The 41,052-nt window shown below is 74.1% G+C and carries 38 protein-coding genes, 1 tRNA gene and 3 pseudogenes; 26 read left to right on the plus strand and 16 right to left on the minus strand.

The annotated features are described in order from the left end of the window. From ACLIYP_RS11080 to ACLIYP_RS11130, 11 genes and pseudogenes are all read left to right on the plus strand, one after another. Positions 1-797 (plus strand): annotated as a pseudogene (locus ACLIYP_RS11080) (hypothetical protein); the annotation flags it as partial. Between the two features lie 2 nt (positions 798-799). Further along, positions 800-2,899 (plus strand): hypothetical protein, encoded by a 2,100-nt coding sequence (locus ACLIYP_RS11085; RefSeq protein ID WP_412712962.1) that lies wholly within the window; start codon positions 800-802, stop codon positions 2,897-2,899. A 220-nt stretch (positions 2,900-3,119) separates the two neighbouring features. Further along, positions 3,120-3,416 (plus strand): hypothetical protein, encoded by a 297-nt coding sequence (locus tag ACLIYP_RS11090; protein WP_412712963.1) that lies wholly within the window; start codon positions 3,120-3,122, stop codon positions 3,414-3,416. A gap of 152 nt (positions 3,417-3,568) precedes the next feature. Further along, positions 3,569-3,934: pseudogene (locus ACLIYP_RS11095) on the plus strand (DNA cytosine methyltransferase); the annotation flags it as partial. Further along, positions 3,921-4,445 carry a hypothetical protein gene (locus ACLIYP_RS11100; protein ID WP_412712996.1) on the plus strand — a complete coding sequence of 175 codons (525 nt, stop codon included), beginning with the start codon at positions 3,921-3,923 and terminating at the stop codon, positions 4,443-4,445. The pseudogene ACLIYP_RS11095 and the gene ACLIYP_RS11100, both read left to right, overlap by 14 nt. A 23-nt stretch (positions 4,446-4,468) precedes the next feature. Further along, positions 4,469-4,624: a hypothetical protein gene (locus ACLIYP_RS11105; protein WP_412712997.1), complete on the plus strand. Its 156-nt coding sequence runs from the start codon at positions 4,469-4,471 to the stop codon at positions 4,622-4,624. A 91-nt stretch (positions 4,625-4,715) separates the two neighbouring features. After that, a complete protein-coding gene (locus ACLIYP_RS11110; protein ID WP_412712964.1) occupies positions 4,716-5,621 on the plus strand; it encodes a bifunctional DNA primase/polymerase in 906 nt (301 codons plus the stop codon). Positions 5,622-5,782: 161 nt separating this feature from the next. After that, positions 5,783-5,968 (plus strand): hypothetical protein, encoded by a 186-nt coding sequence (locus tag ACLIYP_RS11115; protein ID WP_412712965.1) that lies wholly within the window; start codon positions 5,783-5,785, stop codon positions 5,966-5,968. Beyond that, the gene (locus ACLIYP_RS11120) at positions 5,965-7,140 is read left to right on the plus strand and encodes a DUF3631 domain-containing protein (protein WP_412712966.1); all 1,176 of its coding nucleotides are present in this window, start codon (positions 5,965-5,967) and stop codon (positions 7,138-7,140) included. Before ACLIYP_RS11115 ends, ACLIYP_RS11120 begins: the two co-directional genes overlap by 4 nt. Positions 7,141-7,359: 219 nt before the next feature. Then, entirely contained in the window at positions 7,360-7,557 is a 198-nt protein-coding gene (locus ACLIYP_RS11125; protein WP_269744182.1) for a helix-turn-helix domain-containing protein, read from the plus strand. Further along, on the plus strand, positions 7,557-8,831 hold the full coding sequence (locus ACLIYP_RS11130; protein ID WP_412712967.1) for a tyrosine-type recombinase/integrase: 1,275 nt from the start codon (positions 7,557-7,559) through the stop codon (positions 8,829-8,831). The genes ACLIYP_RS11125 and ACLIYP_RS11130 overlap by 1 nt, the downstream gene beginning before the upstream one ends. Positions 8,832-8,899: 68 nt before the next feature. On the opposite strand, the gene ACLIYP_RS11135 is transcribed toward ACLIYP_RS11130, so the two are convergent. Further along, positions 8,900-8,973, minus strand: a tRNA-Pro gene (locus tag ACLIYP_RS11135). Positions 8,974-9,302: 329 nt separating this feature from the next. Here ACLIYP_RS11135 and ACLIYP_RS11140 point away from each other — a divergent pair. After that, positions 9,303-10,622 carry an NAD(P)/FAD-dependent oxidoreductase gene (locus ACLIYP_RS11140; protein ID WP_412712968.1) on the plus strand — a complete coding sequence of 440 codons (1,320 nt, stop codon included), beginning with the start codon at positions 9,303-9,305 and terminating at the stop codon, positions 10,620-10,622. A gap of 16 nt (positions 10,623-10,638) precedes the next feature. Here ACLIYP_RS11140 and ACLIYP_RS11145 read toward each other — a convergent pair whose 3' ends face one another. Continuing rightward, positions 10,639-12,126 carry a lipase maturation factor family protein gene (locus ACLIYP_RS11145; protein ID WP_412712969.1) on the minus strand — a complete coding sequence of 496 codons (1,488 nt, stop codon included), beginning with the start codon at positions 12,124-12,126 and terminating at the stop codon, positions 10,639-10,641. A gap of 104 nt (positions 12,127-12,230) precedes the next feature. After that, on the minus strand, positions 12,231-13,427 hold the full coding sequence (locus ACLIYP_RS11150; protein WP_412712970.1) for a thiolase family protein: 1,197 nt from the start codon (positions 13,425-13,427) through the stop codon (positions 12,231-12,233). A 324-nt stretch (positions 13,428-13,751) separates the two neighbouring features. Between ACLIYP_RS11150 and ACLIYP_RS11155 the strand changes: the two genes are divergently transcribed. After that, positions 13,752-14,732, plus strand: coding sequence for an acetylxylan esterase (locus ACLIYP_RS11155; RefSeq protein ID WP_412712971.1), 981 nt, complete (start codon positions 13,752-13,754; stop codon positions 14,730-14,732). A gap of 68 nt (positions 14,733-14,800) precedes the next feature. Here the strand turns inward: ACLIYP_RS11155 and ACLIYP_RS11160 are convergent, their stop codons facing one another. After that, positions 14,801-16,066 carry an extracellular solute-binding protein gene (locus ACLIYP_RS11160; protein WP_412712972.1) on the minus strand — a complete coding sequence of 422 codons (1,266 nt, stop codon included), beginning with the start codon at positions 16,064-16,066 and terminating at the stop codon, positions 14,801-14,803. 285 nt (positions 16,067-16,351) lie between these two features. Between ACLIYP_RS11160 and ACLIYP_RS11165 the strand changes: the two genes are divergently transcribed. Genes ACLIYP_RS11165 through ACLIYP_RS11185 form a run of 5 tightly spaced genes read left to right on the plus strand, consistent with a single transcriptional unit; the run spans position 16,352 to position 21,557 of the window. Next, positions 16,352-17,950: an ABC transporter substrate-binding protein gene (locus ACLIYP_RS11165; protein ID WP_412712973.1), complete on the plus strand. Its 1,599-nt coding sequence runs from the start codon at positions 16,352-16,354 to the stop codon at positions 17,948-17,950. Further along, on the plus strand, positions 17,947-18,954 hold the full coding sequence (locus tag ACLIYP_RS11170) for an ABC transporter permease (protein ID WP_412712995.1): 1,008 nt from the start codon (positions 17,947-17,949) through the stop codon (positions 18,952-18,954). The genes ACLIYP_RS11165 and ACLIYP_RS11170 overlap by 4 nt, the downstream gene beginning before the upstream one ends. Further along, a complete protein-coding gene (locus tag ACLIYP_RS11175; protein WP_412712974.1) occupies positions 18,951-19,877 on the plus strand; it encodes an ABC transporter permease in 927 nt (308 codons plus the stop codon). The genes ACLIYP_RS11170 and ACLIYP_RS11175 overlap by 4 nt, the downstream gene beginning before the upstream one ends. Continuing rightward, positions 19,874-20,857 (plus strand): ABC transporter ATP-binding protein, encoded by a 984-nt coding sequence (locus ACLIYP_RS11180; RefSeq protein WP_412712975.1) that lies wholly within the window; start codon positions 19,874-19,876, stop codon positions 20,855-20,857. The genes ACLIYP_RS11175 and ACLIYP_RS11180 overlap by 4 nt, the downstream gene beginning before the upstream one ends. Further along, on the plus strand, positions 20,850-21,557 hold the full coding sequence (locus ACLIYP_RS11185) for an ABC transporter ATP-binding protein (RefSeq protein ID WP_412712976.1): 708 nt from the start codon (positions 20,850-20,852) through the stop codon (positions 21,555-21,557). The genes ACLIYP_RS11180 and ACLIYP_RS11185 overlap by 8 nt, the downstream gene beginning before the upstream one ends. A 54-nt stretch (positions 21,558-21,611) precedes the next feature. On the opposite strand, the gene ACLIYP_RS11190 is transcribed toward ACLIYP_RS11185, so the two are convergent. Beyond that, positions 21,612-22,208 (minus strand): LysE/ArgO family amino acid transporter, encoded by a 597-nt coding sequence (locus ACLIYP_RS11190; protein WP_412712977.1) that lies wholly within the window; start codon positions 22,206-22,208, stop codon positions 21,612-21,614. A 70-nt stretch (positions 22,209-22,278) separates the two neighbouring features. On the opposite strand from ACLIYP_RS11190, the gene ACLIYP_RS11195 reads away from it, so the two are divergent. Continuing rightward, positions 22,279-23,190, plus strand: coding sequence for a LysR family transcriptional regulator ArgP (locus tag ACLIYP_RS11195; RefSeq protein ID WP_412712978.1), 912 nt, complete (start codon positions 22,279-22,281; stop codon positions 23,188-23,190). 55 nt (positions 23,191-23,245) lie between these two features. On the opposite strand, the gene ACLIYP_RS11200 is transcribed toward ACLIYP_RS11195, so the two are convergent. Then, the gene (locus tag ACLIYP_RS11200) at positions 23,246-23,908 is read right to left on the minus strand and encodes a GOLPH3/VPS74 family protein (RefSeq protein WP_412712979.1); all 663 of its coding nucleotides are present in this window, start codon (positions 23,906-23,908) and stop codon (positions 23,246-23,248) included. 128 nt (positions 23,909-24,036) lie between these two features. On the opposite strand from ACLIYP_RS11200, the gene ACLIYP_RS11205 reads away from it, so the two are divergent. After that, positions 24,037-25,068, plus strand: a complete 1,032-nt coding sequence (locus tag ACLIYP_RS11205) for an MsnO8 family LLM class oxidoreductase (protein WP_412712980.1) — start codon at positions 24,037-24,039, stop codon at positions 25,066-25,068. Between the two features lie 116 nt (positions 25,069-25,184). On the opposite strand, the gene ACLIYP_RS11210 is transcribed toward ACLIYP_RS11205, so the two are convergent. The 4 genes from ACLIYP_RS11210 to xylB form a co-directional block, all read right to left on the minus strand. Further along, complete coding sequence (locus ACLIYP_RS11210) at positions 25,185-26,600, minus strand: carboxyl transferase domain-containing protein (protein ID WP_412712981.1); 1,416 nt, start codon at positions 26,598-26,600, stop codon at positions 25,185-25,187. Continuing rightward, positions 26,593-28,065: an acyl-CoA synthetase gene (locus ACLIYP_RS11215; protein WP_412712982.1), complete on the minus strand. Its 1,473-nt coding sequence runs from the start codon at positions 28,063-28,065 to the stop codon at positions 26,593-26,595. Before ACLIYP_RS11215 ends, ACLIYP_RS11210 begins: the two co-directional genes overlap by 8 nt. 144 nt (positions 28,066-28,209) lie before the next feature. Next, the gene (locus ACLIYP_RS11220) at positions 28,210-29,439 is read right to left on the minus strand and encodes an ROK family protein (protein ID WP_412712983.1); all 1,230 of its coding nucleotides are present in this window, start codon (positions 29,437-29,439) and stop codon (positions 28,210-28,212) included. 110 nt (positions 29,440-29,549) lie between these two features. Next, positions 29,550-30,977 (minus strand): xylulokinase, encoded by a 1,428-nt coding sequence (gene xylB / locus ACLIYP_RS11225; RefSeq protein WP_412712984.1) that lies wholly within the window; start codon positions 30,975-30,977, stop codon positions 29,550-29,552. Between the two features lie 78 nt (positions 30,978-31,055). Here xylB and xylA point away from each other — a divergent pair, with 78 nt between their 5' ends. Further along, the gene (gene xylA, locus ACLIYP_RS11230; RefSeq protein ID WP_412712985.1) at positions 31,056-32,228 is read left to right on the plus strand and encodes a xylose isomerase; all 1,173 of its coding nucleotides are present in this window, start codon (positions 31,056-31,058) and stop codon (positions 32,226-32,228) included. Between the two features lie 103 nt (positions 32,229-32,331). Here xylA and ACLIYP_RS11235 read toward each other — a convergent pair whose 3' ends face one another. The 4 genes from ACLIYP_RS11235 to ACLIYP_RS11250 all read right to left on the minus strand — a co-directional run bounded on the left by ACLIYP_RS11235 (position 32,332) and on the right by ACLIYP_RS11250 (position 36,142). Then, entirely contained in the window at positions 32,332-32,592 is a 261-nt protein-coding gene (locus ACLIYP_RS11235) for an SGM_3592 family protein (protein WP_412712986.1), read from the minus strand. 86 nt (positions 32,593-32,678) lie between these two features. Next, positions 32,679-35,021 (minus strand): glycoside hydrolase family 95 protein, encoded by a 2,343-nt coding sequence (locus ACLIYP_RS11240; protein ID WP_412712987.1) that lies wholly within the window; start codon positions 35,019-35,021, stop codon positions 32,679-32,681. Between the two features lie 120 nt (positions 35,022-35,141). Beyond that, complete coding sequence (locus tag ACLIYP_RS11245; protein WP_412712988.1) at positions 35,142-35,552, minus strand: cytidine deaminase family protein; 411 nt, start codon at positions 35,550-35,552, stop codon at positions 35,142-35,144. A 113-nt stretch (positions 35,553-35,665) separates the two neighbouring features. After that, positions 35,666-36,142: an ATP-binding protein gene (locus ACLIYP_RS11250; protein ID WP_412712989.1), complete on the minus strand. Its 477-nt coding sequence runs from the start codon at positions 36,140-36,142 to the stop codon at positions 35,666-35,668. A gap of 143 nt (positions 36,143-36,285) precedes the next feature. On the opposite strand from ACLIYP_RS11250, the gene ACLIYP_RS11255 reads away from it, so the two are divergent. The 5 genes from ACLIYP_RS11255 to ACLIYP_RS11275 all read left to right on the plus strand — a co-directional run bounded on the left by ACLIYP_RS11255 (position 36,286) and on the right by ACLIYP_RS11275 (position 39,907). After that, complete coding sequence (locus ACLIYP_RS11255; RefSeq protein WP_412712990.1) at positions 36,286-37,152, plus strand: helix-turn-helix domain-containing protein; 867 nt, start codon at positions 36,286-36,288, stop codon at positions 37,150-37,152. 8 nt (positions 37,153-37,160) lie between these two features. After that, positions 37,161-37,487, plus strand: coding sequence for a DUF397 domain-containing protein (locus tag ACLIYP_RS11260; protein ID WP_412712991.1), 327 nt, complete (start codon positions 37,161-37,163; stop codon positions 37,485-37,487). After that, the gene (locus ACLIYP_RS11265; protein ID WP_412712992.1) at positions 37,484-38,323 is read left to right on the plus strand and encodes an SAM-dependent methyltransferase; all 840 of its coding nucleotides are present in this window, start codon (positions 37,484-37,486) and stop codon (positions 38,321-38,323) included. Before ACLIYP_RS11260 ends, ACLIYP_RS11265 begins: the two co-directional genes overlap by 4 nt. A 328-nt stretch (positions 38,324-38,651) precedes the next feature. Continuing rightward, entirely contained in the window at positions 38,652-39,458 is an 807-nt protein-coding gene (locus ACLIYP_RS11270; protein ID WP_412712993.1) for an SGNH/GDSL hydrolase family protein, read from the plus strand. A gap of 263 nt (positions 39,459-39,721) precedes the next feature. Further along, positions 39,722-39,907: a hypothetical protein gene (locus ACLIYP_RS11275; protein ID WP_093663170.1), complete on the plus strand. Its 186-nt coding sequence runs from the start codon at positions 39,722-39,724 to the stop codon at positions 39,905-39,907. A gap of 45 nt (positions 39,908-39,952) precedes the next feature. Here the strand turns inward: ACLIYP_RS11275 and ACLIYP_RS11280 are convergent, their stop codons facing one another. Both ACLIYP_RS11280 and ACLIYP_RS11285 read right to left on the minus strand, forming a co-directional pair. Further along, positions 39,953-40,792, minus strand: coding sequence for a hypothetical protein (locus ACLIYP_RS11280; RefSeq protein ID WP_412712994.1), 840 nt, complete (start codon positions 40,790-40,792; stop codon positions 39,953-39,955). Between the two features lie 138 nt (positions 40,793-40,930). After that, a pseudogene (locus ACLIYP_RS11285) lies at positions 40,931-41,052 on the minus strand (SAM-dependent methyltransferase); the annotation flags it as partial.

Raw genomic sequence — 41,052 nt, forward strand, 5'->3', positions numbered from 1 at the left:
ACGGCGTCGCGCTCGTCGGCCAGGGCGTGGGAGCGCGAGACCGCGCGGCGGCCCGGCACCTCGACGGGCAGCGGAAGGCGGTGCGCACGGCACCGGCCCGCAAGCGGGCGCGGAAGGCGCTGTGGCGGTCGGCGGCCCGCTTCCACGGGCGCCGTCTGCTGGCGGCGCTGCTGGCCGCCCCGCTCGGTCTGCTGGGACTGGCCTCCACCCCGCTGGGCCGCCGCCTGGGCTGGGCGTGGCTCATGTACCCGGGCCGCCGCCTGTACCGGGCGATGACCCGCACCGCCGCCGAGCAGCGCACCGCCCGCTATGCGGAGATCCGGGCCGCGCTGGAGGCCGAGGGGGCCGCCGCCGCGGCCGAGGAGGACCCGAACGAGATCGCCGACCGCGTACAGCGGCCCACCCACCTGCTCCCCACCCACCCCACCGCCGACCCTGTGGAGGTTGTGCACGTGACCGGTTTCCGCTTCGAAGAGGCCGCCGCCGAGATGGAGGAGGCCGCCCGCACCTACACCCCCGACGGCGCCATGGAGATCCTCGCCATGGTCGAGAACCTGCCCGCCGCCCTCACCTCCATCGCGAACACCTTCCGCATCCTGGCCGAGCGTGCGGATGAGGAGTTCCCGCTGGAGAAGGAGGTCGCCGCCGGATTCGAGGACATCTACGCCGCGCTGGTGGGCGCCATGGACAAGGCCGAGGAGATGGGCCCGCTGTTCCGCCGGGTGCACGAGGCCGACATCGCCCGCCACGAGGAGCCCCGCAACGGCACCGAGGCCGAGAAGGGATGGAACGTCTGACCATGACCACCAACACCGCCTCAACGGGGCCGGTGTGGGACTGGGCGGCCGGTCACGGACCCGTGACCGGCGCCCTGTCCGCCACCACCGGATGCCTCGCCGTTGCCACCACCGGTGCGGCCGCCGGCCTGCCGCCCGGCTGGGCGCTCGCGGTCGGCGCGGCCGGAGCGATCGGCCACACCGTCACCAGCCTCCGCGACCGCCTGGCCGCCCGCACCATCGGCATGCGGGCCGCCTCCTGGCTGATCGGCGCCGGATGGACCACCTGGGCCATGGCCTCGGGCCCGCTGTCCTGGGCCGCGCTGGGCTCGCTGGCCACCCTCGGGGTCGGCATCGGCGCCGCGGCCCGTGCCACCCTGCTGCACGAGGAGGCCCGCGAGCTGGAGGCACTCGCGCAGGCTGAACGGCAGGTGGCCGCCGAGCTGTCCGCCGAACGCCGGGCCATCGCCGCCGAATGGGTGGACCGGATCCAGCGGGTGTGTGGGATCACCGTGCGGGTGCGGGCGGTGGAGATGTGGCCCACCGGCACCGGCTTCACCCTGGACGCCGACCTGCCGCCCGGCGGGGCCACCTACGACCGCATCGCGCGGGAGGCCCCCAGGCTGTCGGCGGACGCCCGGCTGCCGCACGGCTGCACCGCCACCGCCTCCCCGGGCATCGACCAGGGCCGTGTCCTGGTCGACGTGACCACCGTCAACGTGCTCGCGAGGGAGGTGACCTACCCCACCGACTACGGGCCCCTGTCGGTCCTGACCGGCATCCCCTGGGGTCTGCGGACCAACGCCGAGGAGATCCGCGTCTACCTGCGCGAGCAGTGCGCACTGGTCGTCGGCCCCACCGGCTCGGGCAAAACCAACATGGTCCACACCATCCTGGCCGGGTTCGCCCGCGCCGAAGACGTGCTCACCTGGGTCATCGACCTCAACGCCGGATCGGCCGGCCTGCCCTGGGTGCGCCCCGCCCTCGACCGCGAGGGGCGGCCGGTCGACGGCATGCGGCCCGGGGTGGACTGGCTGGCCGCCTCCCCCGAGGAAGCGGCCCTGATGCTGGACACTGCGGTGCGGGTCGCCAAGCACCGCAAGACCGTCTACCAGGACCTGATGGCCCGCGCGAACACCGACCTGCTGCCCATCAGCCCACGGATTCCACAGATCATGCTGGTCATCGACGAAGGCGCGGAGGTCCTGGCCGGTAGCGACAAGCAACCCCGCGTGCTCGCGGCCAAGATCCTGGAAGTGATCCGGATCGCCCGCGCCATGGGCATCCGCACCGTGCTGACCGCGCTGGGGGCCACCGGCGCGGTGCTGGGCAACCTGATGATCCGCCGGGAAGCCAAGGTCCGCGTCGCGCTCACCGGCGGAGAGACCGAGGGCATGGACCTGTCCAAGCAGTTCCCCGGCTCCCGCGGCCTGCGGGTGGACCAGGCCCCCTACAAGGGCGCCGGATTCATGGGCACTCCCGAGTCCCCGGCCGCGCTGTTCAAGTCTTGGCGGATCCTGCCCAACCAGATCCGCGACATCACCGCCGCCACCGCCGACCGCCACCCCACCCTCGACGCTCCGTCCGCCACCGCGGCCGGAGAGGTCTACGCCCGGCGCTGGGATGCGGACCGCACCGCCTGGATGCGCGACCAGCCCAGCACTCCCGCCGCCACCGGCCACGGGCAGCGGGCCGACCAGGCGAGTGGGCTGAACCTCTCCGCGCTCCGCAGCGAGCAGCTGCCCACCGCGGAGCCGGACGAGGAGGAACTCGCGCGCCGGTTCCGTGCGCAGATCGACGCCCAGTTCGCCACCGCCCCCGACCCCGAGCACCCGGAACCGGACCGGCCGGCCAGAAGCGGGCTGAACCTCTCCGCGCTGCGGAGCGAGAACAACGCAGCCAAGGATGCGGCGCTGGCGCTCCTGCTCGCCGCCGGCCCCGAGGGCACCGGAGCCTCCGCCATCGCCCGCGCACTGGCCGACGAGCACGGCACCACCCGGCAAACCGTCGTCGGCTGGCTCAAGAGCTGGACCGAGGACGGCACCGCCGTGCGCGTCGGCACCGGTACCAAGGCCCGCTACGTCCACCACCGCCACGCACCCGACAACCCCACCGAGCAGTGACCGCCTGTCGCCTGTCGCCCCACCCGCACACAGCCTCCCAGACGACTCGGTGAGGGGCGAAAACGGCTTGTGACCTGCGGCGAGACAAGCGACAAGACAAGACAAGCGACACCCCGCACGACAAGCCGGATGACAAGACGCACGACAAGCAGAGCCCCGCCCCGCCACCCGCCGGGCGGGGCTCTGCGTTTCCGCACACCCACCACTCAAGGAGGCCGTCATGGACCGCCGTGAGCCGCCGGGGCACCTCGCCCCGCACCTGCCCGCCGATCTCTACCACCGCTTAGACGACCGCACCGTCGTCATCGTCCACGCCCCGCCCCCGCGGCGCCGGGCCACCGCCTATGCGGTGCCGCTCGCCGTCGGGCTGGCCGTCGCGTTCGGGTTCGTCGGCCTGGCCGCCGCCGCCCTGGCGCTGTTCGAGTTCGCCGTCCGCACCGCCGCCCTGCTGGGCACCCTGGCGGGCCCGGTCGGTATCGGCACCTTCCTCCAACTCGCCCGCCCCAAGGGCAAGTAACGCCCGGAGCGGGCCGCCCACGTCTCGCCAAAGATCGCGCGGCCCGCTCCGATACCCAACTCTCCGCAGAGACTCAGGAGGTCTACAGCATGGCCCATCCTCCCGACCCGGTGCGCATCGGCTCGGTGTGCACCGGCTACGGCGGTCTGGACATGGCCGTCCAAGCCGTGTTCGGCGGCACCCTGACGTGGGTGGCCGACAACGACCCCGGCGCCGCCCGCATCCTGGCCCACCACTGGCCGCAGGTGCCCAACCTCGCAGACATCACCGCCGTCGACTGGCACACGGTGGAACCGGTGGACATCGTGTGCGGCGGCTACCCCTGCCAGCCGTTCAGCACCGCCGGCAAACGGAAGGGAGTCACCGATGACCGCCACATCTGGCCGCACATCGCCCGTGCCCTTCGCGTACTACGACCGAGCTACGCGGTCTTTGAGAACGTCGCAGGGCACCTTTCCCTCGGATTCGACACCGTCCTCACCGACCTTGCCGCCCTCGGGTTCGATGCGCAGTGGTGCACTCTTCGCGCATCCGACGTCGGCGCCGCCCACCGGCGCAACCGCCTGTTCCTCCTCGCCTGGCCTGCCCACCCCCCGTGCGAGGGACGCCAAGGGCCGCGGCTACTCCGATGGCCTGCCGACGGTGGCCGCGCTGCTGCCCACCCCCTCAACCTCGGAGGCCACCGGCACCGGCCACGCCGCGCAGGGCGGGATGAACCTGCGGCACGCCGTCTCCCTGCTGCCCACCCCGGTGGCCGGGGACGCCCGGGGAGCCCGGCAGGCCACCGCGCCGAACCCGCGCAGCACCTCCCCCACCCTGACCGATCTGACCCACAACGGCACCCTGCTGCCCACCCCGCGGGCGACGCACGGAACCAAGGGCGGCCCGAACCAGCGCGGCAGCAGAGGGGACCTGACCCTGCCCTCGGTAGCCCACCGGATTGGGGCCGCTACGCCCCGGCCGTCCGACGCTGGGAAGCCGTCCTCGGCCGCCCCGCCCCGGGGCCAGTTGACGCTCTGGGACGGCTGAACCCGCTCCTGGTGGAGTGGCTGATGGGCCTGCCCGCCGGCCATGTCACCGATGTGCCCGGCCTGTCCCGCACCGCCCAGCTCAAGGCCCTGGGCAATGGCGTCGTCCCCCACCAGGCCACCGCCGCCCTGCGGCTGCTGGCCACCACCGCGCAGACCCACACCGCCCACGCGGCCTGACAAGCGCCCGGGGCGGTCGCCCCTCTCGCCAAAGATGCGCGACCGCCCCGGTTCTCCCATCTCCAGCCAAGAGACTCAGGAGGTCTCCAGCATGACCCATGACGCACGCTCCGCGCTGCTGTCCGCCGCCCTGGCCGTCGCCGGGCGCGGCTGGCACGTCTTCCCGCTGCGCCCCGGCAGCAAGGTCCCGGCCGGGCACGCCGAGGCCCGCTGCCCGCGCACCGGCCGCTGCACGCACGGCCACCGCAAACCCGAGCAGCGCGCCACCACCGACCCCGACCGCATCCGGCAGGCGTGGGAACACCGGCCCTACGGCATCGGGGTGGCCACCGGCCCCTCCGGGCTGGTCGTGATCGACCTCGACCGGCCCAAGCCCGAAGAGCCGGAAGGAACGCCTGACGGCGTAACCACCTTTCAGGCGCTCTGCGAGCGCGCCGGACACGCCGTCCCCCACACGCTCACCGTGCGGACCGCGAGCGGCGGGCGGCACCTGTACTTCACCTCCCCGGCCGGGGCGCGGCTGCCCAGCACCAAGGGCAGACTCGCGGCGAAGATCGACACCCGGGCCTGGGGCGGGTACGTCGTCGCCCCCGGCAGTGCCGTCGACGGCCGCCCCTACGCGGTGACCGAGGACCGGCCGGTGGCGCCGCTGCCGACCTGGCTGCTGGCCGCCCTGCTGCCCGCCCCCCGGCCCGCCACCGTGGCGGTGCCGGTCGCGCTGTCGACCCAGGCACCCCGGTACGCGGAAGCGGCGCTGCGCAACGAGACGACGGCCGTCGCCACGGCGGCCGAGGGCGGGCGCAACGCCGCGCTGCTGCGGGCCGCCCGCGCCCTGGGACGCTTCGTCGCATCCGGCGACCTCCCCCGGTCCATGGTGGAGGAGGCTCTTCAGGGAGCAGGGCAGGCGGCCGGTCTGCCGCCGGCCGAGTGCCGCGCCACCCTCCGCTCCGGGCTGAACTGGTCCATCGCCCACAACCCGCAGCGGAGGACCGCATGAGCCCCCGCGCTGCTGCCCGCCTGAAGAGCCCCCCCACCCCCGACCGGCCGCCCGCCGCCGACCAGGCCGCACACCCGGCAGCCGGAGGCGACCGAAAGGACGCCGCCCGCCAGGGCGTCCGCTCTGGTCCTGGCCCGCGCCGTGGCGACGGCCGTCGCATCGTGGCGTGGCTGCACCTCGCCGCGCCCGGCCGCGGCGCCGTGCCCACCGCCCACTCGTGGTGCGCGTGCGGCCACGACCGCAGCGCCGTCGACCACCGCCAAGTCCTCGCCCTGATCGACGCCCACACCAACCACCGCGAGAACTGCCCCCTGCGCCACCGCACCGAAAGCAGGCCCGCCGCATGACCAACCCCCAGCCCATCACCCTCGACGGCGCCGAGCTGCTGGACGCCGTCGAGCACTTCCACCGGCGCTTCAACGTCTTCCCCACCGAGGCCGCCTACGTGGCCGTGGCGCTGTGGGACGCACACGCACATCTGCTGGACTGCTTCGACTCCACCCCGCGCCTGGCCTTCCTCTCCCCGGAGCCGGGGTCGGGGAAGTCCCGGGCGCTGGAGGTGGTGGAGACACTGGTGCCGCGCTCCATGGCCGCCGTGGACGCCTCCGCCGCCGCGCTGTTCCGGTCGGTGGCCGGACTCGACGGCGGCCGGCCCACCATCCTCTTCGACGAGATCGACACCGTCTTCGGCCCCAAGGCCGGGGACAATGAGCAGCTCCGCGGCTTCCTCAACGCCGGGCACACCCGGGGCCGGGTGATGTACCGGTGCGTGGGGGACGGTGCCAACCAGCAGGTGCAGGGCTTCCCGTCGTTCTGTGCGGTGGCGGTGGCCGGACTCGGCTCGCTGCCGGACACGATCCTGACCCGCTCGGTCATCATCCGGATGCGCCGCCGGGCCCGCAACGAGAAGGTGGAGCCCTTCCGCACCCGCATCCACGTCGCGGAGGGCAACGCGCTGCGCGACCGGCTTGCCGCCTGGGCCGAAACTGTGCAGGAGGAGGTGGCCGGCGCCTACCCCGAGCTGCCCGAGGGGGTGGCCGACCGGCCCGCCGACGTGTGGGAGCCGCTGATCGCGGTGGCGGACGCGGCCGGGGGCGACTGGCCGCGCCGGGCGCGGGAAGCCTGCCTGACGCTGGTCAAGGCATCCCAGGTCAACGACAAGGCCAGCCTCGGCATTCGTCTGCTGACCGATCTGCGTGACCACGTGCTGATCGGGGTGGACAAGCTGCCCACCGTCGCCATTCTGGATCGGCTCAACGCGCTGGACGACGCGCCCTGGGCCGACCTGGACGGCCGCCCACTGGATTCCCGGCGGCTGTCGCGGATGCTCAGCCAGTACGTCACCGCCGACGGTGACCCGATCGCCTCCCGCAACATCCGCACCGCCGGAGGCGTCCTCAAGGGCTACCACGCCGAAGACCTGCACGACGCCTGGACCCGTTACTGCCCGCCCCCTCCGGAAAGTGCGCTACATCCGCTCCAGCCGCTACACCCCAGCTCACAACCCGTGTCCGTGTAGCGCACCCCGCCCGGTGTAGCGGCTACATCCGGCCGCCCCGAGCCCACCGCCCGGGGCGGCCGGACCGCTCCCGAGAGGGGACGTAGCCGCTACACGCACCCTTCCCGCTACACCGAACCCGCTGCTGACCTGCGATGTAGCGGCGTGGCGGATGTAGCGGACCTCAGAGGAGAGGGCAACGCCCTACCCCGTCACTCGCTGCTGAGGAGAAACGCCCGCATGAGCTCAGCTCTGCCCGACACCTACGAAGTCCTCACCGTCCCCGAGGTCATGGCCGCGCTGCGGATGAGCCGGAGCAAGGTCTATGACCTGATCCGCTCCGGCACCCTGCCCAGCTACACCGAAGGCCGCTCCCGGCGGGTCCCCGCCGACTCGCTCCGCACATACATCCGCTCCAAGCTGCAGGAGGCTGCCTGATGGCCAAGCGCCGCGCCAACGGCGAGGGCACCATCACCAAACGCAAGGACGGTCGCTACCAGGCAGCCGCGTACGTCTATCGCCCAGACGGCACCCGCGTTCGCAAATTCGTCTACGGCAAGACCCGCGCCGAGGTAGCCGAGAAGCTCACCGAGATCCAGGAGAAGACCCGGCAGGGAATTCCCGCCGCCACCTCCGCGATGCCGTTCGGGGACTACCTCGTCTACTGGCTTGCAGCCGTGGCTGCCGAGCGACTCAAGCCCTCCACCTTCATGAGCTACGAGGTGATGGCCCGCCTGTACATCGCCCCCTCACTCGGCAGGAAGAAACTCAACCGGCTCAGCCCCGCCGACGTACGACGCTTCCTCGCGGAGTTCCGCGACGGCTGTCTGTGCTGCCTGCGAGGGCTGGACGCGAACCGCGCAGAGGACGAGCGGAGATGCTGCGCCAAGGGGCAGTGCTGCCGCCGCCGGCCGTCAGCGCGCACAGTGCAGTACGTCCACGCCGTGCTGCGGTCGGCTCTGCAACAGGCGGTGCGGGAAGAACTCGTCGGCCGCAACGTGGCGCGCATCGTGGAGACACCTCCGGTCGCTCGGCAGGAAGTGCGGCCGCTGGACCGGACCGAGGTGCGGATGCTGCTCAAGGCGGCCCGGCTCCATCGGCTGTACGCCCTGTGGCTGTTGCTCGTCTCCACCGGCCTGCGCCGTGGGGAAGTGCTCGCTCTCACCTGGGATGACATCGACCTCGACGGGCGACAGCTCCGAGTGCGCCGCAATCTCCAGCGCATCAAGAAAGAGCTGGTCTTCGGCACTCCGAAAACCGCTCGCTCCCAACGCACCATCTCGCTGCCCCGGCGGTGCGTGGACGCCCTCAGAGAGCACCAGGCGGCCCAGCGCACCGAGAGGGCCGCCGCTGGGCTGAAGTGGGATCCGCTCCCGCACCAGCCGAACGAGCTGGTCTTCACCACACCCACCGGCCGGCCGACCGATCCGCGGAGCTTGAACCGGATGCTCACCGTTCTCTGCCGCAACGCGAACGTGCGCAGGGTGCGGGTGCATGACCTCCGGCATACCTGCGCCTCACTCCTGCTGGCTCAGGGAGTGGATGCCCGGACCATCATGGAGACGCTGGGGCACAGCACGATCACCATGACGCTGGACACCTACGCGCACGTGATGGACACGACGCTCAGAGCAGCCGCCGAGCGGATGGAGGATGCGTTGGGTCCGGAGGGCGGGGGAGAGGACGAGGAAGCAGCTCGGCCGCCCGAGTGACCTCGGTTGATGTCAGCCGCTGATGTCAGAAGCCCCCTGGGAAGATCCCAGGGGGCTTCTGACCAGTGTCGGGACGACAGGATTTGAACCTGCGACCCCTTGACCCCCAGTCAAGTGCGCTACCAAGCTGCGCCACGTCCCGATGCTCTCCCGGTTCGGGATCTTGTCCCTCGCCGTTCGCGCACAGAAACCATACCGCATTCCGGGGAGTGCCCGCTCACCCCTCAGGGGCGGCGGCGGAAGATCACCTCCGTTCCCGGTCGATCCCCGGGCGACGAGACCGTTGCCTACCGTGTGCAGTGTGTGATCACCGAGCCCGGAGCGGCGTACGGGGGGCCGCGCGGCGGAGGGGGTCGGCGGTGGGGGAGGGGCGGCGGCGGAAGGCCGTGGCGGGCGCCGGAGCGGGTTTGCCGGGACGCAGGCGGGAAACGCGGTTGCCCTGGTCGTTGGTCCCGAGGACTGGAGTCGCACGTGAGCCGTTCCCGGATTGTGATCGTCGGAGCCGGGTTCGCCGGTTACCAGACCGCCAGGACGCTGTCGCGGAAGCTCCGAGGGGCGGCCGAGATCGTGCTGGTGAACCCGAACGACTACTTCCTGTACCTGCCGCTGCTGCCCGAGGTGTCGGCCGGGCTCCTGGAGGCACGCCGGGTCTCGGTGTCGCTGGCGGGGACGCTGCCGAAGGTGCGGCTGGTCCTGGGAGAGGTCCACGGTGTGGACCTCGACGGGCGCTCGATCACCTACACCGACCCCGAGGGGACGGAGAAGAGCCTGGGCTACGACCGGCTCGTCCTCACCGTCGGAAGCGTGAACAAGCTGCTGCCCATCCCCGGGGTGGCCGAGCACGCGGTCGGGTTCCGGGGCATGCCGGAGGCGCTGTACCTGCGCGACCACATCAGCCGGCAGGTCGCCCTCGCCGCCAACGCCGAGGATCCGGAGGAGTGCCGGGCGCGCACCACCTTCGTGGTCGTCGGCGCGGGCTACACCGGTACCGAGGTGGCCGCCCACGGCAAGATGTTCACCGACTCCCTCGCCCGCCAGCACGCCCGCAGCGCCGCAGGGATGCGGGCCGACGCCCGGCCCCGCTGGATGCTGCTCGACATCGCGGACCGGGTGCTGCCGGGCCTGGACGAGAAGCTGGCGCAGACCGCCGGCCGGGTGCTGCGCAAACGCGGCGTGGAGGTGCGGACGGGGACCTCGGTGAAGGAGGCCACCAAGGACGGAGTCCTGCTGAACACCGGGGAGTTCGTTCCCACCCGCTCGTTGATCTGGTGCGTCGGGGTGCGGCCCGATCCACTGGTGGAGCAGCTCGGCCTGCCGACCGAGAAGGGGCGGCTGATCGTCGACGAGTACCTGAACGTCCCCGGCCACCCCGACGTGTTCGCCTGCGGTGACGCCGCGGCGGTGCCGGACCTGACCAACCCGGGCCAGTACACGGCGATGACCGCCCAGCACGCGCACCGGCAGGGCAAGACGGCCGCGAACAACATCATGGCCTCCTACGGCGTCGGCACCCGCCGCCCATACAAGCACAGCGACCTCGGCTTCGTCGTCGACCTGGGCGGGGTGCAGGCCGCGGCCAACCCCTTCGGCATCCCGCTGTCCGGCCCGATCGCCAACCTCGTCACCCGCGGCTACCACCTCGCCGCGATGCCGGGCAACCGGATCCGGGTGGCCGCCGACTGGGCGCTGGACGCCGTGCTGCGGCGGCAGGCCGTCCAGCTCGGCGTGCTGGACGCATGGTCGGTGCCGCTGGACACCGCCTCGCCCGAGACGGCCCGGCTGCGGGGCTGACGGTCCCCCGTACGGCTCACGACGCGTCCGTGCCCGTGCCCGTGCCCGTGCCTGTGCCCGTGCCTGTGTCCGTGCCCGCGTCCGGCTCCGCGGGCCGCCGGGAGACCGGCGGCCCGTAGGGGCCGATCAGCTCGCGGTCCCACCACGCGCCGGTGGAGCGCAGCTCCCGCCAGGTGGTGAAGCGGTAGCGGTACAGCAGGGCCCGTACGTGGGCGGGCGGGGTGCCGGGGAAGGGATCGGTGCGCAGCAGCCGCAGGGTGCCGGGGTCGTTCTCCAGCAGCCTGCGCAGCAGCCGGGTGAACCAGGGGGCCGCGTAGGAGGGCGAGAGCGCGGCGAACCACATCAGCCAGTCCAGCCGCAGGTGGTACGGCGCGTACTGGCGCGGCAGCCGGCGCACGTCCCCCGGCTTGCCCTTGAAGCCGTACTCCCGCCAGCGCGTGGCATCGGTGATCCGCTCCTCGTCGGTGCCCTCGATCACCACCTCGTGCCGGACGCGCGTCACGCTGCCGAAGGCGCCGTAGGTGTTGACCAGGTGGAGCCGGTCGAAGGAGGCGTTCATCAACTGGCGGCGCGAGAGCAGGTTGCGCGCGGGCCGGTAGCTGAGCACCGCCACCAGCACGGTCACGGCGATGACGGCGACGCCGAACCACAGGGGCGTGGGGCCGTGGGCGGGCGCGCCGGCGACGGGGGAGCCGTCGACGGCGGAGAAGGCCAGCAGGACCGTCAGCCAGTTGAGCCAGGCGAAGTTGCCGGACGCCACCAGCCACAGCTGGGTGGCGACCACGGCCAGTCCGGCGAAGCTCGCCACCGGCTGCGGGAGGAACAGCAGGAAGGGGACGGCGAGCTGGGTGACGTGGTTGGCCGCCACCTCCAACCGGTGCAGCGGGCGCGGCAGGCGGTGGAAGAACCAGCTCAGCGGACCCGGCATCGGCTGGGTCTCGTGGTGGTAGTCCAGGCAGGTCAGCCTGCGCCAGCACGGGTCGCCGCGCCACTTGATCAGCCCCGCGCCGAACTCCACCCGGAACAGCAGCCAGCGCAGCAGGACCAGGACGAGCAGCGGCGGGGCGACGTCCGCGTTGCCGAGGAAGACGGCCAGGAAGCCGGTCTCCAGCAGCAGCGACTCCCAGCCGAACGCGTACCAGGTCTGGCCGACGTTCACGATCGACAGGTACAGCACCCACAGCAGCGCCCACATCGCCATGGACACCGCCAGCGGCACCCGGTCGGCGGCGCCCAGCAGCACCGCCGCCGACAGCGCCGCGCCCAGCCAGGCCGCGGACGCGAAGAGGCGGTCGGAGTAGCGCAGGTGGAACAGGCTCGGCGAGGCGCGGAAGGACACCCTGCGCAGGAAGTCCGGGACCGGGGTCAGACCGCGTTCGCCGATCAGCGCCCGGAACTGCAGCGCCGCCGAGACGAACGCGACGAGGTAGACGGCGGCCAGGCCTCGTTGGAGGACCAGGCGGCTCAGCCAGTAGTCGGGTGCCGCGAACCATTCCCACTCCATGGCGCAGATGGATACCACCGGGGCCCGCCGTCATGCGGCGGGCCCCGGTGCCGGGAGAGGCGGGCGTACGGGTGGGCGTACGGCCGTGCGGTCGTACGCCCCGCTCAGCGCTCCAGTACGAGTGCTTGGCCCTGGCCGACGCCGATGCACAGGGTGGCGAGACCGGTGCGGGCGCCGGTGGCGGCGAGGTGGTGGGCGACCGCGCCGGCCAGGCGGGCGCCGGAGGCGCCCAGGGGGTGGCCCAGGGCGATGGCGCCGCCGTGGGGGTTGACGACGGCCGGGTCCAGGTCGGGCCATTCGGCCAGACAGCCCAGGACCTGGGCTGCGAAGGCCTCGTTGAGTTCGACGACGTCCAGGTCGGCGAAGGCGCGGCCGGCCTTGGCCAGGGCGTTGTGGACGGCCTGGACGGGGCCGAGGCCGAAGAGGTTGGGTTCGATGGCGGTGGTGGCGGAGGCGGCGATGCGGGCCAGCGGCTCGCGCCCGGTGGCCTTCAGACCGGCCGCGTCGGTGAGCAGCAGGGCGGCGGCGCCGTCGTTGAGGGGGGAGGAGTTGCCGGCGGTGACGGTGCCTCCGTCGGGGCGGAAGGCGGGCTTGAGCTTGGCCAGCGCCTCCGGAGAGGTGGTGTCGCGGATGGACTCGTCGCGGGTCAGGTCGGCGCCGGGCACGGGGACGGTGTGGGCGCCGTGGACGCCGTCGGCCCAGGCGGCTGCGGCCTTGCGGTGGCTGGCCAGCGCGTAGGCGTCCTGGGCCTCGCGGGTGACGGCGTGTTTGTCGGCGACCTGCTCGGCGCCCTCTCCCAGGGAGACGGTCCACTCGGGGGGCATGGCGGGGTTGGTCATGCGCCAGCCCAGAGTGGTGGAGTACAGCTGCTGGTGGCCGGCGGGGAAGCCGCGCTCGGGTTTGGGCAGCACCCAGGGGGCGCGGGACATGGATTCCACGCCGCCGGCGATGGCGATGGAGGCGTCGCCGCAGGCGATGGCGCGGGCGGCGTGGAGGACGGCTTCGAGGCCGGAGGCGCACAGCCGGTTGACGGTGACGCCGGGGACGGTGGTGGGCAGGCCGGCCAGGAGGGTGGCCATGCGGGCGACGTTGCGGTTGTCCTCGCCGGCGCCGTTGGCGTTGCCGAGGACGACGTCGTCGATGCGGGCGGGGTCGAGGTCGGGGGTGCGGTCGACCAGGGCGCGGATGACGTGGGCGGCCAGGTCGTCGGGGCGCACTCCGGCCAGGGCGCCGCCGTAGCGGCCGATGGGGGTGCGTACCGCATCGACGACGTACACATCACGCAGGAGATCGTTGGCCATGGCAGGGATCCTGGCAGGACCGGATCCGGATGGCCAGAAGCGGTAGGCGGGCATGGCCGATCACACACCCGCCGCTCCTGACGGGTGGGCACGGGCACCGTGTCCGGCCCGCGGCCCCTCGGGGTCCCGGGACCGGCCGGGGTGGGGAGCCGGAACCGGGGCACCAGGCAGAGGAGGGCGCGTTCCGTGCAAACGCGAGGGTGCTCGCCCGGGCCGTCCGGCCCGCGGTGGGGCGGATACCGTTGACCGGGGCCGCGGCGGAACGTAGCTTTCCCGGGGAAAGCGCTTTCTATCGCCTGTCGCTATGAGGGGACGGACATCCGCATGCCGCTGACCGATCTTCCGCTGGAGGAACTGCGCGCCTACCGGCCCGAGGTGGCCGAGCCCGGGGACTTCGACGCCTTCTGGTCCAAGACGCTCGCCGCCGCCCGCGCGGCGGCGCCCGGGCCGGCGGAGTACCGGCGGGTCGAGGACGCCCCGCTGAGCACCGTGGAGGTGTTCGACGTCCGCTTCCCCGGCTGGGACGGCCAGCCCGTCGCGGCCTGGCTGATCCTGCCGCGCGGCGCGGACGGGCCGCTGCCCGCCGTGGTCAACTACATCGGCTACAGCGGCGGTCGCGGCCTGTACATCGAGCACCTGCTGTGGAGCGCGGCCGGCTGCGCCACCCTCGTCGTCGACAGCCGGGGCCAGGGCCACGACACCCCCGACCCGGATCCGGACACCACCCCGCAGTACGTCGGCGGCTTCATGACCCGCGGCCTGGACGACCCCGCCCACCACTACTACCGGCGGCTGATGACCGACTGCGTGCGCGCCGTGGACGCCGTGCGCGAGCACCCGGCGGTGGACCCGGAGCGGGTGGTGGTCGCCGGTGGCAGCCAGGGAGGCGGACTGGCCCTGGCCGTGGCCGGGCTGGCACCGGAGAAGGTGGCGGCGGCACTGGTGGACGTGCCGTTCCTGTGCCACTTCCGCCGGGGCGCCGAACTGGCCGCGGCCGGCCCGTATCCGGAGATCGCCCACTACCTCGGGGTGCACCGGCGCATCGACCCCGAGTCCGTCTTCACCACGCTGAACTACTTCGACGGCCTGCACTTCGCACGCCGCGCCACCGCTCCCGCGCTGTTCAGCGTGGGCCTCATGGACCCGGTCTGCCCGCCCTCGACGGTCTTCGCCGCCTACCACCGCTACGCGGGGGAGGACAAGGACATCAGGGTGTGGCACTTCGGCGACCACGCCGGAGGCCGCTCCTCGCAGCAGTGGGAGCAGCTGCTGTGGCTGCGCGGGCGCGGTCTGGCGTCCGCCTGAGCCCGTAGGGCGCCCCGGCACCGGAGTGCCGGGGCGCCGGGGCGCGGGCGTACGGCGGCGGGCGGGCGTCAGCCGCGCCCGCCCAGGATCGCGGTGATCCGCCGGGAGGCCTCGCGCGCCGCCGTCTTCGGGTCGGCGCCGCGCAGCACCTCCGTCTGGTACCTCTTGATCGGGTTGTCCGCCTCAAGCCGGCCCCACCGCGGCGAGTTGGGGGTGGCGCGCCCGTTGCGGGCGCCCTCGGCCATCGCCGCGGCGCCCGGGTCGTCCTTCAACGCGTCGGCCAGCTCGGTGCTGTTGGGCACCACGCTCATCGTCCGGGCCAGCTTCCGCTGCCACTTCTCACCGGTCAGCAGCTTGACGAAGGAGTACGCCGCGGCCGGCTCGGCGGCCCGCTCCGGGATGATCAGCACCGAGCCGCCGGTGAAGACCGCGCCCGGCTCCCCGGCCTCCTTGCCGGGGATGGGGAAGAAGCCGAGCTTGCCGGCCAGCGCGGGGTTCTTCTCGACGATCAGCTCGGCGGCGCCGGGCACGTCGATGATCTGGGCGATCTCGTTCCCGGCGAAGAACTCGCGCTGCTCCGGCCTGGACTCGTCCGAGTCGACGGGGCCCCGTCCGTGGGACTGGAGCTCCTCGTAGAACTCCATGCCGCGCAGCGCCTCCGGGGTGTCGAGCGTGCCGGCCCACCGGCCGCTGCGCTCGACGGCGAGGTCGCCGCCCTCGTCCCAGATGAAGCCCGCCAGCACGTACCAGTTCTGCCCCGGCAGGTAGATGCCCTGCCGTCCGGACCGGTCGAGCCGGGAGGTGACCTCGATCCACTCCTCACGGGTGGCGGGGGGCTTCGTGATCCCGGCCTGCTCGAAGAGGTCCTTGCGGTAGACGACGACGCGGTTGGCGGCGTAGAAGGGGACGCCGTACTGGTAGCCGTCGATCTTCCCGGGCTCCTCCAGCCCGGGGACCCAGTGGTCGCCGCCGAGGTCGAAGACCCTGATGGTGAGGTCGGACACCCCGCCGGCCTCCACGTACTGGGCGACCTGGGTGTTGCCCACCTCGATCACGTCCGGTGCGTCACCGGAGTCGAGGGCCGCGGTGACCTTCCTGTCGATCCCCGGCCAGTCCTGGACGGTGACCTTCACCTCCACGCCGGGGTTGCGCCGCTCGAAGTCCCGGACGGCGGCGTCGGTGAGCTCCTCGGAGAGGCTGCCCCGCATCAGCCAGACGTCGAGGGTCCGGTCCTGGTCCTGGCCGCCGGTGTCGGCGAGGATGCCGCACCCGCTCAGCAGCAGTGCGGCGGACAGGGCGGACGCGAGTAGGCGGAAAGGGCGGCGGACTGGCATGGCTGTCCCCTGGGAGGTTGCCGACGGTACGGGCGTGGGGGGAGCGAGCGTGGGGTCTGCACAGATTTGGCACAGGCCAATTGGGGAGTCAAGGTCTAGTCCACAGAAGGGTCGAATAAACCGGTTCGGAAGGCCCTTCGTGACCGCGGGGTGATCGAAGGGTGATCGAAGCGCCGCGCCCCGGCCGGTGGGGGAGGCGCGAGGGGGTGATGCGGCGCGCACCCGCCTGCGGTTTAATTGCAAGCTGTTTGCAACAACGACTGTGTGGCAACAAGGGTGTGAACCATGAGACTGCGGGTGATACGGACGGTCGCCGCCATGACGTTCGGCGCGGTGCTGGCCGGAGCGGCGGCATGCTCCGCGCCGTCCGACGGGAAGGGGGGAGCGGGCAGCGGTACGGGGGGCTCCCTGGTGGTGGGCATCGCCCAGGAACCGGACACCCTCAGCCCTCTGCTCGGCTACGGCAAGGACGGCAACTCCAAGATCTTCGACGGCCTGCTGCGGCACGACGCCGGCATGGAGCTGGAGCCCGCCCTCGCCGCGAAGCTCCCGGAGATCGGCGACGGCGGCCGGACCTACACCTACACCCTGCGCGAGGGGGTGACCTTCAGCGACGGCACCCCCTTCGACGCCGAGGACGTGGTCTTCACCTACGAGACCATCCTCGACGAGGGGACCAACAACCCCTCCAAGGGCGAGCTGGACGCCCTCGACAGCGTCACCGCCGAGGGCGGGGACACCGTCGTCTTCCGACTCAAGTACCCCTACGCCGCCTTCGCCGAGCGCACCGTGCTGCCCATCGCCTCCAAGGAGGCCGCCGCCGGACAGGACGTCAACACCGGCCCCTACAACACCGAGCCGGTCGGCACCGGTCCCTACGTCCTCACCGGCTGGAGCCGCGGCGAGAAGCTCACCTTCCAGGCCAATCCCGGCTACTGGGGCGGCGTGCCGGAGGTGGAGAGACTCACCATGGCCGTCATCAAGGACGACGACGTACGCGCCACCCGGCTGCGCTCCGGCGACCTCGACGCCGCGGTCCTGCCGCCCGCCCTCGCAGGCACCTTCGCGGGCGACGACGGCCGGCGCGTGATCCGGGCGAGGACCGCCGACTTCCGGGCCGTCACCCTCCCCACCGCGGGCCCCGTCACCGGCGACCGCGCGGTGCGCCGCGCACTGGACACCGCCGTGGACCGGCAGGCGATCGTGGACAGCGTGCTGGACGGCGCCGGCCGGGCCGCGTACGGCCCCGTGCCCACCGGCAGCCCCTGGTTCGCGAAAGGCACCGAGCGCGGCCACGACCCGGACAAGGCGAAGGAGATCCTCGAGGACGCCGGCTGGAAGGCGGGCGAGGACGGGGTGCGCCGCAGGGACGGCCGCCGCGCCGCCTTCACCCTCTGGTACCCCTCCGGCGACCGGCTCCGCCAGGAGCACGCCCTCGCCTACGCCGCCGACGCCGAGGAGATCGGCATCGACATCACCGTCGAGTCCGGCACCTGGGAGGTCATCGAGCCGCGCATGAAGGACGACGCCGTCCTCTCCGGCGGCGGCAGCCCGGCCGACCCCGACTTCGACCTCTACCCCCTGCTGCACTCCTCCCTCGCCCTGGACGGCTTCAACAACATGGCCGCCTACGACAACCCGGAGGCCGACCGCGCCCTGGAGGAGGGGCGCCGCACGAACGACCGCGCCGCCCGCGCCGAGGCGTACGCCACCGTCCAGCGCGAACTGGCCGAGAACCCCGGCTACACCTTCCTCACCCACATCGACCACGTGTACGTGATGGACGACGCCTGGCGGGGCGTCACCACCCAGGTCGAGCCCCACGACCACGGCCTGGGCACGGGCCCCTGGTGGAACGTCGAGGACTGGCGGCCGAGGAAGTGAAGACGGAACCGCGCACGGGACCGCCCTGGGCCCCGCTGGCGCGCCTGGCGGGACGGCGGGCACTGGCCGCCGTCCCCGTCCTGGCCGCCGTGACCCTCGGCGTCTTCGCGCTGGCCGCCGCGTCCCCCTTCGACCCGGTGCGCCAGTACGCCGGGAGCGCCGGGTTGCGCGCCTCCCAGAACACCCTCGACCAGCTGCGCGAGAACCTCGCCGCGGACGGCCCGTTCACCGGGCAGTGGTGGCGCTGGCTCACCTCCGCCGCGACCGGGGACCTGGGGCAGTCGGTCTCGCTGCGCCAGCCGGTCGCCCAGGTCGTCGGCGAACGCCTGGGCTGGTCCGTGCTGCTGTGCGCGCTCGCGTTCGCCGCCGCGGTGGTGCTCGGCACCGTGCTCGGCACCGCCGCCGCGCGCCGCCGGGGCGGATGGCTCGACCGCTGCGTCACCGGCGGCTCCTACGTCCTCCAGGGCGCTCCGCCGTTCTGGCTCGGACTGCTGGCCGTCTGGTTCTTCGCCCTCCAGCTCGGCGTGCTGCCGGCCGGAGGACTCACCGACAGCGGCGAGGACACCGTCACCGCCGGCTCGCTGGCACGCCATCTGGTGCTGCCGGTGGCCGTGCTGGCCCTGTCCCAACTGCCGTGGTTCGCCCTGTACGTACGGCAGGGCGTGGCCGACGCGCTCCACGAGGACCCGGTGCGCGGAGCCCGCGCCCGCGGCCTGCGCGAGCGGACGGTGCTGCTGGGGCACGCCCTGCGTTCCGGACTGCTGCCGGTGCTCACCCTCATCGGCACCCGCGTACCCGAGCTGATCACCGGAGCCCTGCTGGTGGAGACCGTCTTCAGCTGGCCCGGCATCGCCTCGGCCACCGTCCGCGCCGCCACCGCGGCCGACTTCCCGCTGCTGGCCGCCGTGACCGTCCTGGCCACCGCCGCCGTGCTCGCCGGAAACCTGCTGGCCGACCTGCTCTACGTACTGGCCGACCCCCGGATCGACCCGGAGGAGATGTGACCGTCCCCGCACAGGCCCCCGCCGAAGCCCTCGCAGAAGCCCCCGGCAGGACTCCCGTCCCGGCCTCCGCTCCGCGGCGCGGCCCCGGACGCCCGCCGGGCGCCCGCGCCTGGCGCACCCGCGCCTCGGCCGTCCTCACCGCCGCCACCGTCCTGGCCGCGCTGCTGGTGCCGGCGGCCTTCCCGCTGGACCAGCAGGCCGTCGACCTCACGGCCAAACTCCAGCCCCCCTCGTGGGAGCACCCGTTCGGCACCGACGAGCTGGGCCGCGACCTGCTGCTGCGCTGCGTCCACGGACTGCGCGTCTCGCTGCTGGTCGGAGTGGTCGCGGCCCTTGCGGCCACGGTCGTCGGCATCGCCGTCGGCGGTCTGGCCGGGGCGCTGGGAGGGCGCACCGACCGGCTGGTGATGCGGGTCGTGGACATCTTCGCCTCCGTGCCCCACCTGCTCCTGGGCGTCTTCGTCGTGGCGATGTTCCGGCCCGGTGTCTGGTCGGTCATCGCCTCCGTCGGCCTCACCCACTGGCTCTCCACCGCCCGCATCGTCCGGGCCGAGACCCACTCCCTGCGCAACCGCCCGTACGTGGACGCCGCGATCTCCGGCGGCGCCTCGCGGTGGCGGGTGGCCGTGCGCCACCTGCTGCCCGGCGTCCTGCCGCAGGCCGGACTCGCGGCCGTGCTGATGGTGCCGCACGCGATCTGGCACGAGTCCGCGCTGTCCTTCCTGGGCCTGGGCATCCCCGCCCACCAGGCCAGTCTCGGCACCATGACCGAGGCCGCGCGCGGCTCGCTGCTCGCCGGAGCCTGGTGGCCCGCCCTCTGGCCCGGTCTGTTCATCATCGTCCCCACCCTCGCCATCGCCGGACTCGTCGGCGCCTGGCGCGAGCGGATCAACCCGCGCGTCCGATCGGAGCTGGCACTGTGACGGCCCGGCTGCCCGTACGGGAGCTGTCCGTACGAGAGTTGTCCGTGCACTTCCCGCTGCGCGGCGGGCGCACCGTCGCCGCCGTGACGGACGTGTCCTTCGACCTCGCCCCCGGCGAGTGCCTGGCCCTGGTGGGGGAGAGCGGCTGCGGCAAGTCGGTGCTGGCCTCCGCGCTGCTGGGGCTGCTGCCCGGCAACGCCCGGGTGGGCGGCGCGGCCCGGCTGGACGGCCTGGACCTGCTCACCGCCGGGGAGGCGGTGCTGGCCCGCCGTGTGCGGGGCCGCCGTATCGCCCTGGTGCCGCAGAGCCCCGCCTCGCACCTCACCCCGGTGCGCACCGTCCGCTCCCAGCTGGAGGAGACGGTGCGGGAGCTGACCGCTGTACGCGGGCCCGGGCTGCGCGGGGCCGCCGAGGCCGCCGCCGAACGCGCCGCGTTCCCCGCCGACCACCTCGACCGGTACCCGCACCAGCTCTCCGGCGGCCTCGCCCAGCGCGCCGCGACCGCCCTCGCCCTCGTCGGCGGGGCCCCGCTGCTGATCGCCGACGAACCGACCACCGGCCTGGACCGCGACCTGGTGGACCGCACCGTGGACGAACTGCGCCGCCAGGTGGACGCCGGCCACGGCCTGCTGCTCATCACCCACGACCTGGCCGCCGCCGAGCGCGTCGCCGACCGGGTCGCGGTGATGTACGCCGGACGCGTCGTCGAACTCACCGGCGCCGCCGGCTTCTTCGGCACACCCGGACCCCGGCACCCGTACGCCCGCGGCCTGTTGGAAGCCCTGCCCGATCGGTCCTTCACCCCCATCCCCGGCATGCCGCCCGAACTGGACGCACTGCCCGGCGGCTGCGCCTTCGCCCCGCGCTGCGACCGCGCCACCGACGCCTGCGCCGCCGTGCCCGCCCTGACCGGCGCACGCGCCGGAGCGGTGGCCTGCCACCACGCGCACTCCCACGCCCCGGAGACCGCCGATGCCTGAAGCGACGCATGAGCCGACACCCGGACCGACGCCCGGGCCCGCGCTGGAACTGCGCGGCATCACCGCCGGATACGACCGCCGCGCCCCCGTACTGCGCGAGGTGTCCCTGACCGTGGGCGACGGCGAGGCCGTCGGACTGCTCGGCCCCAGCGGCTGCGGCAAGTCCACCCTCGCCCGCGTCGCCGCCCTGCTGCACCGGCCGCGGGCGGGCACCGTACGGCTGGCCGGGCGGCCGGCGCACGGCTTCCGCCACCGCGCCCCGCGCGAGCTGCGCACGACCGTCGGCGTCGTCTTCCAGCAGCCCCGCCTCGCCGCCGATCCCCGCCTGACCCTGGCCGACCTGATCGCCGAACCCCTGCGCGCCACCGGCCGCCGGGCCGAGGTCCGCGTACGCCTGCCCGCACTGGCCGCCTCCGTCGGCCTCGGCGGCGATCTGCTCGCCCGCCGCCCCCACGAGGTCAGCGACGGCCAGCTCCAGCGCGCCTGCCTGGCCCGCGCGCTCGTCCTGCGCCCCCGTCTGCTGGTCTGCGACGAGATGACCGCGATGCTCGACGCCTCCACCACCGCCGCCCTCGTCGCCGCCGTGGAGGAGCACCGCCGCGAACACGGCACGGCGCTGCTCGCGGTCGGCCACGACCGGGTGCTGCTGGAGCGCTGGTGCGACACGACGGTGGAGTTCAGGGCCCTCCTGCCGCGGTGACGCGCCGTGGGCCGGGCTGCCCGCCGGGAGCCGCGGCCGCGTGCCGCGAAGGCGTCATCCCAGGACCAGGCCGACCGCCAGGGCGAGCATCACGAAGCCGATCACCAGGTCCAGCACCCGCCAGGTGCGCGGGCTGTCGAGCACGCCCGACAGCATCCGGGCGCCGTAGCCGAGGGAGGAGAACCACACCACGCTGCCCGCCACCGCCCCGGTGGCGAACACCCACCGGGCGTCGGGGCCCTGCTGGTTGGCGAGGCTGCCCAGCAGCACCAAGGTGTCGAGGTAGACATGGGGGTTCAGGAAGGTCAGGGCCAGGGTGGTGGTGATCACCGATCTCCGCGAACGGGCGGTCCCGGCCTTCAGGGAGGCGGGTCTCACCGCGGAGACGAAGGAGCGCACCGCCCACCACGCCAGGTAGGCGGCTCCCGCCCACCGCAGTACTTCCAGGGCGCCGGGGAACCGCGACACCAGTGCCCCGATCCCGGCGGTGCCGCCGAGGATCAGCACGACATCGCCGGCCGTGCACAGCAGCACCACCGCCCCCACGTGCTCCCGGCGGATGCCCTGCCGCAGCACGAACGCGTTCTGCGCGCCGATGGCGATGATCAGAGCCAGGCCGGCCGCCAGCCCGGCACCCCATGTACCCCACATGGCCCTGACGGTAGCCAGCCCGCCACCTGCAGACAAATGAAGGAAATGACGGATGCATTAGGTTTGCTTCATGAACTTCGAGCACCTGCGCGCCCTGGCCGCGATCATCGACGAGGGCACCTTCGAGGCCGCCGCGGACCTGCTCAGGATCAGCCCCTCGGCCGTCAGCCAGCGCATCAAGGCCCTGGAGAACTCCGTGGGGCAGGTGGTGGTGCGCCGGGGCGTGCCCTGCGCCCCCACCGAGGCCGGGGCGGTGCTGCTGCGCATGGCCCGTCAGGTGCAGGTCCTGGAGGCCGAGACCCGGAAGGCTCTGGGCAACGGGGTCTCCTCCCGGACTGTGACACCGGTGGCCGTCAACGCCGACTCCCTGATCACCTGGTTCGTGCCCGTCCTCCACGACGCCGCCGGCTGGACGGACACCACACTGGACCTGCACGTGGAGGACCAGGACCACAGCAGCCGGCTCCTGCGCCAGGGGGACGTCATCGCGGCCGTCACCGCCGATCCCGCACCGGTCAACGGATGCCGGGTCGAGCGGCTGGGCTTCATGCGCTACGTACCGGTGGCAGCCCCCGCGCTGCACCGGCGCTTCGCCACCGGAGCCGGTGTCGACTGGCCGGGCATGCCCATGCTGGAGTTCAACGCCAAGGACGACCTGCAGCGCCAGGTACTCCGCTCCCGAGGCGTCGACCGGCTCCCGCCCACGCACACCATCCCGTCGTCCGAAGGGTTCCTCGCGGCCCTGAGAGCCGGCCTGGGGTGGGGCATGATCCCGGAGAGCCAGCTGGGGACGGAACTCGCCGACGGGACGCTGGTCCTGCTCGAGGAGCACGCCCACCGGGACGTCGCACTCCACTGGCAGACCTGGTCACTGGAGTCCGAGCGGCTGAACCGCATCACCGCGTCCGTCCGCGCGGCCAGCCTGCGGGGGCTGCGCACCACAGGGCGGGGCAGGCGGACGGCCGCGCCGAGGAGGCCGTGACCGTTGGCGCACCCGGCGCCGCACCGGGAAGGGCGTGGGGTGCCCGGCCCCCGGCTCAGGACGCAGCCGTGACCACGGTGACCGTCGTGGCCACCGCGACCGCGGCCTGCACGTCGCGGATCGCCCGGCGGACGCTGTCGCCCACCCGGTTGCCCTCGGCGATCCCGGCCATACGCGGCTCGACCTGCCTGCGGGGCAGGCCGGGGAACGCCTGCCGGTACAGCCCCGCCGCGTGCAGCAGGGCCACCAGGCCGGCGGTGCGTTCGTCGGGGTCCGCGCCGCCGACGACCACGGACTCCAGCCGCCCGCGCACCTCCCGCTCCACCGAACCGTCCGCCTCCGGATAGCGCCGCACGGGGAACAGGCCCAGGACGCGGACCCGCTCCTCGGCCACCAGACCGCGTCCGCAGAGACTCTCCACCGCCGCCCGGACGGACTTCGCCTGGTCCTTCGCCAGCCAGTCGGACGCCTTCTTCCGGCTCCCGCCCCCGGCCCAGCCGGCGATCCGCTCCAGGCGCCCGTCGAGCGGGGGGACGCCGGTCGGGGTGCGGTCGGCGACCTCCAGCCGTCCGTCCCGGACGGCCACCCGTCCCGCCAGGACCAGGTCCAGCAGGATGCCGCCCGCCACGCCCCAGCCCGTGGACGACCAGTCCCTCGTCGCACCGGAGACGTCGTCCAGCGACAGCAGCATGATCTCCTCGCCCAGCGTGACACCCACCGGCGGCTCCCCGTTCCCTGTTTCCTGCCCGCGTCGTTCGCTCCTCCAGCACAGGACGCCCAAACCCCCGGGCGGGGTTGCCCGGCAGGGCGCGGGAATCCCGCACGGCCGCGGTTGTTGGAAGGTGCATGGTCAACGACGCGCTGCGCACCGTCCGGCTGTCGGTCCTGGACAGGTCCCTGACCAGGGAGGGGGAGGGCGCGGACGAGGCCCTGCGCGCCACCGTGCGCTTCGCCCGGGAGATCGAGGCGCTGGGCTACCACCGCTTCTGGGTGGCCGAGCACCACGGGGTCCCCGGTGTGGCCGGGTCCGCGCCGACCGTGCTCGCCGCCGCCGTCGCCTCGGCCACCACAGCCATCCGGGTCGGGACGGGCGGGGTGATGCTGCCCAACCACCGGCCGCTGGTGGTCGCCGAGCAGTTCGGGGTGCTGGAGTCGCTCTTCCCGGGGCGGATCGATGCGGGGCTGGGCCGCTCGGTCGGCTTCACCGGCGCGGTGCGGCGGGCGCTGGGGGCTGAGAAGGAGGCCGCCGACCGGTTCGGCGAGGACCTCGGCGAACTGCTCGGCTGGTTCACCGGCGACGGCGCGCAAGGGGTGCGGGCCGTGCCGTCCCGGGGGCTGAGGATGCCGGTGTTCGTGCTGGCCACGGGCTCGGGGGCGCGGGCGGCGGCCGAGCGGGGGCTGCCGCTGGTGATCGCCCCGGCACGAGGCGAGGAGCGGATGCTGCGCGCGATCGACGGCTACCGCGCGGCCTTCCGGCCCTCCGCCGCGGCCCCGGAGCCGTACCGCAGGCCGTACGTGGTCGTCTCGGTGAGCGCGGCGGCGGGCGCCACCGCCGCCGAGGCGGAGGCGCTGCACGCGCCGGAGGCATGGGCGACGGTCGTCTCCCGCACCCGGGGCGTCTTCCCGCCGCTGGAGCCGGCGCAGAAGGTCCTGGGGAGGGAGATGAGCGAGCGCGAGCGCGCCCTGTTCGCCGAGGCCCGCGACTCGCGGATCGGCGGGACCGGGCAGCAGGCGGCCGAAGCGCTCGCCGGACTGGCCCGGCGCAGCGGCGCCGACGAACTGCTGCTCACCCTGGGCACCCACGACCACGGGCTGCGCCTGGACTCCTACCGCCGGCTGGCCCGCTCGGCGGGCCTGACGGGCCCCGCGGGCCGGTGAGCGGGGCACGGGCGCCCGCCGCGCCCGGGGACGGCGGGGCCGGCGGCCGTGCCCCGCTCGCCCGGGGCGGGGCCCCGGCCGCGGGGCGCGACGCCGCCCACCTCGGCGTGCCGGCGCTACGTTCGCACGATGCCGCGCGCCACGCCCAGATCCACCAGGTCCTGCGGGCGCAGCCGTAGTTCGCCGGCCGTCTCGCGGACGTGCTCCGGGCCGCGCTTGAGGATGGCCGCGGCCGACTCAGGGGCTATGACGGAGAAGTAGCAGTCCGGCGTGACCCAGGTGTTCTCCGGCGCCGCCAGCGCCAGGGCCCCGCCCGAGCCGCCCTCGCCGACCACCAGGGTCGTCACCGGGACCCGGGCCTCGGCCACCGCCGCGAAGAGGTCCGCGATGGCCGCGCCCGCGCCGGAGCGCTCGGCCGCCTCGTCGTTGGCCGCGCCCGGGGTGTCCACCAGGGTGAGCACCGGTATGCCCAGCCGGTCGGCCAGCCGGATCAGCCGGGTGGCGGTGCGGAAGCCCGCGGGCAGGGTCGCCGTGCCGCACTGGGCGGCGTAGGCGATGGTGCGGCCGCCCCTGCGTCCGAAACCGCAGCGCATCCCCGGGTCGGTGCCGCCGCAGCGGTCGCCGGACATCTCCTCGCGGATCTCGAAGTAGGCGTCCAGATAGGCCTCGGCGCGGGGCCTGTGCGGGGAGCGGGCCCGCTCCACCGCCTCCCAGCCCGTCTCCGGCAGGCCCGGCGTGCCCGTGCCGCCCGCGTCGCCCAGGGCGCGCGGCGGCTCGGCGGGGGTGCCTGCGGTGCCGGGGGCGCCGTCGGGGGAGGAGAGCAGGGACAGCCAGCGGCCCAGGACACCGGGCAGCTCGTCCGGCGCCACGACCCTGTCGACCTGCCCGGCCGCCAGCTTCTCCTCGGCGCCGTACGCGGCCGGGTCGGCGTCCGGCGGGCGCACCCGGGAGCCGGCGAAGGCGACCTGGGCCCCCGGCAGGGCCAGCACCACGTCGGAACCCGCGCCCAGCGTCGCCCAGCCGCCCCCGGTCGTCGGGTCCCGCACGACGGCGACCTGCGGCAGGCCCGCCGCCCGGGTAAGCGCCGACTGCCGTGCCACGCGCTGGAGTTGGACCAGGGCCCGCATGCCCTCCTGCATACGGCTGCCGCCGGTCGCCGTCAGCGAGACCACCGGCAGCCGCGCCTGGCGGGCGTACCGGTGGGCGGCCTCGATCCGGTCGCCGGTGCGCTGCCCGAGCGAGCCGCCGAGGAAGGCGAACTCGAAGGCGATCAGGACCGCGGGGACGCCGCCGACCGTGCCGGTGCCGCACACCACCGACTCGTGCTCGCCGGTGCGCTCGTGCGCGCGGGCCAGCGCCCGGCCGTAGCCCTCCCACGCGATCGGCCCGTCCCCGTAGGCGCCGGCGCCTACGCCCCCGTCGCCGGCCCCGGGCAGTTCCGCGAAGCCGTCGGCCACCGCGTCGATCACCGCACGGGCAGGCAGCCGCCCGCCCGGCCCCTCGGGCCCTGCGCCGGCCGGCCGCTCAGCCACGGCCCAGCTCCCGCTTCATGACCTTGCCCATGTCGTTGCGGGGCAGGGCGCCGGTGAACCGCACGGCCCGGGGCCGCTTGTGCGGGGTGAGCCGCCGCGCCACATGGTCGATCAGCTCCTGCTCGGTGGGCGGCCGTCCACCGGCCGGCACCACCCAGGCCACGATCCGCTCGCCCAGATCGGGGTCGGGCTCGCCGACGACCGCCGCCTCGGCGACGCCGGGGTGGCCCAGCAGGCAGTTCTCGATCTCCCCGGCGCCGATCCGGTAACCGCCGCTCTTGATCAGGTCCGTCGCCCTGCGACCCACGATCCGGTAGAAGCCGTCGGCGTCCCGGGTGGCCATGTCGCCGGTGCGGAACCAGCCGCCCGCGAAGGCCTGCGCGGTGGCGTCCGGCCGGTGCAGGTACTCGGTGAACAGGTTGGGCCCGCGCACCTGGACCTCGCCGACGGTCTCGCCGTCGCCGCCCTCGATGCGCCGTCCCTCGTCGTCCACCAGCCGTACGTCCACGCTGGGCAGGGGTACGCCCACGGTGCCGGCGCGGCGCTCGCCGTCCGCCCGCACACTGGTGATCATCAGCGTCTCGGTCATCCCGTAGCGCTCGACGACGCGCTGCCCGGTCGCGGCGGTGATCCGCTCGTGGTCGTGCAGGGGCAGCGCGGCCGAGCCGGACACCAGCAGCCGGGCCCCCCGCAGGGCCGCGGCCAGCCGGCCGCCGTCCTCGCCGCCCCCCTCGCCGCCCGCCTCCAGGGCCTCGGCCAGCCGGTGGTACATCGTCGGCACCCCGAACACCATGGTGCCGCCCTCCTCCAGCGCCGCCGCGACGGCCTCGGGCGAGAACCGGCCCAGACGGCGCAGCGTGCCGCCGCGCCGCAGCGGGCCCAGCACGCCCAGGACCAGCCCGTGCACATGGAACAGCGGCAGCGCGTGCACCAGGACGTCGTCGCCCGTCCACCGCCAGACGTCGGCCAGGTCGTCCAGTGTGCTCGCGATCGCGCGGCGCGGCACCACCACGCCCTTGGGCGGCCCGGTGGTGCCGGAGGTGTAGACGATCAGCGCCGGGCCGTTCTCGTCGGGCGCGGCTGTGGTGCCGTCGGGGCTGGGATCGGCCCCGGGCTCCAGTACGACGTCGGTGCGCGGGAGCGCGTCCAGCGCCGGGGGCAGCTCGTCGCCGGGAGCGGCCAGCACCCGGGTGGGCGTGCTGTCGGCGAGGATGTGGGCCAGCTCCTCCTCGCCGATGCGCGGGTTGACGGGTACGGCGGGGACCGCGGCCAGCAGGGCGGCCAGGACGCCGACGCAGGTGTGCGGCGAGGGGGTGGCCCACACCGCGACCCGGCCGGCATCGGCGATCTCCAGGGCGAGCGCGTGCGCGGCCCCGGCCAGCCGGCCGTAGTCGATCACCTGGTCGCCGAAGCGCAGCGCGGGCTTGTCCGGCGCCTGGTACAGCCTGGGGAAGAGTGCGGGCACCCGGGGCTCCTCGTCTGGTCACGGCCGTGCGGTCGGTCTCCAGGGTGCCTACCCATCCGGCCGTGCGCAGCCCGGGGGCCCCGGTGTGATCTCGGTCGCCCGCCTCCGTTCCCCGGACGATCACCCCGTCCTGGCCGGGCCGGTTCAGGCGCGGTGGGCCAGCGGGTCGTCCAGGACCGCGCGGACGACGGAGTGGGCCGCGCCCAGCAGCGGGCCGTCCGCGCCGAGGCTGGAGACCGACACCGGCGGGGGGCCGGCCAGGCGGCGGCCCAGCTCGTGTTCCAGGGAGGGCAGCAGCCAGGGCGCCAGCCGGGCGAGGGCGCCGCCGAGGACCACGGTCTGCGGGTCGAGCAGATTGACCGCACCGGTCAGGGCGGTGCCCAGCGCGCTCCCGGCCTCGGCCAGCGCATCCAGCACAGCGCTGTCGCCCTCCTTGGCGCGGGTGGCGAGCAGGTCGATGCGGGCGCCGGGACCGGGGTGCTCGGCGGCGGTGGCGCGCGGGTCGAGTCCGGCGGCCCGCAGGACGGCCTCCTCGCCCGCGTACTGCTCCAGGCAGCCGATGCCGCCGCAGGCGCACGGGCGGCCCTCCGGGCGCACCGGCACATGGCCCAGTTCGCCTGCGAACCCGCGGGTGCCGCGCAGGAGTTCCCCGTCCACCACGATCGCGGCGCCGATGCCGATCTCGGCCGAGACGTGCACGAAGTCGCCGGACGGCGGGGTGTGGCCGCCCAGCCACAGTTCGGCCAGGGCGCCGAGGTTGGCCTCGTTGTCGATGGAGCACACGGCCGTACCGGTGCCGCTGCCGCTGCCGAGCACCCCGGTCCGGGCCAGGTGGGGGGCGAGGTCCAGGTCCGTCCAGCCGAGGTTGGGGGCCTGGACGACGGTGGTGGTGCCGCGGGCGACCAGGCCGGGCACGGCCACGGCCAGCCCGGCCGGGCGCAGCCCCAGCCCGCGTGCCTCGTCCGCGACCTCCCCGACCAGACGGGCCAGCTGTTCCAGCACCGGGCCGGGGTCGCTGTCGCGGTTGGCCGCGTCCATCGCCGTGCGGGCGCGGACCTCGCCGCGCAGGTCGACGGCGCACACGGCGAGGTGGTCGACGCCTATCTCGGCACCGATCCCGCAGGGGCCGCGGTCGCTGAGCGCCAGTGCGGTGCCCGGCCGCCCGACCGCGCCGGAGCGGCCCGGCCCCAGCTCCACCAGCAGCCCGGCGCCCAGGAGTTCGTCCACGAGCGTGGAGACGGCGGTACGGGTGAGCCCGATCCGCGCCGCGACGGCGGCCCGTGACCGGGGGCCGCCGTCGGCCACCGCGTGCAGCACGCGCGCCAGATTCCGCCGCCGCATCTCCTGCTGGGTGTTGGGCGCGGGTGCTGCCATCGGTGGCGTACTCCTCAAGGGCTGTGCGGACGGAGCCGCGGACGGTGGTGCCGCGGCACGGGGCTGCGCGGCGGGGCCGCGCCGGGCGGGCTGCGCGACGGTATCGCCGGTCAGTGCCGCCGCAGCAGCGTATCGGCGTCGCTCAGGGTGGCCGCCAGGCGGGTCAGCGCCTCCTCGTCGCGCTCCACCGCCTCGTAGGAGGGGCCCTCGGCGGTGGACCAGCGGCGGGCGACCGCCGCCGCGTCCTCGCCCAGCACCAGGGCGGCGGCCTGCGCCGCGGCGCCGAGCGCGACCAGCTCCTGCGCGCGCGGCACGACCACCGGCCGTCCCGACAGGCGCCGCACCGTCTCGCGCCATGCCGTGCCCTTCGCGCCGCCGCCGATCAGCAGGATCGGGGCGTCCGGCTCGGCGTCGTCGTCCAGGACCAGGTCCAGGGCGGCCAGCAGCGCGTAGACCGCGCCGTCGTAGGTGGCCTGGAGGATCTGGCCCGCGCCCGTGTCGTGCCGCAGGCCGGTCAGGGTGCCGGAAGCGTAGGGGAGGTTGGGGGTGCGCTCGCCGTCCAGGAACGGCAGGACGGTCACGCCCCCGCCCGGCTCGACGGCCTCGCGGTCCAGGCCGAACAGGGCCGCGACGCGGTCCACGGCCAGGGTGCAGTTGAGGGTGCAGGCCAGCGGCAGCCAGTCGGTACGGGCGTCGGCGAAGCCGGCGACGGTGCCGGTGGGGTCGGCGGGGCGGCGCGTGGAGACGGCGTAGACGGTGCCGGAGGTGCCCAGGCTCAGCACCGGCCGGCCCGGTCGCAGGCCGAGGCCGAGGGCGGCGGCCATGTTGTCGCCGGTGCCGGTGGCCACCAGCGTGCCCTGGGGCAGCGGCAGCCCGTCCTGCGGCCGTACCGTGCCCGCCGCCTCGCCGTGGCCCAGCACGCGGGGCAGCAGGTCGGGGGAGAGGCCGACCTTCCCCAGGATCTCCTCGTCGTAGGACTGGTCGGCCGTCGACCACCAGCCGGTGCCCGAGGCGTCGCCCCGGTCGGTGGTGCCCTGGCCGGTCAGACGCTCGGTGAGGTAGTCGTGCGGCAGCCGCACGGCCTTGACGGCGGCGGCCGCATCGGGCTCGTTCTCGCGCAGCCACTGCCACTTGGTGACGGTGAAGGAGGCCGCCGGGACGCTGCCGAAGCGCTCGGCCCAGACCTCCGGCCCGCCCAGCTCGGCCACCAGGCGGTCGCGCTGCGGGGCCGAGCGGACGTCGTTCCACAGCAGGGCGGGACGGACCGGGCGGCCCCGGCCGTCCAGCGTCACCAGCCCGTGCTGCTGGCCGCCGACCGAGACCGCGGCGGCCCGGTGGACGGCCGGCCCGCACTGCTCCAGCGCCTGCCGCATCGCCTGCCACCACTGCTCCGGATCGCTCTCGTGGCCGGGCGAGACGGTGTGGGGCGCCTGGCCGCGTGCGACCACCTCGCCGGTGGCGGCGTCGACGACCAGCGCTTTGGTGGACTGCGTCGAGCTGTCCACACCGACAACGAGCGGACCTTCGGGTGCGGCCATGTCGCCTCTTCCTCTCTGGGGCTTCTGGGCGCATACTAATTTGTCAACGGCCCTGACGAAATACCCGAGAGGCATGACATGAGTTACGAGCCGGCACCCGAGCACAAGTTCACCTTCGGTCTGTGGACCGTGGGCTGGCAGGGTGGCGACCCCTTCGGCGACGCCACCCGACCGGCCCTGGACCCGGTCGAGACCGTGCACAAGCTCTCCGAGCTGGGAGCCCACGGCGTCACCTTCCACGACGACGACCTGATCCCCTTCGGCTCCTCCGACACCGAGCGCGAGGGCATCGTCAAGCGCTTCCGCGAGGCGCTGGACGCCACCGGCATGAAGGTGCCGATGGCCACCACCAACCTCTTCAAGCACCCGGTGTTCAAGGACGGCGCCTTCACCGCCAACGACCGGGACGTGCGCCGCTACGCGCTGCGCAAGACCATGCGCAACATCGACCTGGCCGCCGAACTGGGCGCCACCACCTACGTCGCCTGGGGCGGCCGCGAGGGCGCGGAGTCGGGCGGCGCCAAGGACGTGCGGGTGGCGCTGGACCGCCTCAAGGAGGCCTTCGACGTCCTGGGCGACTACGTCGTCTCCCAGGGCTACGACCTGCGCTTCGCCATCGAGCCCAAGCCCAACGAGCCGCGCGGCGACATCCTGCTGCCGACCGTCGGCCACGCGCTGGCGTTCATCAACGAGCTGGAGCACGCCGACCGCGTCGGCCTCAACCCCGAGGTCGGCCACGAGCAGATGGCCGGACTGAACTTCCCGCACGGCATCGCCCAGGCGCTGTGGCACGGCAAGCTCTTCCACATCGACCTCAACGGCCAGTCCGGCATCAAGTACGACCAGGACTTCCGCTTCGGCGCCGGCGACCTGCGCCAGGCGTTCTGGCTGGTGGACCTGCTGGAGTCGGCAGGTTACGAGGGCCCGCGGCACTTCGACTTCAAGCCGCCGCGGACGGAGGACTTCGACGGCGTGTGGGCGTCGGCGGCCGGCTGCATGCGCAACTACCTGATCCTCAAGGAGAAGGCCGCCGCCTTCCGCGCCGACCCCGAGGTGCAGGAGGCGCTGCGGGCCTCGCGCCTGGACGAGCTGGCGCGGCCGACCCTGAACGAGGGCGAGACCGCCGCCGACCTGCTGGCCGACACCGCCGCCTTCGAGGAGTTCGACGTGGAGGCCGCGGCCGGCCGCGGCATGGCCTTCGAGCGGCTGGACCAGCTGGCGCTGGAGCACCTGCTGGGCGTCCGCGGCTGAGACGGCCGGCCCGGCCGGCAGCCGGTGGGGCCCCGTGCGGGGGTGCGGGTGGCGGCCCGCGCCTCCGCACGGCCCGCCGCCACGAGGGGCGCGGCCGGCGGTGTCAGCCGTCCTTGCGGCGGCGGCGCCACCGGCGCCCCTTGCGGCGGCCCCTGCTCCAGAACCACCCCGCCGGGGGCTCGTCCGCCCGCCACGGCTGCGGCTCGGGCGGGTTGTCCCGCCAGCGGGCCCGCAGCATGCGCGTACGCGCGGCGGGCTCGCTCACATCGGCGCCGCGTATGAAGTCCTCGTCGAGCACGACGTCGTCCCAGGGGTCTCTCCCGGTGCCGTCGCCCTCTCCCCGTCGTGCGTCTCCAGTGCCCACAACGCACCTCCTGGTGACTGGGAACGGACGACGCCTCCCGGAAAGTTCCCGCCTCCGCGGCGGGCCGGCCCGCCGCGGAGGCGGGTTCAGGCCGGGGACAGCCGGTAGAGGCGCCCGGTCGCCGTCTCGAACTCCACGACCCCGCCCTCCGGCCGTACGCTCTGCACCGTCCGCCCGTCGCAGGACACCGAGACCTCGCCGGCCGTGCGCACCCGCGCCCGGCGCCCGGCGCGGGAGAGCAGCTCCGCTCCGGCCAGCGCGCCGCCGCGCCAGGTGAGACCCACCTCGAAACCGCCGCGCGCCAGCAGCCCCCGCACCGAGCCCTCGGGCAGGGCGGGCGGCAGGGCGGGCAGCAGGTGGATCTCGCCGGTGTGGCTCTGCACCAGCCACTCGCAGATCCCCGCGGTGGCACCGAAGTTGCCGTCGATCTGGAAGGGCGGGTGCAGATCGAAGAGGTTCGGGGCGGTGCGCTCGGGGGTGAGCTGGTCGGTCAGCAGTTTGTGGGAGCGCGCGCCGTCCTCCAGCCGCGCCCAGAAGTTGATCTTCCAGCCGAGCGACCAGCCCGTGCCCGCGTCGCCCCGCAGCTCCAGCGTGGTGCGCGCCGCCTCGAACAGCTCGGGGGTGCCGCGCCGGGTGATCCGGCCGCCCGGGTGCAGCCCGTACAGGTGCGAGACGTGCCGGTGGCCGCGCTCGGGCGCGATCGCGTCCCAGTCCTCGCGCCACTCCTGGAGCTGCCCCAGCTCCCCGATCCGCATCGGGGCCAGCCGCTCGCGCGCCGCCCGCGCCTCCTTCGCCAGCTCCTCGTCCACGCCCAGCAGTTCGGCGCTCGCGGCGGTGGCCTCGAACAGATCGCCCAGGATCTGGTTGTCCATGGCCGGGCCCGCGCACAACGAGCCGCCGGGGCCGGGATGGTGGGCGTTCTCGGGGGAGATCGACGGACAGGTGACCAGCTCCCCCGTCCCGGGGTCCTCGACCAGGAAGTCCAGGAAGAAACGCGCCGCGCCGGCCAGGACCGGATAGCGCTCCCGCAGCCTCGCCTCGTCCCCGGTGAAGCGGTGGTGCTCCCAGACCGACAGCGCCAGCCAGGCGCCGCCGGTGGGCCACATCCCCCAGAACGCCCCGTCCACCGGCGCGGTGCCGCGCCACAGGTCGGTGTTGTGGTGGGCGACCCAGCCGCGTGCCCCGTACATGGCCCGGGCGGTGCGGGCGCCGGCGACCGCCAGGTCGTCCAGCAGGCCGAACAGCGGCTCCCAGCACTCCAGGAGGTTGGCGGGGGCGGCCGGCCAGTAGTTCATCTCGGTGTTGATGTTGATGGTGTACTTGCCGCCCCACGGCGGGTCGGTCAGGTCGTTCCACAGCCCTTGGAGGTTCGCGGGCTGGGTGCCGGGGCGTGAGCAGGCGATGAGCAGATAGCGGCCGTAGGCGAAGTACAGCGCCACCAGATGCGGGTCCTCGCCGCGCGCGAAGCGCGCCACCCGCTCGTCGGTCGGCAGCGCGGCGGCGGGCGTGACCGGCAGCTCCAGCCGTACGCGGTCGAACAGCGCGGCGTGGTCGCGGACGTGGCGGGCGCGCAGCTCGGCGCAGGGCCGGGCGGCAGCCGCCTCCACCGGTGCGGCGGCGCGGGCGGCCGCCGCACCGGGGTCCTCCTCCACGCCGCGCCAGTCGCGGTGGTTGGTGGCGGCCGAGACCAGCAGGGTGACGGCGGTCGCCCCCTCGACGTGCAGTTCCCCGCCCACCGAGCGCACGGCGCCCCCCTCGGCGACCGCCCGGACCAGGCAGCGGAAGCGCAGCACGCCCGCGATGCCCCGGGCGTCGTCGCCGGAGCCGTCCAGGGCGACGGTGTGCGGGGCGGGGGAGGAGGAGGCGGAGCGCAGCGGGCTGTCCAGGCGCGCGGTGAAGGAGATCGCGCCGGGGGCGTCGGCGGTCAGCCGGACCACGATCACCTGGTCCGGCGCGCTCGCGAACACCTCGCGGCGGTGGCGCACCCCGCCGCGCGCGTACTCCACCGAGGCGACGGCGGTGGCGAGGTCGAGTTCGCGCCGGTAGCCGGTGGTCTCGCCGGCCTCCGGGAAGGACAGGCGCAGGTCTCCGACGGTCTGGTACTGGAGCTGCTCGACGGGGACGCCCATCAGGTCGGAGTCCACCAGGGCCCGGGCCTCGTCCCACCGCCCCTCGAACACCAGCCGGCGGACCTCGGGGAGGGAGGCGGGGGCCCGGGGATTGTCGTAGTCGTGCGGGCCGCCGGCCCACAGGGTGTCCTCGTTGAGCTGGAGCCGCTCACCGTCCGTACCGCCGAACACCATCGCTCCCAGGCGGCCGTTGCCCACCGGCAGGGCCTGGAGCCATTCGGCGGCGGGGCGGGGGTACCACAGGCGCGGCTCGCCGGGGGCCGGACTGCCGGGGCGGGCGGGGCGGTGGTCCGTGCTCACTTGCGGCTCCAGAACGGGGAGGCGGGACGGGCGCGGTCTGGCAAGCGCTTACCGTACACCTGCGGCGGCCCGTGGCCGTCTGCTGTGGCCCCCGGCGGCCCCGGAGGCGTACGCGCGGGGTCAGCCGGGCCTGCTCGGCCACCGGTGGTACGGCAGCAACTCCCGCAGCCGGAGCGAGTGCCGCCGCCCCAGAACCACCTCGGTGTCGAGGTTGCCCGGATCGATCTGCCGTATGAACTCCCGGCACCGTCCGCACGGCGGCACCACATGCAGCGCGCCTCCGTCGTCCCGCCACACGGCGACGATCCCGGCGATCCGGTACTCGCGCGCCGTGACCATGGCGGCGACGGCCGCGTGCTCGGCGCAGAAGCCCGTCCCCGAGCCGGTGTCGATGCACACGCCCGAGTGGAGGTTGCCCGCCTCGGTGACCAGGGTCGAGGCGACGTTGCCGAAGAGGCGGCCGCCCACGGGGCGCGGATGGAGCACCGCCTCGGCGGAGGCGATGAGTTCGTCGCTGGAGACGGTGGCCATGGGGGCAGTCTGACCGCGGCCGCACATGGGCCGCGACGCGTTTTCCCCTGCCGCGGCGCCGTGTTCGGGACGGGACCGCCCGGCCTCCCCCGCCAAGGCCGGGCGGTCCCGCGTCACGGGGCGGAGTGGCCGAAGCCCAGTTCCGCCCAGACCATGTGGCCCCTGCCGCCGGCGCCCGGCCGTATCCCCCAGGCCTCGGCCAGGGCGCTGACCAGCAGCAGCCCGCGCCCGTTCTCCCCCTCGCCGCGGGTGTCCGCGGGGGCCTGCGCCGCGCCCCCGGCGTACCGGGCGCTGCCGGACCCCTGGTCGGTGACCGCCAGCCGGAGCCGCACGCCCGTGACGCGCAGTTCGCAGTCGACCCTCTCGCTGTCGGTGTGCCGCACGGCGTTGGTGAAGAGTTCGGAGACGACCAGTTGCGCGTCGTCGCGGATCACCGTTCCGATGTCCCACTCGGTCAGCCGGGCGAGGACCCTTCTGCGGGCCTCGGCCACGGAGGCGCCGATGGCCGGGAGACGGAACACGTCCCGCAGGGGCCTCTCGGCGGACCCTCCGGTGCGCTCCAGCGGGCGAACATCGGAAAAGTAAGCCACGCCCTCAGTGTGAGGGGTGCGGACAACATCTGGCAAGGATCAATCTGTTGTTTGCAGAAACGTACATGCCACCCTGTCGGGGTGATCAGACGGCATGACAAACTGCCGCTGCCGGCAAGACGGTTGGAGTGCGGAGGGGTGCTGTGGCTGACACCAGGGCGGGCGGCGCCCCCACGGTCCTGCGGGTGGTGCTCGGCAGACGGCTGGGCGACCTGCGGCGACGGGCGGGGCTGACCTACGAGCGGGCCGCCGAGGCGCTCGACGTCACGCACGCCACGATCCGCCGGATGGAGCGGGCCGAGGTCGGCCTGAAGATCCCCTACGTCGAGAAACTGCTGCGCACCTACGGCGTCACCGAGCAGTCGGAGATCGACAGCTTCCTCTCCCTCGCCCGCGAGGCCAACCGGCCCGGCTGGTGGCACCGCTACCGCGACGTGCTGCCCGACTGGTTCAGCGCCTTCGTCAGCCTGGAGAGCGAGTCCCACGTCATCCGCGCCTACGAGCCGCACTACGTGCCCGGACTCCTCCAGACCGAGGAGTACGCCCGCGCCGTGCTGCGCGCGGGCATGCCGCACGCCCGCGAGGAGGAGATCGAGCGCGGCATCGCCCTGCGGCTGGAACGCCAGCGGCTGCTCGCACGCGACGAACCGCCCCTGCTGTGGGTGGTGATGGACGAGACCGTGCTGCGCAGGCCCATCGGCGGACCCGAGGTCATGCGCGGGCAGATCTCCCGCCTGATCGAGGCGTGCTCGATGCCGACGGTGCGCCTGCAGGTCATGCCCTTCGCCGCCGGGCCGCACCCGGCCATGTACGGGCCCTTCCACATCTTCCGGTTCCCCATCCCGGAACTGCCCGACGTCGCCTACAGCGAGAGCCTGGTGGGTGCCGTCTACTTCGACCAGCGCGACGACGTCTCGGCGTTCCAGGAGGCGCTGGACCGGATGTGCGCACAGGCGGCGCCGGTGCGACGGACCGAGGCCGTCCTGGACGGCCTGCGCAAGGAGTTGTGAACCACCCCATGAGGAAACGCGTCTACAACGGCATGCCCGCCCGGCAGTTGGGGAGTGAGGGCTGGCACAAGCCGTGGAGCGGCGGCAACGGCGGCAGTTGCGTCGAGGCCATGCGGCTGGCCGACGGAAGGGTGGCGCTGCGCCAGTCCACCGACCCCGACGGACCCGCTCTGATATACGCCCACAACGCGATGGCGAGGTTCATCCAGGGCGTCAAGGCTGGGGAGGCCGACTTCCTGCTCGCCCAGGAGCCGCGGCCCGCGCATCCCGTACCCCCCCGCGCAGAGCCCGTGTTGATGATCGACGAGACCACGACGAGGACGGCGACGGCATGACCGACCAGCCCCACCGGACCCACCAGGCGCACGAGGGCTTCACGCCCGAGCAGATCGACACCAGCAGGCCGCACCCGGCCCGTATGTACGACTACTACCTGGGTGGGAGCGACAACTACGAGGTGGACCGCGAGGCCGCCGAACGCCTGATGAGGATGGCCCCGGACGTACGGGCGAGCGCCCGGGCCAACCGGGACTTCCTCGGCCGCGCGGTGCGGACGGTGGTGGGGGAACTGGGCATCCGCCAGATCATCGACGTCGGCACCGGCATCCCCACCTCGCCCAACACCCACGAACTGGCCCGGGCCGAGGCCCCCGACGCCCGCGTGGTGTACGTCGACAACGACCCCATCGTCTCCGTCCACGCCGACGCCAAGCTCACCGGTGCGGGCAACGCGGAGTTCGTGCTGGCCGACGCCCGCGAGCCCGAGGCCGTCATCGGGCACCCGGCCGTCCGGGAACTGATCGACTTCGGCCGGCCGGTGGCCCTGCTCCTCGTCGCCGTCCTGCACTTCGTGAAGGACGAGGAGGATCCCGCCGGACTCGTGTCCGCGCTCGGCGGCGCGCTGCCCCCGGGGAGCTGCCTCGTCCTGACCCACGGCACCTCGGACTTCCACGAGGAGCAGCGGGTGAAGGAGGGCACCGACGTCTACCGGAACGCCACCGCCCAGGTCAGCCTGCGCAGCCACGCCGAGGTCCTGTCGTTCTTCGACGGCTGGGACCTCGTCGACCCCGGACTGGTGCAGCTCCCGCTGTGGCGGCCGGACGGACCGGTGCCCGGGCCCGGCGAACTGCGCCGCGTCGCGCTCTACGGCGGGGTCGGCCTCAAGCACTGAAACGGCGGGGCCCCGGCCGGGGGCCGGGGCCCCGCGAGGTCCGCCCCCGAAGGGGTGTTCCGGTCTTTTCCGGCGGAACCGTTCACTCCGCGCGTGTCCCCAGGGGTCCGGCCCGGCCGGGGGGCGAGCCGGTGGGCTCATGAGGCCCGCCCGGCCGAACAGTTGACCATTTGTCGGGAGACGGGCCGTTACCTGGGGCGATGCAAGCCGTTTGTTCGGCTGAACGTCGGATCATTTTTGGCATGAACACTTCCTGAAAGCGTTCCGCACTGCTACTACGTAGTAGGCACATCTCTTCCCCCCCACCCCTCCACACCCAGGAGGCTCCATGAAGTTGTCCCGTCTCGGGTCCGTGGCGGTCACCCTCGCCGCCCTCGTCGGACTCGGAATCGGCGGCGCGGGCGTGGCATCCGCCCAGGAAGCCGCGGCCACCTCCTACGTCGCGCTCGGCGACTCCTACTCCTCCGGAGTCGGAGCCGGCAGCTACGACAGCTCCAGCGGATCCTGCAAGCGCAGCACCAAGGCGTACCCGGTGCTGTGGAAGAACGCGAACGCACCCGCCTCCTTCCACTTCACCGCCTGCTCCGGCGCCAAGACCACCGACGTCATCAACAACCAGCTCGGCCCCCTGACGTCGGGCACCACCCTCGTGAGCATCTCCATCGGCGGCAACGACGCCGGCTTCGCCGACGCCATGACCACCTGTGTCCTGCAGGGCGAGAGCGCGTGCATCGCACGCATCAACGAGGCCCGCGCCTACATCTCCAACACCCTTCCGAGCAGGCTCGACGCGGTGTACAACGCCATCCGCGGCAAGGCGCCCAACGCCCGGGTCGTCGTCCTCAACTACCCCCGCTTCTACAAGCTCAACGGCAGCTGCGTGGTGGGCCTGAGCGAGCGGTCGCGCGCGGCCATCAACGACGCCGCCGACCACCTGAGCGACACCATCGCCAAGCGCGTCGCCAACCACGGCTTCGCCTTCGGCGACGTCCGCGGCAGGTTCACCGGCCACGAGATCTGCTCCGGCGACTCGTGGCTGCACAGCGTCGACTGGCTCAACATCACCAACTCGTACCACCCCAAGGCGGCCGGCCAGTCCGGGGGCTACTACCCCGTGATGGAGAGCCTCGCCTGACCCTCCTGAGCTCCTCTGAGGCACCTCTGAGGTGCCTCTGGCAGCCCTGACACAGCCCTGACACGGCCCGGCCGGACCCCGGCACGGCCAGGGCGGCGGCCGGTGGCGGCCCGCGGCTTCCGCGGGCCGCCACCGGCTTCGCTCTCCGCCCCCTCCGGCGGAGTCCCTCCGGCACGGGCGGGGAAGGCGCGGAACCAGACGGCCCGTACGCACGTTCCCCTGAGTGAGCGGCGGTCGCACCGCCGCCGGAGGAGGCGTGGAAGATGACCAACCGTGGAAAGATCGCCGTCGGCGGCGTGGCGGTGGGGCTGCTGCTGTGGGCGCTGACCGGCAGCTTTCTGATAGCGCTGGCCGTGGTCGTCGGCGTGCCGGCGGTCGCCTACCTGGCCCTCGACCCCTCGCAGCGGCGCAGGGTGCGGCGGGTGAGCCGCAAGGAGCTGGGGCGCTGATCCGGGGTGCGGGCCGCCGGCCCGCACGGCCGGGCCGGCCCGGGCTCAGGCCACCGCGTCCGGCCGCACCGCCAGCTCGTCCAGGGCCTTGAGCAGCCCCGGCAGCTCCGGGCCGCGGCCCACCGGGAGCACCTCGCCGGGCTCGTCGTCCAGCAGGACGAACGCGATGTCGTCGGTCCGGGCCACCAGGCTCCAGCCGGGCCCGTCCGCGCGCAGGGTCCGGGCCTCCTCGGTGGCGAAGGCGGAACGGATCCTCCCGGGCGGCGGCGGGGAGTGCACGTAGCCGCGGGCCTCCTCCAGCACGCGCCGCACCCTGCTGTTGGGGTTCTCGCCCGGCTCGACGAACGTCACGTCCGCGTCGACCCGGGCGCGCCAGTTCGCCCACTGCAGCGCGATCTCGTCCGCACCCAGCCGCCGCTGTGCCGGGCCCCAGGACGAGGTGTCCGGCGGGGAGAGCGGGGCCAGGCCGCCGTCCAGCTCCGGATCGGGCTCGGGGTCGTGGGGGGCCGGGACGCCGGGCGCGGCCACCGCCAGTGCCAGCGGCCAGCCCGGCAGCACGGCGGCGATCGTCCGCTCGTCCGGGGACAGGTCGTACTCCATGCCGCAGTCCCAGGCGGCGATCGCGCACGCCACGAGGGAGACGTCCTCGGTGACGACGGTCCAGCGCGCGCCCTGCCCGTCCTGGCCGAGGACGAGGCCGTGGCCCTCCGCGTACGGCTCCAGCCCCAGGGCGGCGCACGCCTCGGGGTAGTCGTCGCCGAGGACGCTCGGGAACTGCGCGGGGGTGAGCAGTGCCGCGGTCAGCACGTACAGCGCGTCGTCACTCCCGCCGCGCTCGTCCTGTGCCTCTGCCACGTCGGCCTCCTCTCCGGACTCTCCGGACATCGTCCGCGCACCCTAGCCACGGGAGGGGCGCGGCGTCGAGAGACCGGGGACACACCGGGGCGCCTTTCGCGGCCCGTGCGCCCGCCGGGGCGGGGCGCACGGTGGTGCCCCGTGCGCCGGGGCCCGTGCGTGCTGCGCTCAGGCGCGTACGGCCAGCGCCAGGCAGCGGTGTTCCTCGTCGACGCAGGAGGCCAGGCGCCAGCCCGCGGCCGCCAGCAGCGGGCGGAGGTTCGGCTCGGCCCGCGGGCCGCCGTACCCCG

It is taken from the genome of Streptomyces nanhaiensis, from assembly GCF_046614825.1.
In the GTDB taxonomy this organism is placed as follows: Bacteria; Actinomycetota; Actinomycetes; order Streptomycetales; family Streptomycetaceae; genus Streptomyces; species Streptomyces radiopugnans.

Bases quoted from the DNA above. Each gene is read 5' to 3' on its own strand.
- ACLIYP_RS11085 (WP_412712962.1), top strand. From the start codon at position 800: ATGACCACCAACACCGCCTCAACGGGGCCGGTGTGGGACTGGGCGGCC.
- ACLIYP_RS11090 (WP_412712963.1), top strand. From the start codon at position 3,120: ATGGACCGCCGTGAGCCGCCGGGGCACCTCGCCCCGCACCTGCCCGCC.
- ACLIYP_RS11100 (WP_412712996.1), top strand. From the start codon at position 3,921: ATGCGCAGTGGTGCACTCTTCGCGCATCCGACGTCGGCGCCGCCCACC.
- ACLIYP_RS11105 (WP_412712997.1), top strand. From the start codon at position 4,469: ATGGGCCTGCCCGCCGGCCATGTCACCGATGTGCCCGGCCTGTCCCGC.
- ACLIYP_RS11110 (WP_412712964.1), top strand. From the start codon at position 4,716: ATGACCCATGACGCACGCTCCGCGCTGCTGTCCGCCGCCCTGGCCGTC.
- ACLIYP_RS11120 (WP_412712966.1), top strand. From the start codon at position 5,965: ATGACCAACCCCCAGCCCATCACCCTCGACGGCGCCGAGCTGCTGGAC.
- ACLIYP_RS11125 (WP_269744182.1), top strand. From the start codon at position 7,360: ATGAGCTCAGCTCTGCCCGACACCTACGAAGTCCTCACCGTCCCCGAG.
- ACLIYP_RS11130 (WP_412712967.1), top strand. From the start codon at position 7,557: ATGGCCAAGCGCCGCGCCAACGGCGAGGGCACCATCACCAAACGCAAG.
- ACLIYP_RS11145 (WP_412712969.1), bottom strand. From the start codon at position 12,126: ATGGAGTGGGAATGGTTCGCGGCACCCGACTACTGGCTGAGCCGCCTG.
- ACLIYP_RS11150 (WP_412712970.1), bottom strand. From the start codon at position 13,427: ATGGCCAACGATCTCCTGCGTGATGTGTACGTCGTCGATGCGGTACGC.
- ACLIYP_RS11155 (WP_412712971.1), top strand. From the start codon at position 13,752: ATGCCGCTGACCGATCTTCCGCTGGAGGAACTGCGCGCCTACCGGCCC.
- ACLIYP_RS11160 (WP_412712972.1), bottom strand. From the start codon at position 16,066: ATGCCAGTCCGCCGCCCTTTCCGCCTACTCGCGTCCGCCCTGTCCGCC.
- ACLIYP_RS11165 (WP_412712973.1), top strand. From the start codon at position 16,352: ATGAGACTGCGGGTGATACGGACGGTCGCCGCCATGACGTTCGGCGCG.
- ACLIYP_RS11185 (WP_412712976.1), top strand. From the start codon at position 20,850: ATGCCTGAAGCGACGCATGAGCCGACACCCGGACCGACGCCCGGGCCC.
- ACLIYP_RS11190 (WP_412712977.1), bottom strand. From the start codon at position 22,208: ATGTGGGGTACATGGGGTGCCGGGCTGGCGGCCGGCCTGGCTCTGATC.
- ACLIYP_RS11195 (WP_412712978.1), top strand. From the start codon at position 22,279: ATGAACTTCGAGCACCTGCGCGCCCTGGCCGCGATCATCGACGAGGGC.
- ACLIYP_RS11205 (WP_412712980.1), top strand. From the start codon at position 24,037: ATGGTCAACGACGCGCTGCGCACCGTCCGGCTGTCGGTCCTGGACAGG.
- ACLIYP_RS11220 (WP_412712983.1), bottom strand. From the start codon at position 29,439: ATGGCAGCACCCGCGCCCAACACCCAGCAGGAGATGCGGCGGCGGAAT.
- xylB (WP_412712984.1), bottom strand. From the start codon at position 30,977: ATGGCCGCACCCGAAGGTCCGCTCGTTGTCGGTGTGGACAGCTCGACG.
- xylA (WP_412712985.1), top strand. From the start codon at position 31,056: ATGAGTTACGAGCCGGCACCCGAGCACAAGTTCACCTTCGGTCTGTGG.
- ACLIYP_RS11245 (WP_412712988.1), bottom strand. From the start codon at position 35,552: ATGGCCACCGTCTCCAGCGACGAACTCATCGCCTCCGCCGAGGCGGTG.
- ACLIYP_RS11260 (WP_412712991.1), top strand. From the start codon at position 37,161: ATGAGGAAACGCGTCTACAACGGCATGCCCGCCCGGCAGTTGGGGAGT.
- ACLIYP_RS11265 (WP_412712992.1), top strand. From the start codon at position 37,484: ATGACCGACCAGCCCCACCGGACCCACCAGGCGCACGAGGGCTTCACG.
- ACLIYP_RS11270 (WP_412712993.1), top strand. From the start codon at position 38,652: ATGAAGTTGTCCCGTCTCGGGTCCGTGGCGGTCACCCTCGCCGCCCTC.
- ACLIYP_RS11275 (WP_093663170.1), top strand. From the start codon at position 39,722: ATGACCAACCGTGGAAAGATCGCCGTCGGCGGCGTGGCGGTGGGGCTG.
- ACLIYP_RS11280 (WP_412712994.1), bottom strand. From the start codon at position 40,792: ATGTCCGGAGAGTCCGGAGAGGAGGCCGACGTGGCAGAGGCACAGGAC.